This window comes from Pseudomonas sp. DR48 (assembly GCF_019823085.1).
Taxonomy (GTDB): domain Bacteria; phylum Pseudomonadota; class Gammaproteobacteria; order Pseudomonadales; family Pseudomonadaceae; genus Aquipseudomonas.
This window is the reverse complement of sequence record NZ_CP081946.1, coordinates 6,334,946-6,391,253: the sequence shown is the minus strand read 5'-3', so window position 1 is coordinate 6,391,253 and position 56,308 is coordinate 6,334,946. Positions and strand designations below refer to the sequence as shown.

The 56,308-nt window shown below is 59.6% G+C and carries 57 protein-coding genes and 1 pseudogene (2 of these 58 cut by a window edge); 21 read left to right on the top strand and 37 right to left on the bottom strand.

Annotation, left to right across the window (positions count from 1 at the left end):
- Positions 1-1,119, top strand: the 3' portion of a protein-coding gene (locus K5K95_RS28830; protein WP_222587243.1) for an MFS transporter. The gene continues 285 nt to the left of window position 1, outside the view; the window shows 1,119 of its 1,404 coding nt (coding positions 286-1,404); its start codon lies off the left edge, out of view; its stop codon occupies positions 1,117-1,119.
- Positions 1,120-1,500: 381 nt separating this feature from the next.
- Positions 1,501-3,567, top strand: a complete 2,067-nt coding sequence (gene treS / locus K5K95_RS28825; RefSeq protein ID WP_222587242.1) for a maltose alpha-D-glucosyltransferase — start codon at positions 1,501-1,503, stop codon at positions 3,565-3,567.
- Between the two features lie 41 nt (positions 3,568-3,608).
- Here treS and K5K95_RS28820 read toward each other — a convergent pair whose 3' ends face one another.
- The 17 genes from K5K95_RS28820 to K5K95_RS28740 form a co-directional block, all read right to left on the bottom strand.
- A complete protein-coding gene (locus tag K5K95_RS28820; RefSeq protein ID WP_222587241.1) occupies positions 3,609-4,238 on the bottom strand; it encodes a helix-turn-helix transcriptional regulator in 630 nt (209 codons plus the stop codon).
- 19 nt (positions 4,239-4,257) lie between these two features.
- Entirely contained in the window at positions 4,258-4,887 is a 630-nt protein-coding gene (locus tag K5K95_RS28815; protein WP_222587240.1) for a hypothetical protein, read from the bottom strand.
- 104 nt (positions 4,888-4,991) lie between these two features.
- Positions 4,992-6,470, bottom strand: coding sequence for a family 16 glycosylhydrolase (locus K5K95_RS28810; RefSeq protein ID WP_222587239.1), 1,479 nt, complete (start codon positions 6,468-6,470; stop codon positions 4,992-4,994).
- Entirely contained in the window at positions 6,470-7,525 is a 1,056-nt protein-coding gene (galE, locus tag K5K95_RS28805) for a UDP-glucose 4-epimerase GalE (RefSeq protein WP_222587238.1), read from the bottom strand. Before galE ends, K5K95_RS28810 begins: the two co-directional genes overlap by 1 nt.
- A gap of 29 nt (positions 7,526-7,554) precedes the next feature.
- Positions 7,555-8,973, bottom strand: a complete 1,419-nt coding sequence (locus K5K95_RS28800) for an oligosaccharide flippase family protein (RefSeq protein ID WP_222587237.1) — start codon at positions 8,971-8,973, stop codon at positions 7,555-7,557.
- 32 nt (positions 8,974-9,005) lie between these two features.
- Positions 9,006-9,941 carry a glycosyltransferase family 2 protein gene (locus K5K95_RS28795; protein WP_222587236.1) on the bottom strand — a complete coding sequence of 312 codons (936 nt, stop codon included), beginning with the start codon at positions 9,939-9,941 and terminating at the stop codon, positions 9,006-9,008.
- The gene (locus K5K95_RS28790) at positions 9,935-11,266 is read right to left on the bottom strand and encodes an O-antigen ligase family protein (RefSeq protein ID WP_222587235.1); all 1,332 of its coding nucleotides are present in this window, start codon (positions 11,264-11,266) and stop codon (positions 9,935-9,937) included. Before K5K95_RS28790 ends, K5K95_RS28795 begins: the two co-directional genes overlap by 7 nt.
- Positions 11,263-12,375 (bottom strand): glycosyltransferase, encoded by a 1,113-nt coding sequence (locus K5K95_RS28785; protein WP_222587234.1) that lies wholly within the window; start codon positions 12,373-12,375, stop codon positions 11,263-11,265. The genes K5K95_RS28790 and K5K95_RS28785 overlap by 4 nt, the downstream gene beginning before the upstream one ends.
- Entirely contained in the window at positions 12,372-13,442 is a 1,071-nt protein-coding gene (locus K5K95_RS28780; RefSeq protein WP_222587233.1) for a glycosyltransferase, read from the bottom strand. The genes K5K95_RS28785 and K5K95_RS28780 overlap by 4 nt, the downstream gene beginning before the upstream one ends.
- Positions 13,443-13,444: 2 nt before the next feature.
- Positions 13,445-14,149, bottom strand: coding sequence for a WecB/TagA/CpsF family glycosyltransferase (locus K5K95_RS28775; RefSeq protein WP_222587232.1), 705 nt, complete (start codon positions 14,147-14,149; stop codon positions 13,445-13,447).
- Positions 14,150-14,207: 58 nt separating this feature from the next.
- Positions 14,208-15,599: an undecaprenyl-phosphate glucose phosphotransferase gene (locus K5K95_RS28770; protein ID WP_222587231.1), complete on the bottom strand. Its 1,392-nt coding sequence runs from the start codon at positions 15,597-15,599 to the stop codon at positions 14,208-14,210.
- Positions 15,600-15,742: 143 nt separating this feature from the next.
- Positions 15,743-18,058 carry a GumC family protein gene (locus tag K5K95_RS28765; protein WP_222587230.1) on the bottom strand — a complete coding sequence of 772 codons (2,316 nt, stop codon included), beginning with the start codon at positions 18,056-18,058 and terminating at the stop codon, positions 15,743-15,745.
- Between the two features lie 2 nt (positions 18,059-18,060).
- The gene (locus K5K95_RS28760) at positions 18,061-18,594 is read right to left on the bottom strand and encodes a polysaccharide biosynthesis/export family protein (RefSeq protein WP_222587229.1); all 534 of its coding nucleotides are present in this window, start codon (positions 18,592-18,594) and stop codon (positions 18,061-18,063) included.
- Between the two features lie 12 nt (positions 18,595-18,606).
- Positions 18,607-19,767: an outer membrane beta-barrel protein gene (locus K5K95_RS28755; RefSeq protein WP_222587228.1), complete on the bottom strand. Its 1,161-nt coding sequence runs from the start codon at positions 19,765-19,767 to the stop codon at positions 18,607-18,609.
- A 27-nt stretch (positions 19,768-19,794) separates the two neighbouring features.
- A complete protein-coding gene (gene rfaH, locus K5K95_RS28750; protein ID WP_222587227.1) occupies positions 19,795-20,331 on the bottom strand; it encodes a transcription/translation regulatory transformer protein RfaH in 537 nt (178 codons plus the stop codon).
- Positions 20,332-21,007: 676 nt separating this feature from the next.
- The gene (locus tag K5K95_RS28745; RefSeq protein WP_222587226.1) at positions 21,008-21,907 is read right to left on the bottom strand and encodes a bestrophin family protein; all 900 of its coding nucleotides are present in this window, start codon (positions 21,905-21,907) and stop codon (positions 21,008-21,010) included.
- Positions 21,908-22,046: 139 nt separating this feature from the next.
- Entirely contained in the window at positions 22,047-22,835 is a 789-nt protein-coding gene (locus K5K95_RS28740) for an alpha/beta hydrolase (RefSeq protein WP_222587225.1), read from the bottom strand.
- A 74-nt stretch (positions 22,836-22,909) separates the two neighbouring features.
- Here K5K95_RS28740 and K5K95_RS28735 point away from each other — a divergent pair, with 74 nt between their 5' ends.
- Positions 22,910-23,854, top strand: coding sequence for an aldo/keto reductase (locus K5K95_RS28735; RefSeq protein WP_222587224.1), 945 nt, complete (start codon positions 22,910-22,912; stop codon positions 23,852-23,854).
- A gap of 5 nt (positions 23,855-23,859) precedes the next feature.
- Here the strand turns inward: K5K95_RS28735 and K5K95_RS28730 are convergent, their stop codons facing one another.
- Positions 23,860-24,522, bottom strand: a complete 663-nt coding sequence (locus K5K95_RS28730) for a glutathione S-transferase family protein (protein WP_222587223.1) — start codon at positions 24,520-24,522, stop codon at positions 23,860-23,862.
- 111 nt (positions 24,523-24,633) lie between these two features.
- On the opposite strand from K5K95_RS28730, the gene K5K95_RS28725 reads away from it, so the two are divergent.
- Positions 24,634-25,005 carry a nuclear transport factor 2 family protein gene (locus K5K95_RS28725; RefSeq protein WP_222587222.1) on the top strand — a complete coding sequence of 124 codons (372 nt, stop codon included), beginning with the start codon at positions 24,634-24,636 and terminating at the stop codon, positions 25,003-25,005.
- A 47-nt stretch (positions 25,006-25,052) separates the two neighbouring features.
- Here K5K95_RS28725 and K5K95_RS28720 read toward each other — a convergent pair whose 3' ends face one another.
- Positions 25,053-26,444, bottom strand: a complete 1,392-nt coding sequence (locus K5K95_RS28720) for an aldehyde dehydrogenase family protein (protein WP_222587221.1) — start codon at positions 26,442-26,444, stop codon at positions 25,053-25,055.
- Positions 26,445-26,544: 100 nt separating this feature from the next.
- On the opposite strand from K5K95_RS28720, the gene ptrR reads away from it, so the two are divergent.
- Positions 26,545-27,435, top strand: a complete 891-nt coding sequence (gene ptrR, locus K5K95_RS28715; protein ID WP_222587220.1) for a putrescine utilization regulator PtrR — start codon at positions 26,545-26,547, stop codon at positions 27,433-27,435.
- A gap of 114 nt (positions 27,436-27,549) precedes the next feature.
- Here the strand turns inward: ptrR and K5K95_RS28710 are convergent.
- The 6 genes and pseudogenes from K5K95_RS28710 to K5K95_RS28685 form a co-directional block, all read right to left on the bottom strand.
- Positions 27,550-27,807 (bottom strand): annotated as a pseudogene (locus K5K95_RS28710) (LysR family transcriptional regulator); the annotation flags it as partial.
- A 123-nt stretch (positions 27,808-27,930) separates the two neighbouring features.
- Positions 27,931-28,437, bottom strand: a complete 507-nt coding sequence (msrA, locus tag K5K95_RS28705; protein WP_222587219.1) for a peptide-methionine (S)-S-oxide reductase MsrA — start codon at positions 28,435-28,437, stop codon at positions 27,931-27,933.
- Between the two features lie 3 nt (positions 28,438-28,440).
- Positions 28,441-28,902 (bottom strand): MarR family winged helix-turn-helix transcriptional regulator, encoded by a 462-nt coding sequence (locus K5K95_RS28700; RefSeq protein WP_222587218.1) that lies wholly within the window; start codon positions 28,900-28,902, stop codon positions 28,441-28,443.
- Between the two features lie 145 nt (positions 28,903-29,047).
- Positions 29,048-29,500, bottom strand: coding sequence for an Ohr family peroxiredoxin (locus K5K95_RS28695; protein WP_222587217.1), 453 nt, complete (start codon positions 29,498-29,500; stop codon positions 29,048-29,050).
- Between the two features lie 94 nt (positions 29,501-29,594).
- Positions 29,595-30,047, bottom strand: a complete 453-nt coding sequence (locus K5K95_RS28690; RefSeq protein WP_222587216.1) for an Ohr family peroxiredoxin — start codon at positions 30,045-30,047, stop codon at positions 29,595-29,597.
- 556 nt (positions 30,048-30,603) lie between these two features.
- Entirely contained in the window at positions 30,604-31,386 is a 783-nt protein-coding gene (locus K5K95_RS28685; protein ID WP_222587215.1) for an SDR family NAD(P)-dependent oxidoreductase, read from the bottom strand.
- A 212-nt stretch (positions 31,387-31,598) separates the two neighbouring features.
- On the opposite strand from K5K95_RS28685, the gene K5K95_RS28680 reads away from it, so the two are divergent.
- Both K5K95_RS28680 and K5K95_RS28675 read left to right on the top strand, forming a co-directional pair.
- Positions 31,599-32,048, top strand: a complete 450-nt coding sequence (locus K5K95_RS28680; protein WP_222587214.1) for a winged helix-turn-helix transcriptional regulator — start codon at positions 31,599-31,601, stop codon at positions 32,046-32,048.
- Between the two features lie 152 nt (positions 32,049-32,200).
- Entirely contained in the window at positions 32,201-32,665 is a 465-nt protein-coding gene (locus K5K95_RS28675; RefSeq protein WP_222587213.1) for a cupin domain-containing protein, read from the top strand.
- A 50-nt stretch (positions 32,666-32,715) separates the two neighbouring features.
- Here K5K95_RS28675 and K5K95_RS28670 read toward each other — a convergent pair whose 3' ends face one another.
- Together K5K95_RS28670 and K5K95_RS28665 are read right to left on the bottom strand one after the other, a co-directional pair.
- Positions 32,716-33,846, bottom strand: a complete 1,131-nt coding sequence (locus K5K95_RS28670; protein ID WP_222587212.1) for a P1 family peptidase — start codon at positions 33,844-33,846, stop codon at positions 32,716-32,718.
- A gap of 56 nt (positions 33,847-33,902) precedes the next feature.
- Positions 33,903-35,006: a polyamine ABC transporter substrate-binding protein gene (locus K5K95_RS28665; protein ID WP_222587211.1), complete on the bottom strand. Its 1,104-nt coding sequence runs from the start codon at positions 35,004-35,006 to the stop codon at positions 33,903-33,905.
- A 111-nt stretch (positions 35,007-35,117) separates the two neighbouring features.
- Between K5K95_RS28665 and K5K95_RS28660 the strand changes: the two genes are divergently transcribed.
- Entirely contained in the window at positions 35,118-35,891 is a 774-nt protein-coding gene (locus K5K95_RS28660; protein ID WP_222587210.1) for a helix-turn-helix transcriptional regulator, read from the top strand.
- 23 nt (positions 35,892-35,914) lie between these two features.
- Here K5K95_RS28660 and K5K95_RS28655 read toward each other — a convergent pair whose 3' ends face one another.
- Positions 35,915-36,856, bottom strand: a complete 942-nt coding sequence (locus tag K5K95_RS28655) for a class I SAM-dependent methyltransferase (RefSeq protein ID WP_222587209.1) — start codon at positions 36,854-36,856, stop codon at positions 35,915-35,917.
- A 173-nt stretch (positions 36,857-37,029) separates the two neighbouring features.
- Between K5K95_RS28655 and K5K95_RS28650 the strand changes: the two genes are divergently transcribed.
- From K5K95_RS28650 to K5K95_RS28630, 5 genes are all read left to right on the top strand, one after another.
- Positions 37,030-37,650: a cytochrome b/b6 domain-containing protein gene (locus K5K95_RS28650; protein ID WP_222587208.1), complete on the top strand. Its 621-nt coding sequence runs from the start codon at positions 37,030-37,032 to the stop codon at positions 37,648-37,650.
- Positions 37,647-38,432: a molybdopterin-dependent oxidoreductase gene (locus tag K5K95_RS28645; RefSeq protein WP_222587207.1), complete on the top strand. Its 786-nt coding sequence runs from the start codon at positions 37,647-37,649 to the stop codon at positions 38,430-38,432. The genes K5K95_RS28650 and K5K95_RS28645 overlap by 4 nt, the downstream gene beginning before the upstream one ends.
- Before the next feature lie 69 nt (positions 38,433-38,501).
- Entirely contained in the window at positions 38,502-38,798 is a 297-nt protein-coding gene (locus K5K95_RS28640; protein WP_222587206.1) for a pentapeptide MXKDX repeat protein, read from the top strand.
- Between the two features lie 180 nt (positions 38,799-38,978).
- On the top strand, positions 38,979-39,386 hold the full coding sequence (locus K5K95_RS28635) for a response regulator (protein WP_222587205.1): 408 nt from the start codon (positions 38,979-38,981) through the stop codon (positions 39,384-39,386).
- Positions 39,387-39,514: 128 nt separating this feature from the next.
- The gene (locus K5K95_RS28630; RefSeq protein WP_409999743.1) at positions 39,515-40,129 is read left to right on the top strand and encodes an HAD-IA family hydrolase; all 615 of its coding nucleotides are present in this window, start codon (positions 39,515-39,517) and stop codon (positions 40,127-40,129) included.
- A 17-nt stretch (positions 40,130-40,146) separates the two neighbouring features.
- Here K5K95_RS28630 and K5K95_RS28625 read toward each other — a convergent pair whose 3' ends face one another.
- A complete protein-coding gene (locus K5K95_RS28625) occupies positions 40,147-40,806 on the bottom strand; it encodes a methyltransferase family protein (RefSeq protein ID WP_222587203.1) in 660 nt (219 codons plus the stop codon).
- Positions 40,807-40,885: 79 nt separating this feature from the next.
- A complete protein-coding gene (locus K5K95_RS28620) occupies positions 40,886-41,833 on the bottom strand; it encodes a GlxA family transcriptional regulator (protein ID WP_222587202.1) in 948 nt (315 codons plus the stop codon).
- A gap of 125 nt (positions 41,834-41,958) precedes the next feature.
- Between K5K95_RS28620 and K5K95_RS28615 the strand changes: the two genes are divergently transcribed.
- Entirely contained in the window at positions 41,959-42,750 is a 792-nt protein-coding gene (locus K5K95_RS28615) for an SDR family NAD(P)-dependent oxidoreductase (RefSeq protein WP_222587201.1), read from the top strand.
- Between the two features lie 101 nt (positions 42,751-42,851).
- Positions 42,852-43,772 (top strand): pyridoxal-phosphate dependent enzyme, encoded by a 921-nt coding sequence (locus tag K5K95_RS28610; RefSeq protein ID WP_222587200.1) that lies wholly within the window; start codon positions 42,852-42,854, stop codon positions 43,770-43,772.
- Between the two features lie 59 nt (positions 43,773-43,831).
- Here K5K95_RS28610 and K5K95_RS28605 read toward each other — a convergent pair whose 3' ends face one another.
- The 4 genes from K5K95_RS28605 to K5K95_RS28590 form a co-directional block, all read right to left on the bottom strand.
- Positions 43,832-44,146 (bottom strand): DUF2388 domain-containing protein, encoded by a 315-nt coding sequence (locus K5K95_RS28605; RefSeq protein ID WP_222587199.1) that lies wholly within the window; start codon positions 44,144-44,146, stop codon positions 43,832-43,834.
- Between the two features lie 117 nt (positions 44,147-44,263).
- Positions 44,264-44,614 carry a RidA family protein gene (locus K5K95_RS28600; protein WP_222587198.1) on the bottom strand — a complete coding sequence of 117 codons (351 nt, stop codon included), beginning with the start codon at positions 44,612-44,614 and terminating at the stop codon, positions 44,264-44,266.
- A gap of 28 nt (positions 44,615-44,642) precedes the next feature.
- Complete coding sequence (locus tag K5K95_RS28595) at positions 44,643-45,887, bottom strand: NAD(P)/FAD-dependent oxidoreductase (protein ID WP_222587197.1); 1,245 nt, start codon at positions 45,885-45,887, stop codon at positions 44,643-44,645.
- 5 nt (positions 45,888-45,892) lie between these two features.
- Positions 45,893-47,311 (bottom strand): PLP-dependent aminotransferase family protein, encoded by a 1,419-nt coding sequence (locus tag K5K95_RS28590; protein WP_222587196.1) that lies wholly within the window; start codon positions 47,309-47,311, stop codon positions 45,893-45,895.
- Positions 47,312-47,649: 338 nt separating this feature from the next.
- Between K5K95_RS28590 and K5K95_RS28585 the strand changes: the two genes are divergently transcribed.
- From K5K95_RS28585 to K5K95_RS28560, 6 genes are all read left to right on the top strand, one after another.
- Positions 47,650-49,083: an amino acid permease gene (locus K5K95_RS28585; protein WP_222587195.1), complete on the top strand. Its 1,434-nt coding sequence runs from the start codon at positions 47,650-47,652 to the stop codon at positions 49,081-49,083.
- A gap of 83 nt (positions 49,084-49,166) precedes the next feature.
- Positions 49,167-50,132 carry a transporter substrate-binding domain-containing protein gene (locus tag K5K95_RS28580; protein WP_222587194.1) on the top strand — a complete coding sequence of 322 codons (966 nt, stop codon included), beginning with the start codon at positions 49,167-49,169 and terminating at the stop codon, positions 50,130-50,132.
- Positions 50,133-50,148: 16 nt separating this feature from the next.
- Positions 50,149-50,925 carry an amino acid ABC transporter ATP-binding protein gene (locus K5K95_RS28575; protein ID WP_222587193.1) on the top strand — a complete coding sequence of 259 codons (777 nt, stop codon included), beginning with the start codon at positions 50,149-50,151 and terminating at the stop codon, positions 50,923-50,925.
- Positions 50,926-50,928: 3 nt separating this feature from the next.
- Entirely contained in the window at positions 50,929-51,609 is a 681-nt protein-coding gene (locus K5K95_RS28570; RefSeq protein WP_222587192.1) for an amino acid ABC transporter permease, read from the top strand.
- Position 51,610: 1 nt separating this feature from the next.
- Complete coding sequence (locus K5K95_RS28565; protein ID WP_222587191.1) at positions 51,611-52,258, top strand: amino acid ABC transporter permease; 648 nt, start codon at positions 51,611-51,613, stop codon at positions 52,256-52,258.
- Between the two features lie 267 nt (positions 52,259-52,525).
- Positions 52,526-53,965, top strand: coding sequence for an ArnT family glycosyltransferase (locus K5K95_RS28560; protein WP_222587190.1), 1,440 nt, complete (start codon positions 52,526-52,528; stop codon positions 53,963-53,965).
- 53 nt (positions 53,966-54,018) lie between these two features.
- On the opposite strand, the gene K5K95_RS28555 is transcribed toward K5K95_RS28560, so the two are convergent.
- The 3 genes from K5K95_RS28555 to K5K95_RS28545 form a co-directional block, all read right to left on the bottom strand.
- Entirely contained in the window at positions 54,019-55,326 is a 1,308-nt protein-coding gene (locus tag K5K95_RS28555) for an OprD family porin (protein WP_222587189.1), read from the bottom strand.
- Between the two features lie 99 nt (positions 55,327-55,425).
- Positions 55,426-55,998, bottom strand: a complete 573-nt coding sequence (locus tag K5K95_RS28550) for a PPC domain-containing DNA-binding protein (RefSeq protein ID WP_222587188.1) — start codon at positions 55,996-55,998, stop codon at positions 55,426-55,428.
- 131 nt (positions 55,999-56,129) lie between these two features.
- Positions 56,130-56,308, bottom strand: the final stretch of a protein-coding gene (locus K5K95_RS28545; RefSeq protein ID WP_222587187.1) for an aldehyde dehydrogenase (NADP(+)). Its footprint extends 1,399 nt past the window's final position; only the last 179 of its 1,578 coding nucleotides appear in the window; its start codon lies beyond the right edge, outside the window; it ends in the stop codon at positions 56,130-56,132.

Sequence of the window (56,308 nt, the reverse complement as noted above, 5' to 3'; positions counted from 1 at the left end):
CTGGCGCCGACGCTGTGGTGGCTGGTCGCTGCCCGGGCGGTGCAGGGCCTGGGGGCGGCGATCATGCTGGCACTCACCGTGGCATTCGTCGGCGAGACCGTGCCCAAAGCACAAACCGGCAGCGCCATGGGCTTGCTCGGCACCATGTCGGCAATCGGCACCACGCTGGGCCCCTCGCTCGGTGGCCTGCTGATCTCGGGCTTCGGCTGGCAAGCGATTTTTCTGGTCAACCTGCCATTGGGCGTCTTGAACTGGGCCCTCGCGTTTCGCTACTTGCCCGCCGATCGCCCCATGCCAAAGGCACAACGAGCCGGGTTCGACGTTGCCGGCACGCTGGTCCTGGCGCTGACACTCGGCGCCTACGCCTTGGCGATGACCTGGAACGGTGGCGAATGGGGCTCGCTCAACCTTGTGTTGCTGCTCATGGCAATTGTCGGCAGCGGGATTTTCCTGTTCGTCGAGGCGAAGGTGGCATCGCCACTGATCAAACTGGCACTGTTCCAGGACCGGAGTTTGCGCGCGAGCCTGATCATGAGCCTGCTGGTCTCGACCGTGATGATGGCGACACTGGTGGTCGGGCCGTTCTACCTCTCGGTGACGCTAGGGTTAAAGGCCGCGCTGGTCGGACTCGCCTTATCAGTCGGCCCGCTGGTCGCCGCACTGGCAGGCGTCCCCGCCGGGCGCCTGGTCGACCGATTCGGCGCGCAACGCATGACCGCCTCCGGACTGGCCTGCATGGTGCTCGGCGCCTGCGTATTAGCAACGATGCCGACAGGTTTCGGCGTCCTCGGCTACCTCACGCCCATCGCAGTCATCACCGCAAGCTACGCACTGTTCCAGGCGGCCAACAACACACTGATCATGACCGGCATCAGCCCCGACCAACGAGGCGTCATCGCCGGCCTGCTCAGCCTGTCGCGCAACCTGGGACTCATCACCGGAGCCTCCCTCATGGGCGCAATCTTCGCACTCGCCACATCAACCCCCGACATCACACGAGCAACGCCAGAGGCCGTTGCCAACGGCATGACAACCACCTTCGCGGTAGCAGCAGGACTTTTAATACTGGCACTCGCCATCGCACTACCAGCCTTAAAAAGTGAACCGGTAGCCGCGTAAACCCGAATGCAACAGCAAGATCAACAGCATCGCGAGCAGGCTCACTCCCACAATGGATCGCATGCGTCTTTCGCCCTTCACCACTCAACAAGCCGAGCGGTAGCTCGCTTGCAGCTCTTGATCTTGATGCACACGCCGCCTCGAGAGGCCGAACGTCAGGGGCAAAAGCGCTTGGTTACTTGGCGCTTCTCCAAGTGACCCGCTGTAAAAGCGGAACCAATAGCCGCCGTTACCCCAACAACGGATATACACACAGCCCAATCAACCCCCAATGCAACGAATACAAACCCAGGCCCTCATATAAGGAGGAAGTGGCCACCGACGCCCACAAGCGAACGATGCCCCAACAGATATTTACCCAGACAACAGGTAATCGTTTCTATGACCGCGGCTGACAAAAACCACGTGACCTGGTTGGTTGAACAATCGATGCTTCATGCCGCCAGACAGCGCGCCAAACTCTACTCAGGACAAGGCCGGATGTGGCAACAGCCCTACGCCCATACCCGGCCCCGAGATGCCTCCGCCCTGGCATCGGTATGGTTCACCGCCTACCCGGCCTCCATCGTCACCCGCGAAAATGGCACCGTGCTCGAAGCCCTGGGCGACGAAACCCTGTGGCATGCCCTGTCAAGAATCGGCATCCAGGGCATACACAACGGCCCGCTGAAAATGTCCGGCGGCCTCACAGGCACCCGACTCACACCAACCATTGACGGCAACTTCGACCGCATCAGCTTCGAAATCGACCCGCAACTGGGCACCGAAGCGCAACTTCAAGCGCTGGTGCGCATGGCCGCCGCGCACAACGCCGTGATCATCGACGACGTTATTCCTTCGCACACCGGCAAAGGCGCGGACTTCCGCCTGGCCGAGATGGCCTACGAAGATTATCCGGGCCTCTACCACATGGTCGAAATCCGCGAAGAAGACTGGCCGCTGCTGCCGGACATCGCCGACGGCCGTGATTCACAAAACCTCAGCCCGTTGCAGGTCGACGTGCTGCGCGACAAGCACTACATCGTTGGCCAGTTGCAACGAGTGATCTTCTTCGAACCGGGAGTCAAGGAAACCGACTGGAGCGCGACATCGATCGTCATCGGTGTCGATGGCAAGCCGCGACGCTGGGTCTATCTGCATTACTTCAAGGAAGGGCAGCCGTCACTGAACTGGCTGGACCCGACCTTCGCCGCGCAGCAGATGATCATCGGCGATGCCTTGCACGCCATTGACGTCATGGGCGCGAAGATACTGCGCCTGGACGCCAACGGATTTCTCGGTGTGGAGCGCAAACTCGACGGCACGGCCTGGTCTGAAAGCCACCCGTTATCGATCACCGGTAACCAGCTTCTGGCCGGGGCGATCCGCAAGGCTGGCGGTTTCAGTTTCCAAGAGCTCAACCTGACCGTCGACGACATCGCCAGCATGTCCCACGGCGGCGCCGATCTGTCCTACGACTTCATCACCCGCCCGGCCTATCAACACGCGTTGCTGATGGGCGATACCGAATTCCTGCGCTTGATGCTGCGCCAGATGCACACCCTCGGCATCGATCCGGGTTCGCTGATCCATGCCCTGCAGAACCACGACGAGTTGACCCTGGAACTGGTGCATTTCTGGACGCTGCACGCCCACGACACTTATCTCTTTCAGGGCCAGACCTTCCCCGGCAACATCTTGCGCGAACACATTCGCGAGCAGATGTACGAACGTCTGTCCGGCGAGCATGCGCCCTACAACTTGAAGTTCGTCACCAACGGCGTGTCCTGCACCACCGTCAGCATCATCACGGCGGCGCTGGGGATTCGTGATCTGGACGCGATCTCGGCGGCGGATATCCAGCAGATTCGCCAGGTCCATTTGCTCTTGGTGATGTACAACGCCATGCAACCGGGGGTGTTCGCACTCTCAGGTTGGGACCTGGTGGGCGCGTTGCCGTTGCCGGCTGAAGAGGTTGCCCATTTGATGGGGGACGGCGACACGCGCTGGATTCACCGGGGCGCCTACGATCTGGTCGACCTCAATCCAGAGGCACCACTCTCCGCCGGCCAGATGCCGCGTCCAAAGACATTGTATGGCAGCCTGCCCAGCCAATTGAAGGACTCGGATTCGTTCGTCTCGCAATTGCGCAGAATCCTCGCCGCGCGGCGCTCCTATGACATCGCCGCGAGTCGGCAGATCCTGATCCCGGATGTCCAGCACCCGGGGCTGCTGATCATGGTTCACGAATTGCCGGCCGGTAAAGGCACGCAAATCACTGCGCTGAATTTCGGCTCGACGCCGATCACCGAAACCTTGCACCTGCCCAATATTGCGCCGGGGCCGGTGGTCGACATCATCAACGAACGAGTCGAAGGGGATCTCACGCCTGAGGGTGAGTTCACCATCACGCTGGATGCCTACGAAGGGTTGGCTCTGCGCGTGGTCAGTGCTTCTCCGATGATTTGAGCGTTGCATGTGGACTGAAGAATGGGGCGCGGTTACAGCCGTTACTCGTTCTTCGGGGGCTCTGTCGGTCGTAGTTTGAAACGGCAGACATTGCCGCCTCTGACCATGCACTCGGTGTGGTCGACGTCAGCGCCACCCAATGCCCCGATCAACGCCAGGTCCAGTTCGCAAACCACCGGATGCGCCTCGGCCAGGCGGTGGAAGACGCAATTGTGGGCGACGATTTCCGGCTCGGCCGGGGCGCGAAAGAACACTTGGGCCTGGTAGCCCGCCTGGTTCATGTGCTGCACGATCCGGGCTTCATCGACGACCTGATGCTCACGGTCCAGCGCCAGTTTGCGGCCCATGCTGCGCATCAGCGTCTTCAGAGCGTCAGGGCCGATGATGTCGGCCACTTCGTCGATCAGCACGCTGGCGAGCATCTGGTATTGGCGCGGGAACTGCTCCTGCCCATGCTCGGTGAGCCGATACAACTGCTCCGGTCGCCGACCCGTCGGCCGGGTTTCGCCGCGCAGCACCAGGCCGTCACGCTCCAGCGCCGCCAGATGCTGGCGAATCGCGGTGCGCGTGACCGCCAGTTGTTCAGCCAACTCATCAATGCTCATGCCACCGGCATGGTGCAGCAACGCATTGAGCAAGTCCTGCTGTGTTCGGCCCAATCCTTCAAGCATGGTGTGCCCTCGCGCGGGATCAGAATTTGTCCGGGAACTGCTTGACCACGGCGGCCGTCAGCGCGTCCGCCAGTGCCAGCACGTGGGTGCGCATCATCTGCCAGGTGTTCGCTTCGCCGGCATAATCGTGGGCGGCGAGTTGATCGACTTGGCTCACATGATGACCACCGTGAGCGGCCAGCATCGTCACCAGCGTCGCTTCAGGCAGGTTCGGGTTGGCCTTGGCCAGGAATGCCGCGATGGCCTTGGCGTTGCTGGTCAGGTCCGCGACGGCGGCCTGTTTGCCTTTGGTGTCTTTGGCCACGGTGGCGTCGCTGTAGTGTTTCACCGCGCCCCAGTGACCGGCAAGCAGCTTGAGCAACTGGTCGGCGGCGGGCTGGCCGTAAAGCGGAGCGAGGCTGTTGGCGATTTTGGTGGCGTTGTCGACGACTTGGTCAGCCGCGACCTTGGCCTGCTGTTTGTCAGCGGCCTGGTTGGCGATCGCGTAATTCCTGATCCAGAAAACATGCTCGACCCAAAGGTCGCGCATCGACAGTCGTGTGGTGAGCGCAGCGCTATCGGCTGCCGGAGGTGAGGCGGGGGGAGTTTGGCTCCAGGCAGGTTGTGCGCAGAAAGCCAACAGCAATAAAGCCAAAGTCTTGATATTCATGACGGCACCCTCTGATCGTGGGATTGTTCGACAATATCAATTTAAGCATACAAATATGTTTTTATTGGGTGTGCAGAAAAGACGCAGATAAACGGTGCCGCCGTTTATCGACTGCGTTGCCAGACCTTGACGTAATCGACGCTGAAGGTGGAGGGCAGGTCTGCATCGTCGACCACGCCGAACCAGTTCCACATGGCCTCGCTGTCAAAGACAATCTGCATCGGGAAGAAGAAGTGGGTGTTCGTCGACTCCCGCACCAGCACGCCATCGACGTACCAGCGCAAAGTGTCGGGCTGCCAGTCGAAGCCGTAGACATGAAAGGCGTTCGCCAGGCGCCAGGGCGCGACCCAGGTGCTGCCGTTGGCGATATGTTCGGTGCTTTGCGGCGTAGCCCACAGGTGGGCGTTCATGTTGTACAAACGGTCGAAGGCGGCGTTTTTGGTCTTGCCGCCGATTTCGAAGATGTCGATTTCGGTGGCGTTGTCGGTCATACCCGTCCACGCCAGCCAGAAGGCGCTGGAGCCTGCCGAGTTCATCGGTTTGGCGCGGGCTTCGTAGTAGCCATAGAAGCCGCGCTCATTGGTGCGCACCATCGCCGAACTGTAATCCTTGAAACCCAGCTGGACGTACTTCTGCGGCAAGGTGTCCTTGCGAAAGACGATGTTCAGATGGCCATTTTGGACGCTGGCATTGTCCGGCTTGAACAGCGCCGGTTTGCGTCCCAGCGATTCGTTACCTATGGCATTGTTGACGTGCCAGCGCTTGGGGTCGAGGGTTGCGCCGTTGAAGTCGTCGGACAGCTTGGCGTCGAGCGTCCACTGGCCGGTATTGCTCTGATCGGACAGCGGCAGATTGGCGTCGGTCTGGCTCGGTAAAGGGCCCAGTGGTCCGACCCGGGTCCAGGTGTCGGCTAGTTGCGGGACGGCAACGGACCACTTGTTTGCCAGGTACTGAAAGGTTTGCTGGCGCTGCGCAAGTGAGGCAAACGGCCGGTCGTAGACGAGCACTTCGGCGATGTCGCCGCGAAAGTTGTCGGCGGTGCCGATGGCGTTGCGCCCGACGGCATAGGGGCCAATCGGCACATCGTAAAGTTCCAGGACGGAAATGGTCGGCGCATACGCGGTGCCCTGTTCCAGGCTGATGGCGAAATTCGGCAACACGTTATCGTTGCTGTCGGTGTGTGGCCGAGAGCTGAACAGCCGTTGCCAGGGACCGACGTTGGCCTGTTCGGGCGGCCGAAGAGAGACGATCAACACCGTGACCGGCCCTTTTTCACGGCGGATGGTTTTGCCCAGAAACGCCGAAGTGCCACTGAACCGTACCACAGGGTGGCCGTTCAGGGCGTTTGCCACCCGCTGCGGTCCCTTGGCGGAATCGTCTGCCGTGGCGTCATTGGCGAGGCCGGACTTGTCGCGCCAGTGCTGCACACGGTTCTGCCCGTCGACCGTCATGCTCGATACATCGTCCGCGTCGAGCCACAGCACCAGCCCGGTCGCCGGTGGACGCGAGGGCACTTGCGCGGCAGTGCAGGTCAGCGCACACCACAACAGCCCCAGCAGCAGACCGGCCCGGACCCCCCGCATTATTTCACCGTCATCAAGGACGGTATGACACAGGGCGACCGATACCCCTGCGGATTGCGCGACTGCCAACGCCAGGTATCGACAATCATCTGTTCCAGATCGCGTTGTGCAGTCCAGCCCAGTTCGCGTCCTGCCTTGCGGGGATCGGCCCAGCATTTGGCGATATCGCCGACGCGGCGCGGGGCGAAACGGTAGGGGATGCTGATGCCGGTAATGTCTTCAAAACTCTGGATGATCTGCAACACGCTATAGCCAACGCCGGTGCCGAGGTTCCAGGCGTTGACGCCGCCTTTTTCATGCAACACCTCCAGCGCCTTGAGGTGGCCGTGGGCAAGGTCGACCACATGAATGTAATCGCGCACACAGGTCCCATCCACCGTCGGATAGTCGCAGCCGTACACCGTGAGCTCGGGAATCCGTCCTATCGCCACCTGCGTCAGGCACGGCAACAGGTTGTTCGGGCGGCCGCTGGGGTCTTCGCCGATCATCCCGCTTTCATGGGCGCCAATCGGATTGAAGTAGCGCAGCAGCCCAATGCTCCAGCGCGGATCGGCGTAGCAAAGGTCAGTGAGCAATTCCTCGATCATGAGCTTGGTGCGGCCATACGGATTGACCGGTTTTCCAGTGCCGATGTCTTCCGGGATCGGGGTTTTCACGGGGTCGCCGTACACCGTCGCCGAGGAGCTGAACACCAGGTTGAACACCTCATGCCTGGCCATCGCCCGGCAGAGATTCAACGTGCCGGCGACATTGTTTGCGTAGTAGTCCAGCGGTTTGCGAATGCTTTCCTCCACGGATTTGAGGCTCGCAAAATGCACCACCGCATCAATGTCGTAGCGGCTGAAAATCTTGTCGAGCAGGATCGAGTCGCCGATATCGCCATTGATGAAATCGACGCGGGTATGGGTCAGCAGTTCCAGGCGGGCGATGCATTCTCGACAGCTGTTGCACAGGTTGTCGAGCACCAGCACGCGGTGCCCGGCGTTGATGAGTGCGACGGCCGTATGGGAGCCGATATAGCCGGCCCCGCCAGTGATCAGCGTAGTTTTGCGCATGGTGAGATGTTCCTGTCTCGGGACTGAATTCAGTGTGCGGTGAAGACCGTTTTGAATTCTTGCGGCCAGCGCGGGTGCAACACGCTATAGGCCACGGCATAGGTCAGGGCGCCGATGCCGATGTTGCAGATCAGGTGCAGATAGCCTTGGAAACTCCATTGCCTCGATACCCAGACCACGATTGCGGCCATGACCAGCGAGGCGATCACGCTGCGGTAGTTGGAGTCGAAGAAGCGCCGCCAGCCGTAACCAATGGCGGTGTTCAACCCGCGAATTTGCAGCGGTGTGATGAGCAGCATTCGCACCAGCAGTGCCAGTGCGGCGGCCATGCCGCCATAGGCGCTGCCGAAGCTGTAGACCAGCCCCAGCGCCAGAACCGTGGTGGCGACTTCGGCCTTGATCGTGAGGTGGCTGCGATTGACCGCCACCAGCGCAGTGGTGGCGAACATCGCGGTATTGCCGATGGCTGCGGTACAGGCCAGCACTTGCAGCATTGGAATGGCCTCGGCCCACTTGGCGCCGAAAATCAACAGGATGAGGTCGCTCGCCGTGAGCGCGATACCGATGAACAGTGGGGTCAACAGAAAGCCACTGACCGCCGTCGAGTCGCCGATGATCCCCAGCAGCCGCAACGGCTCGCTGCTGCGCCGGGCGAACACCGGCAGCGCATAGCTCATCAAGCCGTTATAGATCGCGCTACGCGGAAGGTCGATGATCCGCATCGCCATGTTGAACATGCCCACGGCATGGGTGCCGGCGGTCATGCCAAGCACCACATTGACCCCGCGCTGCAACGCTTGCGAACTCAGCGCGTTGATCGCCACCGGGAAACCGGATTTGAGCAGATCGCGCAGCACCGCACCGTCAATGTGAAATGCGATTCGGCGCCGGTCGCCGAGCATCAACACGATGATGGAAACCAGTTCCATGAGCAGTGCCTGGGCAATCACCGCCCACGCGCCCAAGCCCCAAAGCGCCACCGCAATGCCGCCGGCACCGCCCAACACCTTGCCCAACAATGTGCGCGATGCCAGCATCTTGAAGTTGCTGCTGCGGCGCATCTGCGCCACGTAGACCCTCGCCATCATGGTGAACAGGATTTTCACCGAGGCCACCGCCACCATCCAGCGCAGTACCGGGGAGGGTGAATACACGATCACCGCGAGCGAGATCACGACGATCGACACCAGGCTCGCCAGCACCGCTGCCCAGAAGGCCGTGGAAATGTGTTTGTCTTCCAGACGCTCAAGTCGTACCAGCGGGTCCTCCAGCACCGAGGAGTAGATCATGCCGATCAACTCGACACTCGCGATGATCACGGTGCCCACCCCCAGTTCTTCCGGTGACAGCAGCCGGGCGTAGACAACGAACGTGATCATGGACAGGACAATCAGGCCGAATTTCTCGGTGAAGATCCAGATCAATGTCACCAGACGATGATTGGCCATGGTTGAACCGCGGAAGATAAGGGGATGCCGACTCAGGAAGTCCTGCCAAACGTTTTTGCCAAGGCGTAGAGGTAACGCAGGGTCGGTTTGCCGTTGAAGAAAAACATCGCCTTCCAGGAATGCTCGAGCATCCGCTGGAACACCTGGATGACCTGTACGTGTTCGCCGCGTCGGGAGAATGCGTTAAGGAAATCGGCGTGATTGGCCAGCACGAAATGGATGCGTTGCTGCTCAGTCAGCCGCGCGCCGTAACGGTCCAGGTACAGCTCGATGAATTTGACTTTGTGCGGGTAGTACTTTTGAGGTTGTGCAGTAATGTTGCCGCTGTTGACGCCACGCCGATGCAGGATCTGCGGCACCGTGTGGATCTCCCAGTGTTCGGCGATCCGGGTCCACAGCAAGCGATCTTCGGCATAGCGCAGGGACTGGTCGAAGCCGCCGAGGGCCGTCACCACCTCGCGTACCACCAGCACGCCGGAAGTACCGTTGATTACGTTTTCGTGGATGAAATCGGCAAAATGATGACCCGCTTTGCAGCGGTCCTCCAACTGGCGGGTGCCGTCACTGAATTCGCTCATCTGGTAGCAATCGATGAGCCCGACCTTGTGCCCCTCGCGCGTCAGCTGGGCATACAGCGCCAGTTGCTTTTCCAGTTTTTGTGGATGCCATTGGTCATCGGCATCGAGAAAGGCAATGAAGGTTTCCCGGGCACTGAACACGCCTTTATTGCGCGCACTGGCCGGCCCCTCGTTGGCTTGGCGCAGCAGGGTCAAGGGAAAGGGCGCGATGTAGCGCTCGACCATCTGCGGCCCTTCATCGCTGGAGCCATCGTCGATGACGATGACATGATCGGGCATGCGTGTTTGTTCTTTCAGCGAGTCGAGCGTCTGTCTGATGCTACCGGCGGCGTTGTACATCGGGATGACTACGCACACCGAGCCGGGGGCGCCGGCGGCTTCGTTCAGCATGGGTGTTTCTCCTTGCGAAAGCTCTGGGCTACGGCGTCGGGAGACACGCGTTCCGCGCGAGGGGCGGACGCGACCGCCGCAAACGGGCGCTGCACAGCGTGATGTTTGAAGGACAGCGCCAGCGTGCAAAACACCAGAAACTCGGCGGAGCGATAGTTGGGAATGACGTAGGCCACGTAATTGGTGACGACGAACAAACCGATGATCACCAGCGCGCTGGCGCGAAATTGAGCGGACTGGTTGGCGGTCACGGCCCGGTACTGCTTGAACAGTGCCTCGGCAAGCAGCAGTGTCAACGCGGTCAATTGAATGATGCCGCCATTGAGCAGGGTTTCTACATAACCGCTGTGAGCGTTGCCGATGTAGCCCCAGCGGGTAATGAATTCATCGGCATCGATACTGGACCAGAACGCGCCGAAGCCGTAGCCCTTGAGGAAATGGTTGTCGACAAAGGGGCCGAGCAGCTCCCAGATCATGGTGCGATCGGTGAGTGACGGGTCGCGTCCGGCCAGTTCCAGCAACACCGCGGAGTAGTCGTAGAGAAACAGACACACCGCCAGGTAGAGCAGGGTACAACCGAGGAACGCCAGCCTGGATCGATGGACGCGCAAACGGATCAACATCAGGAAGTAGCCATAGCTGACCGTCCCGGCAATGATCAACACCACCCCGGTGGCTGATTGAGCCAGCACAATGGCGATAAACGAAAAGAACGAGCAGAACAGGGCCCAGCGATTGCGCTGGCGAATCATCGGCAGTAACAGCAGGATGGCAATCGCGTTGAGCCGCGCGCCGGCGTTTTTTTCTGTGAATATCCCCTTGAACGCGCCGTCGCGGATACCTCCGGAAATAAACGCGGCACTGGGCATGACCAATGCCAGGATCAAACCGATCAAGGCCGCCACGCCGATGGCACAGCCCAGCATGAAGGTGATTTTTTCGAGGCTGTAGTTGTAGGCGATGAACCCGGCAAAAAACACCACGCTGAGCATCGCGATGAATCGCTTGAGACTCAGCATCGGGTCCTGCGACCAGCCGATCGATGCGATCACGCAGAGCAAGAACACCAGCAGAAAGAAGTTGCTGCGGTAAAAGGTCTTGCTGAGGAACACTTTGTTGCGGATGAAAAAGAACAACGGCACCAATAGCGTGATGAGGCCGCACACCTGGTTGACAACGTTGCCTTCGAGGTCTTTATCGAAGTCGTCGAGGCCGGAGCCGCTGCCCAGTCCGAGAACAAAGGTGATCATCTGGATGTAGAACAGCACGCCGAACAGGGTGAAGGCGTCCCGCAACGTGGAATATCTGATCTGCAGTGTGTTCATGGCGATGGCCTGCGCAGCAACGCGGCGAGGTAGGTTTCTACCGCGCTGGCATTCATGAAGCGCGCAGCGGCATCGATGCGCGATTGACGTTGCAGATCCCGTGGTATCGACAGTTGCAGGTCAATGGCCCGCGCCAGTGCGATCGGGTCGTCGACGGGCACCAGCGGGGCGACCAGGCCTCCAATGAGAATGTCTTGCGGGCCATGGGGGCAGCGGGTCGAGACCACCGGCGTGCCGGTGGACAACGCTTCAACCAGCACGTTGGGACTGCCCTCGAAACGCGACGACAGCACAAAGCAACTGGCCGCGGCCACTTCTGCCATGGGATCGGGGGTATAACCCGGCAGGTCGACACGATCAGCCACGTCCAGCTGGCGCGCCTGTTCAAGCAACCTGTCCCTGAGCGCGCCTTCGCCAAAAATGATCAGGCGCACATTGGGATCCGGCAATGCCGCCAAGGCAGCGATCAAGGTATCGAAGCCTTTTTGCGGCGCCAGTCGTCCCACCGCGACCAGCACCGGACTGGATTTTTCCAGTAGCCAGGGGTGACTGGGCGGCCCCGGCAGCTTGTCGCGAAAGTCATCGTCCAGGACCGGATTGTCGGCAATGGTTACGTCCTGGCGACGCGCGATGGTGGTGTTGACCAGATCTTGGGCGACGCCTCGCGAGACGCAGATCACCGGGTTGGGAATCAGCCGGTAGAGCAGCGGCGCTATCCGGTACGCCAGCCGCACCATGAAGTCGGGGTTGACGTGCTTGTCATGGGAAAAGGCGTTGCGCTCGCTGACGTGCAGCCGTGCCAGCGTCCCGGACAACCAGGCCGCGACGATGGCCACGACGTTGACGTGGGTGAGGGCCGCCAGTTGCGCATCGAAGCGATTGGCACGCAGAAATCGTGTGAGTGCCGGCACTGCACGCGCGGTGCGCGGGCTGCGCAATTCGACTTTTTTTACCCGAGGATCAAGGTTGTTCGCATGCAGGCCTCCCCCGGTGAGCATCAGCAATGTCACGTCATTGCCCGCGTCCACCAGGGCACTGGCGAGGCGCGCCATCATTTTTTCAGCCCCGCCCGCACTCAAGTCATGCAGGATAATCAGCAACTTTTTCATTGGTTCCATACCTGGTAATAAGCCTGCGCGGCGTGCCGGCTGGTGTAAGGATGGAGGGCGTCATCGAGCATTTTTGCGCTTGGCACAACGCAACCCCGTGACGTCAGGCTTTGCAGCATGCCATTGGCCAGCGCCGGTACATCGTTGACGCTGACCAGTTGCCCGAGCCGGCCGTTGTCCAGCAGCTCCCGAGGGCCGGTCTCGCAGTCGCACGCCAGTACGGGCGTGCCCAGTGCCAGGGCCTCGATCAGTGCGGTCGGCATGCCTTCCTGCACGGAACTGAGGATGAACAATCGCGCGTGCCGCAGCAGCGGGTAGGGGTTTGCCAGGAAACCTGTGAAATGCACCCGATGGGCAATCCCCAGTTGGCGGGCCTGGGTGGTCAATGCGTCGAGCAACGGACCATCACCGGCAATCACCAAATCAGGCAGTGCGTCGCTGCGCAACGCCAGGGCGTAGGCATCGAGCAGCAGGTGGAAACCTTTGGGTTCCACCAGACGGCCCAGGCTCAACCAGTAATCGTTGGGCAGGCCGGCAAGCGGCGGCGCATGAGAGGCCTGGAGCAGTTGATCGGTGACCACGGCATTGGGGCAATAACGGATTCGCTGCTGACCCCATGGGAGCAAATCGACCATCGATTGGCGCAGGGCGCTGGAGACCGTTACCACCTTGCCGCCGCCGCACAGGTACAACGCATAGAGCAGACGCAGGCTTGAGGGGCCGGTTTTCTGTTCAGTGCAATCCAGTGCCGCGTGGCGGCTATAGATCACTTTGCAGGGACTGCCCAGGGTGGCGAACCAGGTGCAGAGATTGGCTTGCTCCTTGGCGGAAATCACGTGCGTGACCCCCGCACGACGAATCAGCCGGCGCACCCGTACGATGGAACTGAGCAGACCGCCGCCACCACTGTTGTGACGGTGAACACCCTCGGTGTCTGGCGTGTCGCCGTTCATGACGAAAAAACTCACGCGCTGGCCGTCCTTGAGAAACTGCTCGGACAGTCGTTGCTGAACGCGCTCGACGCCGCCACCCGCCTTGAAATCCTTGAGAATGAACAGGATGTGCATGGTCATTCCCCAACGCTGATAGCGACTTTGCGCTGAAGGATCATCGCCAGCAGCTGCAGAAAATTGCCGGGATAGTCGACGAGGTAGCGTTTGATCGTATGGGGCTCGCGATACATGCGATAAAACGCGCGCAGGTGCAGGCGATTGATCACGGCTGGGTAATAGTTACGCGTGGCCAACGCTTCCTGGCGAATGAAGCCGCCGCAGGTAAAGGCGACCCCCCTGAAACCGGCACGCAACGCCTCTTGCTCGAACTGTTCTTGCAGTCCGGCTCCCAGGCCAACGATCAGGATGTTCGCCTGGCTACGGCAGATGTCGGCGCGGATGCCTGCGGCCTGGTCCGGGGTGAAGTAGCCATGGTGATAACCGGCGATGGCCAGTCCGGGGTAGAGCAGCTTGATCTTGCCGATGAACAGTTCCAGTTCAGCCTGCCGGGCGCCAACGAAGTACACGCGCTTGCCCTGTTGCTCGGCGCTGCCCAGGACGCGGTCGGCAATCGAGGTGAAGTCGAAGCTGACCCGTCCGACCGTCGTACCCGTCACGCGGGACATGAATGTCGACATCAGCATGCCGTCGCAAAAAAACGCGACAGTGCTGGGGGGCTGTTCGAACAAACTGCCGATGGAGGCAAAGTTAATGAAGGAATAGGCCTGGTTGGCGTCCAGTAACTTCGGTGAGTAATGCCTGACTATTTGCAGCCTGATCATGGAGCGACTCCATTCAGATCAACGGGGAGGTGACACGGATTTACGACGGGTCGGGGCGTCAGTAGATGTTTTTGGAGAACAACGTGAAGGGGGTCTTGATGAGGATCTTGATGTCCAGCCACAGCGACCACTGATTGATGTAGTTGAGGTCCTGGGCGACGCGCAGCTGCATCTTTTCCACTGTTTCGGTTTCGCCTCGATGCCCGGTGATCTGGGCCAGCCCGGTAATCCCCGGCTTGAGGCGATGACGGGCCATGTAGGCGCGCACTTTGCCGGTGTAGTAAATGTTGTGGGTGACGGCATGTGGGCGGGGGCCGACCAGGGCCATCTGGCCGAACAGCACATTGAACAGCTGCGGCAGTTCGTCGATGGAACTGCGGCGCAGAAAGCGCCCGAGCGGAGTGACGCGATCATCGTCACGGGTGGCCTGGCGTACTTCGCTATCATCGTGCTGGCGCATCGAACGAAACTTCCAGACCTTGATCACTTCACCGTTGCAGCCGTGGCGACTCTGCTTGAACAGCACGGGACCCGGGGAGGTCAGCTTGACGGCAATCGCTACGGCCAACAGCAACGGGCTGAGCACGATAATGGCCGTGGCGGCCAGGCTGCGCTCGAACAGGTCCTTGCAAAACAGGCTGGCAGGATGCGAGCTGATCAGGCTCTCGTTGAGGTAAATGGCCGGCATTCGCTCGATTTCCGAGATCGAATGATTGAGCAGCACCATGCTGCTGAAATCCGGGATCCACACCACGTCGACGTTCATGTCCAGCAGGTCGATGTAGAGCGCTTCGATGGTGGCGGCATGCGCCATGTTGAGCACGATGTAGACGCGGCGCACGTTCAGGCGCGTGATGATCTCGCGGATCGCGTCGACGCGACCCAACAGCGGCAGAATGCTGGGTGCCGGGCCGCTGTCATCGGCGGCGGCGATGAATCCCAGCACCAGCGCGCGGTTCGGCCTGTTGAGTTTTTTCGCCAGCTCATGGGCGGTCGGACAGGTGCCGATGATCACTGAGCGACGCTCGTTGCACATCATCCGCGAATGCAATCGGGCGAGGCAGTGCAGGGGCAGAAAACTCGCGGCCTGCACCACAAAGCCCAGCACCATCCAGACGATGATGACCTGGCGTGAGAAAATCGCGCTGGTCTGGGTAATGAACGCGATGGCCGCCAGAATCGCCAGCAGGATCAACCAGGCAGCGAGTAATCGGCCAAGCCCGACCAGCAGGCCATGACGCTTGTGGTAAACCTGCATCATGCTGTAGACCGGCACTGAACCGAGCACTGTCATGATCATCAGAATGCGATAGTCGCTGGTCAGGGAGCCGACGCGCCAATACACGAGCAGCGTCAGCAGCGAGATGGTCAGCGTCATCGCACTCAACCATTGCAGCCAGAACGTCAGGCCTCGGCGGTGTGCGATGTGATGGGTGTATTGCGGTGTCATTTGCTTGACCTCGAGACAGGATGTTCCAAAGGCACTGATCGGGAGACACGGCGTGGCTCCCGCCGGGTAGTCCTAAGCTCGGCGGAGGTGATGCAAGTGATGTTGAGGGTGCAGGAAGGTGCAGCGACAAGCGTGGTATCGAGTTACCTGGGCACGAAATCGTAGTTGTAGAACGGGCGTGAATGGTTGTAGCCGTACTTGCGTGCCTTGCGCAGATCGACCTGATTGAGCACGGCGCCAAATACCGGAACGTGGCTTTGCTGCAACACCGCAATGCTTCTCTGCACCTGATTGATCGGCGTGCTGTCGGCCTTGACCACATAGATCACGGCATCCGAATGCCTGGCCAATAACAACGCATCGCTGATCATTTCTGCTGGGGGTGAGTCGATAATGATGTGCCGGTAACGCGTCTTGAGCACTTCAAGCATGCGTGCCATCCGCGGTGAGCTGAGCAGGTCCTGCGGCGGCGGCTGATTCGCCGAGTCGTTGGTGTCCGCAGGGGAAGGCAGGCGCGGCGCGCCGAACAGATCCAGAGCGGGAGGTGTCATGCTTCCGGCCGGCAACATGTCCAGATTGCCCACCGAAACGATGCAATCTTCCAGTCGGGCAGTGCCGGCAATCACATTGGCCAGTCCCGGACTTTCAGGTGGAAAATCGAAATTCAGCGAGAGCGTCGGCTGGCGCATGTCGGCGTCGATCAGCAGCACCCGCTCCAGCGGGGTGAGCGAGCTGGCCAGGTTGTTGGCGATGGTGCTTTTGCCTTCGCCGGCAACGGTCGAGGTGACCAGCACCACTTGCGACGGCATATCACTGCTTTGCAACATCAGCCAGGTGCGCAGGTTGCGAATGGTCTCGGAGAAACGCGGGTTGTCATTGTCTTCGAACAACCGCGCCAATTGCCGGCGACTTTTCTTCACGACCAAAGGCACCACGCTGAGCAGCGGAATGTTAAGCGTGCTTTCGATCGACTCGTCGGTCTTGAAGGTATTGCTCAGTTTGTCCTGAAGCAATGCCAGCGCGACACCGATCATCGCCGCGAGCAAGCCGACGATCCCGACAATCAGGGTTTTGCGCGGTTTGCTCGCTTCCACCGGCACAATAGCCGGGTCGACGATGCGCACTTTGGTGGAGTCCATGTCGGCGGTGGCGGCGGTTTCCTTCAAGCGAGTGACGAAGGTTTCATACAGCGCGCGGGTGCTGTCGACTTCGCGCTGGAACTCACGCAACTGGAATTCCTTGCGGGCAATGTCCTGGATCTGCGATTTGTTACTGTTGAAGGATTGGCGCAGCGAGGCCTCACTGGCTGTGGCCAGCTGGTATTGCCGCTCGATCCCGGCGACCACCTGTTGCACCTGCAGTTGCAGGCTGGTGGTGGCGGCACGCAAATCAGACTGCGCGGCAATCAGGCTCGGGTGTTTTGGACCGTAACGTGCCGACAGCTCATCGACCTTGGCTTGCGCCTTGGCTCGGTCCGCCTGGAATTGCTGGACCAACGGGTTACTCAAGACCGCCGGCACACTGGACAGTCGGCTCAGGTCGCCATTGCTCAGGGCCTTCGCCTGGCGGTATTCGCTCTCTGCTTCGGCACGGTTGCGACGGGCGTCGACCATGCGATTGCCGGTCATTTCCAGTTCGTTGGCGCTGATCGTGGCGACACCGCCAACGTCAACCAGGCCTTGCTCTTCCCGGTAGCCCTGAAGCTTTTTCTCGGCTGCACGCAAGTTGTCGCGCAGGTTGATCAGTCGTGTGTTCATCCAGGCCGTGAGGGTCTGCGATGACTTCTCGCTGGTGTCGAGCTGGCTGTCGGTAAAGCTCTGGGCCAGCGAGTTGGCGACAGCCGCCGCGAGATCCGGGTCAGGCAGTTCGACGTCGATTTGAAGCAACTGGCTTTTGCCGACGAATTTGACGTTGGTATGGAGCATGAGGTTCTGCGTGACCTCGTTGAAAATGTCCTCCTCGGTGGGTGGATTTTTCACCGGTATCAACTTGCTCAACCCTGGCAGCCATTGGTCAAGTTCAAGGTCCGCCAGCCATTGGCGTGGGTTGAACCAGGATTTCGGCTGCTGACGTGGGTCTGTGACCGGGTTGGTCGTCAGGTTGAGTTTTCTCACCGCGCGTTCGGCAAGGTCCCGCGATTGCAGGAGCGCCTGTTGGGTCTGCAAATATTCGGTGGCGGTGCTGCCTGAATCCTTGACCTGCTGGAAGGACACCACCGGCGGCGTTTTATCGTTGAACAGCAAGGTGGTACTGCCGATGTACTGCGGCGTAATAAGAGTGCTGACCACGACCGCCGCCAACGCACAGCACAGCAGGACCAGCCAGCCGATGCTCCATTTGGCGCGCCAGATCACCCGCCAGACGTTAAGCAGATCAATGGTGTCCTGGTCTTCGCTGTTCTGCTGATGCAGATGCGTTTGAAGAGGACGTTCGACGTAGGTGCTGGGGCTATTGTCCATGATCAGAAGAACCCTTGAGCAATGGAAATGGTGTCGCCGGGGGCAATCGTGGTGCTGCGCGTGACTTCGTCGGTGAGCGTGGCGCCGCCATCACCGCGCACGATGGTCACGCGTTTGATCGAGGCTCGCTCCGTCAAGCCGCCGCCCAGGGCAATGGCTTTCTCCAGTGTCAGGCCCGGAACGAAGGGGTAGCTGCCAGGTTTCTGAACTTCGCCATTGATGTAGAACGAACGGTATTCGATCTGGCTCAAGCTGACTTTCGGGTCGATCAGATAACCTTGTTTAAGTCCGTCGACGATGATCTTTTCAACTTGACCGGGTGTCAGGCCCTTCGCGGATATCTCACCCAGGAACGGGTAGGAAAACGTGCCGGCGTCGCTGAGGCGGATTCTTTTCAGGCTCAACTCCGGTTCGCCAAACACGGTGATGCGCAAGACATCGCCGGCGGCCAGTTTGTATTGGGTCCCGGGGTCTGCCGCATACGTATTGGGTAGAACCGCCAGCGCGAATAACAAGCCAAGCGTCTGTGAGTTCATGTCTAAACCCTCTTAGAGGCTTATGTTGAAGCTGATGTGCACGACATTGCGGGTGTAACTTTGATTGTCGGCATCGGAGCTGTTATCGCGGAATCGATAACCGAGTTCGATATCCAGCCAGCGGCGCATCGCGTACATCACGGCCAGGTTGTAGTCCTTAAGGTTGTCCGTGCGATTTTGGCCTTCGTAGACATATCGACCGACCCCGGCTTCGGCCACCGTGGTGATCCGCTCGGTCCAGCCGTGGCGCCAACCGACCTGGGTAAAGGTGGACTTGACGGCGTCGGCGCCATCATCGCCCTCGGCGAGGGCCTGGCGGGCAACGAAGGTGAATGTCGAATAAGTGCGTGGCTTCCATTGCAGGTCTATTTGCCAGGTGGGGTTGTCGAGGTCTTTGGATTGGCTGCTATCGAAGTTCTTTTTCTCATAACCGACGCGGACTTTACCGGTGGTTCGTGCGGTGATGTCCCAGACGGCGCCGGCGAGGACGGCATCGGAATTACTGCTGCGCGGACTGTTGGATTGCAGGTAATCAAAACGGGTGTGATCGTATTCCAGCAGGCTGCGGGTGTTGCTGCCGATGCGGTGATACCAGGTGCTGGTCAGTCCGGTGGTATTGCGCTCCTTGTCGTCATTGACGCCGTCGGCATTGTCGTAGCGAAGTTCATCGTAATTGGCGCCGAAATCGATCTGATTGTCAGCGCTCTTGGCACCGTAGGTGTAGAGGCCGCCGACGAGTTTGTTGTTGAGCTTGTCGTTGACGCCTTCGACGGCGGTTGATTCCGTGCGCTGGTATTTGTGGTAGTCGGCTTCAAGTTTCAGTCGGTGCCTGTCAGTGAACTCCATAATGCTTTCCGCCCGCACCCGTTGAGCCGTGTACGAGGCATCCGGTTCGTCGTGGTAAATATGCCGGGAGGGTTGCCAGATTAATCGCGTGGCGCTGTTGCGATCTTCGGCCTTGAGCTCGAAGGAGGGCAGCAACTGGGTGATCATGGATGATTGCTTGTTGCTTTCCAGCTCCCGGAAATTATCGTCATAACTTTCTGAAAGCATGAAGGTCGGTGTGAAGTCCAACCCGTATAGATCGATCGGCGCCGGGCGAATGCTCCAGGCCATTGAGGGGTACAGCGAGGCCATGATCAGTGCAATAAGGCAACGTGATTTCAAGGCCATGTGATGGCTCCTGGAATAATCAATCAGTCAAATATTGAGCTGCAACGAGGTGTGCTGGCGTTCGAGGTCACCTAATGGCACACAGATAGGCTGCTCGCGATTCAGAAATTGCATCAGGATCATCACGCGCTCGGCCCCATGCGCAGCGATGAAAATGCCCTCAAGTGTCGACAGCGGTCCACGGACTATTTGCAGGTGGTCCCCGGGCGTCAACGGCGGGGCATCATGGGGAATCGAGGATTCGAAACAGCGCGCACGCAGGTGCTCGATGACGTTCTCGGACACCGTCGCGGGACCATGATTGAATTCGACGATACGACTGACGCCGCGAGTGGAGCGTATGGGCGCCCAATTGTCGTTGCCGCCAAGATGGATGAACAGATAACCGGGGAAAAGAGATTCACGCACGCGCTGTTGTTTGCCGCGAATGAGGCGATCACTTATCAGCTGAGGATGGAACACGACAAAGTTCTGTTGAATCAGGTTGATACGGGCTCGTTCATCCTGGTGAGGTTTGCATTGCAGCAGGTACCAGGCGGAACGTTCGCAACTGATTGCAGACATGCTGGTAAACTCCGTAATTATCGAAAGTTTAGACAGGCAGTGGCTCTTTTGGCGTCCCGGAAAGTGTTGAGTTGGACAGTATTATAATTTTTATGTGGTTTACTTGAGCGTGTATCAATAGTGAATCAGGCTCTGTTGCGTCCCTGTAACAGTGAGGTAATAATTGGGATATATGTGAGATGGCATATTGGGTGTAGGGAGGTGGCAATCTGCCGTTGGCAAAGCTACCGCACGGTCCTTACAAGGGCCTGAAGACAAGTCATTTTCAAGTTGTCCGGAAACAGTGAGAAACGAGTAATATGCGCTCGCGCCCTGTTCTAATGGACCCGTGTAGTTATCGACCAGTCTTGGCGCCCTGTCAAACGTTCCTCGCCAAAAAACATGCCTTTTATCCAATAGTGAATTCGGTAGTGCTTAATTGATTGTTTTCTATAGGGAATTTTATTCCGTCGGGCGGCTTAAACTTTTTAAACTATTAATAGTCGTGCATGGCTAAATTGCGCGTTGCAATGCCCCAACAATGGGGCTTGGGATAAAGTTCAACCTCTGCTATCGCGGCGATATAACTAATGAGCGGGCTTAATAAGGAACAGGTCTATAAGCGTTACTGTAATTGAGAATCAAACTTGCCATATTGTAATACGTGGCGTGGTATTGGCGCTGCCGTCAGGTGTTGTCACCCCAACACAAAATCCACTGGCTTGAGCACCGGAGGCAGCGGGTTTTCTCCCAGTGCCGCAAGAATCTCCCGCTCGATAGTGCGCACAATGGCATCGATTGGCAGGTCATTTTCATCGCGTCCAAACGGGTCCTCCAGCTCGTCGCCAATCGCATCCAGTCCGAAAAAGGTGTAGCTGACAATCGCGGTGAAAATCGGTGTCAGCCAGCCCAGGGGCTCGGCCATCGCGAAGGGCAGCAGGAAGCAGAACAGGTAGCTGGTTCGGTGCAGCAACAAGGTATAGGCGAACGGCAGCGGCGTGTGTTTGATGCGTTCGCAAGTGGCCTGCGCCTGGGTCAGGTGAGTCAGGTGATTGCTCATGATGGTGTAGCGCCATTCGTTGATCACTCCTGACTCGCTGAGTGTCGAACATTGCTGCCCGACCTGCTGCAACAGGTGTCCGCTGAAGTCTGGCGTATTGTCGTCCGGCACGACGTCGAGCCAGCGGCCACTGGCCGCGAGTTCGTTTTCCAGACGCAGTTTCGCGTTGAGCGCGTGGGCGAACCCGCACAGGTGACGAAGGAGTGTGCGACGCTCGTTTGCGTCCTGGATGATCCGGGTTTCGCGGATCATCGAGCGGATGGCGACCATCACGTCACCCCAGGCTTTGCGGCCTTCGTACCAGCGGTCATAACAGGCGTTATTGCGAAAACTCATGAAGATCGAGAGCGACAGGCCCAGCAGCGTGAACGGTGTCGCGCTGACCTTGGAGAAGTAGCTGGGGTGCAAGGTCTCGACCAGCACGATCACTGACGCGAGCAGCGTCACCATCAGGCAGCGCAGGGCAATCCGTTTGGCGATCGAGCCCTTGATCGCACTCATGATGTTGAGGAAGTTCGGTTTGGGTCTGACGATCATGGTGTCCTGCCTACGGAAAATACGTGTGATCCAGATAGTTGATAGCCGGTCGGGCGCAGGCTAAGAGCAAGGGGGCCGGCCGTCCAATCACTGTTTATGACCGAATGATCGATGGGGTCTATCACCGCATCGTTTGTCATCACAGCCCGGTGCCCAGCAACGGCAAGTATTCGGGACTCTCGGAGATTGAGTTGTGGCCTACACCACGGATGACCTGCAGCGTGGCCACGCCTTTGGCGAAGTGGGTGTAGAGCTGTTCGGTGCTGGCGCGCGGTATGACTTCGTCCTGTTCGGCCACGATCAACAGCGTCGGTATCGTGATGTGCGCCGCGTACCGCCATGATTCAAACCGTTCCTGTAGCAGCCACCTCACCGGCAACCACGGGAACTGGCGCACGGCGAGGTCTTCCAGGCTGTTGTAGGGCGTAATCAGAATCATGCTTGAAGCCGGGCGTTGACTGGCGAGGCGCACGGCGACGCCTGATCCGAGGCTACGACCCACCACGGCGATTTGCGGGTGGCTGTCGTAGACCTTGTCAAACAGGGTCATGGCATCACGCTGGATCGCCTCTTCGGACGGCGAGCCGGAGCTTGCACCGAAACCTCGATAGTTCAGCAAGTAGATCGCGTGGTCTGGAAACGCCTTCGCAAATTCGGGCAGGTTGCGCGACACATCCTCGGCATTGCCGCCGAAATAGATCAACGCCTTGGGCCCGTCGTGCGGCCTGACGGACACCTGAACCTGGGCATCGTCGACCGCCAGCATCAGAACCGACTCCGGCGTCTGGATAGCGCTGGGCCGCGGGTAGTAGATCAGCGAGCGCTGAAACAGGAACAGTGCCGCACAAAGCGTCAGGTACAACGCTGCCAGGATGACGACGATGAGCATCAGGATTCGTGGCATTCGGCTAACTTTAGTGGGCAACATTGACGGCTCTGGGCTGAGGGATGCAATCCACTGGATCGGAGCCAGAGTCTAGTTCATCGGTAGAGGGCCATTCCATGAGCCACACTGATGGGTACACGCGTCGACAACTGCTCAGGCTGGTTGCCGGTGCTTCGGCGGTTTTCACCTTCGATCCGGCCTTTGCAGCATCTGCGCCGTCGACGGAAACAGGAGGCATGAACATGCTGACCCGGCCCATACCTTCCAGCAACGAGCCATTGCCCATCGTCGGGTTGGGGACGTATCGCGGGTTTGATGTCGAGCCTTCCAGTGCGGCTTACAAACAACTGCCTGCCGTGCTGCGCGCGTTGTTCGAGAAGGGTGGGACGCTCATCGATAGCTCGCCCATGTACGGTCGCGCCGAACAGACCACCGGTGAATTGCTGTCGATCCATCAGCCGCGCTCGCCGGCCTTTCTGGCCACCAAGGTCTGGACCCGTGGCCGTGAAGAAGGCATCGCGCAGATGGAACAGTCCTTCAAGCTGCTGCAAACCGATCGTATCGACCTGATGCAGATCCACAACCTGCTGGACTGGCAAACTCATCTGCCGACCTTGCGCGAATGGAAGAAAGCAGGGCGCATCCGCTACATCGGCATCACCCATTACACCGCGTCGGCGTATGACGAGGTGGAAGCGGTGCTCAAGGCCGAGCCGCTGGATTTTTTGCAGATCAACTATGCCCTGGATGATCGCGGCGTCGAAAAGCGCATCCTGCCCCTGTGCCGCGAGCGTGGCGTGGCGGTGATCTGTAATCGGCCGTTCGGCGGCGGTGGCTTGCTCACCCGCTTGCAGGACAAACCGTTACCGCGTTGGGCGGCGGATGTCAGGGTCAACAGTTGGCCGCAAATGGCGCTGAAGTTCCTCCTGGCCCACCCGGCGGTGACCTGCGTGATTCCCGGCACCGGCAACCCGCGCTACATGGCCGACAATGCCGGTGCCGGTTTCGGGCCGATGCTGACCGGGGCGCAGCGTGAGCAATTGATCGATATCGTTAAATGAGTGCGCTAGCGAAACCGCTCCGGGATGGCCTCGGCGAACGGAAACATCGAGAAGTAGGGCTTGGCTTCGTCGAGGACTCGCCGCACTGACGGCCGCGCCATCAGCCGCTCGAAATAAGCCTGCAGGTGATGATGTTCGTCGTGGAACGGCTGGAGTGTGCTGGCATAGAACAAGGCCGGGGCCGCCGCGCAATCAGCGAGGCTGAAATCCGCGCTGGCCGCCCATATCCGAGAGGCCATCTGATGTTCGAGAATGCCGTACGCGGTGTCCAGCGCCGCGCGTTCCCTGGTCAGATCACCGTGGCCAGAGCGCAGGCGATCAAGGACAATCTGATGCATCGGCCCTTGAACATGGTTGTCGAAAAACCGGTCCCACAATCGAACCTCCAATGCGCTGTCCCAATCGCCGGGAATCAGCGCGTTGGCGCCCGGGAAAAACCGGTCCAGGTATTCGATGATGATGGTGGATTCTGGCATCGTTCGCTGGCGAGCGGCGTCGTGGATGACCGGGAACTTGCCGAGCGGCCACAGCGCCTGAAGCTCTGCTCGCTGCGCCACGTCCCCCAGCTCGATGATTCGCCTGTCGAAGTCGGTAGCGTTTTCATACAGCGCGATCAGCACCTTGTGGCAGTACGACGACAACGGATGGTAGTAAAGCGTCAATGACATCTTCAAATCCTCCCGCAGAGTTGGCCTTCAACAGCATAGTCGCCGCCCCGGTGGTTGACTGAAACGCGGTGCTAGACTTTTCAGGTGGCATGAGTTCGCTGGAGGTGTGTCATGACGGCTCAAACGCTGGACAAAGAGCTCATCAGCATTGTGGTGCGCAATTACGTGGAAGGGATGGTATTCGCCGACGAAGTGCTGCTGCGGCAGGCGTTTCATCCCGACTGTCGCATCATTGGTCATTATCACAATGAACTGGAATGGTTGCCGTTGAATGACTTTATCAACGCGATCAAGGCCGAGGGACCGGCAGCCAAGGACGTCAATCCGTTCTGGCAAACCGTTAGCGTTGATGTAACGGGCGATGCCGCCGCCGTGAAAGTCATTGATGACTATCTCGGCATGCGGTTCACGGATTATCTGTCGTTACTGAAGATCAGGGAGCGCTGGATGATCGTCAACAAGGTGTATTACCTCAACGAATAAAGCGCAGTTGCCTGGGTGTTGAAAGACACCCAGGCAAGCGGAGGCGATCAGCGGCGGTCCAGCCACACGGTCTGCGCGTTGCAGAACTCGCGAACGCCGAAGTGCGACAACTCACGACCGAAACCACTTTTCTTCACGCCGCCAAAGGTCACGCGTGGATCACTGGCGCAGTAGCCATTGATGAACACGCCACCGGTTTCCAGTTCGCTGGTCATTTGCTCGGCCAGTTCGACATTGCGCGTGTAGATCGTCGCGGCGAGGCCGAACTCACTGTCGTTCGCCAGTTCCAGCGCATGGGCTGCATCGCGTGCGGTGATGATCGAAGCCACCGGGCCAAACAGTTCCTGCTTGAACGAGGTCATCTGATCGGTGACGTTTGCAAAGACCGTCGGCTCGTAGAAGTTGCCCGGGCCTTCCGCCTTCTTGCCACCCATCAACAACGTCGCGCCTTCTTCCAGGGTGTCACGTACTTGTTGATCGAGTTCATCACGCAGATCAAAGCGAGCCATCGGACCGATGTAAGTCTCGCTCGCCAGCGGATCACCGACCACCAGTTTGCCGGTCGCTTCGACGAACTTGCGTGTGAATTCCTCGACGATGCCTTGCTCGACAATCAGGCGCTTGGCTGCCGCGCAGACTTGCCCGGTGTTCTGATAGCGACCAATCACGGCGGCTTTGACCGCTTCGTCGAGGTCGGCATCGTTGAGCACGATGAACGGGTCGGAACCGCCGAGCTCCAGGACGCATTTTTTCAATGCCGCACCGGCCTGTGCGCCGATGGCCATGCCGGCGCGCACGCTGCCGGTGAGGGTGACCGCAGCGATGCGCGTGTCTTTGATCGCGGTGGAAACACCTTCTGGCGTGACGTTGATGACTTCGAACACACCTTCAGGGAAGTCGGCTTGCCTGAAGGATTCAAGCAGCAAATAGGCGCTGCCCATCACGTTGGGTGCATGCTTGAGCACGTAGGTGTTACCAGCGATCAACGCTGGAACGGCGCCGCGCAGGACCTGCCAGATCGGGAAGTTCCACGGCATCACCGCGAGAATCGGGCCGAGCGGGCGGTATTCAATGCGCGCTTTGCCACCTTCAACCAGCGTCGGTTCGGCGCTGAGCATCGCCGGGCCGTGTTCGGCGTACCACTCGCAAAGCTGCGCGCATTTTTCGATTTCGCCACGGGCCTGGGTGATCGGCTTGCCCATTTCCAGGGTGATCATGTTGGCCATGGCTGCCGAGTTGTCGCGCAAGGCCTTGGCCAGCACGATCAACAGCTGCGCGCGTTGCGCCACCGGCTTGCTGCGCCAGGCACGGAATCCGGTCGCAGCACGTGCCAGTGCGGCTTGCAGCGCCGAATCGGACTCAAAAGCGTAGTGACCAATCTGCTCGCCATTGGCGGGGTTGATCGAAATGGCATGGGTAAGGCTGGAAACGTTGGTCATGGCACCGTCCTGCGAGGTGGGGATGGGCTCAGATTACGGCGGTGTTAATTTTCTGGAAACTGAATAATACTGAGCATATCGTTCACGTTTGGAGAATGACTTGGATCTGGTTCAGCTCGAGATCTTCAAAGCTGTCGCCGAGCACGGCAGCATCAGCGTGGCCGCCCAGCATATCCATCGGGTGCCATCGAACCTGACGACGCGCATTAAACAGCTTGAGCTGGATTTGGGCGTTGACCTGTTTATCCGCGAGAAAAGCCGCCTGCGCCTGTCGCCGGCCGGTTGGAGCTTTCTCGACTATGCCCGGCGCATTCTTGACCTGGTCCAGGAAGCCAGGGCGACGGTCGCCGGTGAAGAACCGCAAGGATCGTTTCCGCTCGGGTCGCTCGAAAGCACGGCGGCGGTGCGCATCCCCGAACTGCTGGCCGCCTATAACCAGAAGCACGCCAAGGTCGAACTGGACCTGTCCACCGGACCTTCGGGGACCATGATCGATGGCGTGTTGTCGGGGCGATTGGCTGCTGCGTTTGTCGACGGCCCGGTGTTGCACCCGGCGCTGGAGGGCGTGCCGGCCTTCGAGGAAGAGATGGTGCTGATCGCACCGCTGCACCATTCGCCCATCCAGCGTGCGCAGGATGTGAACGGCGAAAACATCTACGCCTTCCGTTCCAATTGCTCCTACCGCCACCACTTCGAAAGCTGGTTCGCCAACGACGCGGCGGTGCCCGGCAAGATTTTCGAGATGGAGTCCTATCACGGCATGCTGGCCTGTGTCAGCGCGGGTGCCGGCCTGGCGCTGATGCCGCGCAGCATGCTCGAAAGCATGCCGGGCTGCAGTACCGTGAGCATCTGGCCGTTGTCGCAATCGTTCCGTTATTTGCGCACCTGGCTGGTGTGGCGCAGGGGCACGGTGTCGCAGAGCCTGACGATGTTTGTGCGTTTGCTGGAAGAGCGCGGTGTGGTTCAGCAACAAGCCGTAATCCCTGGATAAACGCAAACCCCTTGTAGGAGTGAGCCTGCTCGCGATAGCGGTGTGACAGTTATCAATTTTTTGACTGACAAACCGCTATCGCGAGCAAGCTCGCTCCCACAAGGGAATGGGGTTCTATTCAGCCTGCGCGGAAAACCATTGCATCACCTGTGCGCACGCGGGATGCGACGCCGCCGAAGGTTGCAGGCACAACGAATAAACGCCCCGGGTTTTCAGCGGTAACCCGAACGGGACAACGAGCACGCCGCGATCAATCGATTCTTCAGCCAGGGTCAGGTCAGTCACGGCCACCCCCAGGCCGCGCGCGGCGGCATCCAGCGCCAGTTCATCGAGATTGAAGGGGATGTGCCGATAGGCTTCCAGCGGTTTGCCGTGGGAACGGCATCGACATTGCCTATTCGATTTCGGATGAAGGTTCGACCCTGTGGCTCGACATGGTGGTCATGCCTAAAAAAATCCCCGGGAGCCGACACTGGCTCCCGGGGATTTTTTGCATCAAGCGCGTTTCGGCAGTTTCCAGTTTGGCCGGATGAAGTGGCAGGTGTAGCCGTTGGGCAATCTTTCCAGGTAGTCCTGATGCTCCGGCTCTGCTTCCCAGAACGGGCCAGCGGGTACGATTTCAGTCACGACCCTGCCGGGCCACAGACCGGAGGCATCGACATCCGCTGCTGTGTCTTCGGCTATCGCTCGCTGGTCTTCATTCAAATAGAAAATTGCCGAGCGGTAGCTGAGGCCGATGTCGTTACCCTGACGATTGGCGGTCGACGGATCATGAATCTGGAAGAAAAACTCGAGGATTTGCCGATAGCTGGTGATGCTCGGGTCAAACACAATTTCGATCGCTTCGGCGTGAGTGCCATGGTTGCGGTAAGTGGCGTTGGGTACATCGCCACCGGAGTAACCGACTCGCGTCGACAGCACGCCGGGTTGTTTCCTCAGCAAATCCTGCATGCCCCAGAAGCAGCCTCCGGCCAGAAGTGCAGTTTCAGTGTGCGTGGTCATTGCTTACTCCTCAGTGTTCATTGATTTGATCAGGTTGTTGCGCAGCGTCACGATCGACTTCTGCAGTTGCGTGAACTCTTCTTGCGTCAGGCCCGTCGCGCCGGACAGCCCGGTTTCCGGCTGGTCTTCGCGCAACGCCTTGCCTTGTTTCGTCAGGTTGATTCGCACCTGACGTTCGTCTTCAGGATCGCGCTGGCGTTGCAGGAAACCCATCGCTTCGAGCTTTTTCAGGATCGGCGTGAGCGTGTTCGATTCAAGAAACAGCTTTTCGCCGAGACTTCCGACCGTCTGATTGTCCTGCTCCCACAGCGCGACGATGGTGATGTATTGCGTGTAGGTCAGACCCAGTCGTTCGAGGATAGGCTTGTACGCCTTGCCGAACGCGAGGTTGGTTGAATAGACCGCAAAGCACAGAAAATCGGAAAGTTTCAGGTCGGCGGGTACGGCGTCTTGTGTGGACTTCATGGGGGCCTCGTTCGTCGAAGACTGCTGTCGCGCAATCCTCAAATATACCTCGTGTGCGATGGTGTCGTAAGTGCTCTAAGTGGGTGTGTGATCAACGGGCAGGTGACGGGTTCGACACAGGATGCCGAACCCGTCGTGCGCTGCATCACGCCGTGAGAACCTTCAAGTCCACGTCGATGTTGCCCCGTGTTGCCTTCGAGTACGGGCAGATCTGGTCGGCGGTGTGCGCCAGCGTCTTTGCGATGTCGTCCGACGGGCCGGGTACGCGCAGGGTCAAACGAGCTTGAAGGAAATAGTCCTGACCGGTCTGGCCCACATCGACTTCGATGTCGACGGACATATCGGACGGCAGCACCACGTTCAGATCATTGGCTACCAGCCCGACGGCGGCGGTGTAGCAGGCCGACCAGGCGCCAGCGAACAGTTGCTCGGCAGCCGGGTGGGGCTGGGTGGCGGCGAACACGTGTACGGGCGTTGCGTTGCCGGGCGACGAGAGCGCGATGTCGAGGCGGCCATCGTGGCCGCGCGAGGTGTTGCCGGTGCTGCTGGCGGTGGTGTGGGTTTTGCCGGTGGCCAGTACTTTTTCGATCTTGCTCATGGGTGATTACCTGAATGCGTTATTTAGATTTTGTTATCGCATGCGTGTGTATCGCATGCGATATATATGGTGCTTCTAAAATTCAAAGGCTGCTTCAAGCCGTGAGAACGTTCAGCGCCACATCAATGTTTCCGCGGGTCGCCTTGGAGTACGGGCAGATCTGGTCGGCAGCGTGGGCGATTTCTGTTGCTACTGCGTGATCCAGACCCGGAGCGCGCAGTGTCAGGCGTGCTTGCAGGAAGTAAGCGTCGCCGGTCTGGCCCAGGTCGACTTCGATATCGACGGACAGGTCGGAGGGAAGCTCGACGTTGCGCTGCTTGGCTGCCAGGCCGACGGCGGCGATGTAGCAGGCCGACCATGCGCCGGCAAACAGTTGCTCGGCTTTCGGGTGCGGTTGGGTGCCTTTGAATTCATGGACTGGCTTGTCGCTGCCCGGCGATGTCAGCACGATATCGAGCGTGCCGTTATGGCCACGCGACGTGACGCCGGCGCTGCTCAGGGTGGTGTGGGTTTTGCCGGAGGCCAGGACTTTTTCGATCTTGCTCATGGGGTGAATCCTCAACGTTATGTTCGACTGAATTTGTTTGTCGTGTGCGTTTAGATCGCATCCGATGGAAATAATATTCACGCAGGCGCCAAACGAAGTCAAGAGGGCGTGGGCAGTCTTGTCGACGAATGGTCGAATGGCTGGGATCGGCTTCCGGTTTGGCGTCGGGGCAAAACGAAAAAGCCCGCACAAGGCGGGCTTTGGAATCGAGTAGGTGGCCAGCGCTGGTCTCTGGCTTACGAGATTTATCAGGCTTCTGACAGAACAGTCTTGTGCTGTCTTGCTTCACACGGCATAAGGGCTGGATCTCACCTCGGAGATCTTTCTAACCGTGTACCCTTAGGAGCGCGCCCCACGCTTCCTCGCTATCCTCTTGCGCATCAGTCTGCGTCTTCACCTACAAAATTCAGATTAGCAAAGCTTGCGAAACGCGCCTCTGGATTTTTAGACCGATTTCATCCTTGAGGTACGCCCACAGGATGGAAAAATGCTATCGATTACAACGCGGTGCAGACTGCCAGCTACACAGGCTGCACGCGACGTCCTCACCTTTTCATTACGCCTGCCAGTTTTTCCGGTGAGCAGGTGCGCCCATGGGTGAACTGGATGCAGCGCCATCGACGACGATTTCTGCGCCGACCACGTTTGAAGAATCGCTGGAGGCGAGGAACAGCGCGACCGAGGCGACTTCATCGGCTTCACCGATGCGACCCAGCGGAATGGTGGTGATCAGTTTTTCCTCCAGCGCGTCCATGCCAACCTTGACGGCGTGAGGGTTCCAAACCGGGGTGCGCGCCGCGCCAGGGGTAATCTGATTGACGCGAATACCCCGTGGCGCAAATTCGGCGGCCATCACGCGAGTCATGGCGCGAACCGCGGCTTTACTGGCCGCGTAGGCGCTGTAGCCCGGCCATCCGAGGATGGCATGCACCGACCCGTTCAAGATGATCGAGGCACCCGGATTGAGGTGCGGCTCGGTCGCTTGCACGGTGAAAAACGTGCCGGTGAGGTTGGTCTGGATAATGTTCTGGAAGGTCTCCAATGAGGTTCCGCCGACTGGGGTTTGCCCGGCAATGCCGGCATTGGCGAAAACAATATCCAGCTTGCCGAAGGCGGTGACCGCCTCGGAGACGGCGCGCTCGATCTCGCTCACATCCGTCAGGTCGGCCTTGATTGCCAACAGGTTTGGACCGAGTGCTTCCCTGGCTTCATCCAGGGTTTTTTGACTGCGACCGGTGATCGCCACTTTTGCGCCTTCGGCGATGAACAGTTTGGCGGTGGCCAAGCCCAGGCCGCTGTTACCGCCGGTGATGAATGCAGTTTTTCCAGCCAGTTTCATAGGGACTCTCCTACGGTTTTATCATGCAACCATTGATGACGAAGTGACTGTGTGTCGGGCACAGCCATGAGCTACCTGAGAACAGGTTCATGGTTTCATGATGAAACCAAGTGGTGTTATTTCTACCAGCGCCGGTTGTATTATGCAACCACCTACCGGACTGACGGATATGCGCCAGTACCGGCGGCCTTTTCTGCTGGAGGTTTATTGACGTGAAGCGCAAAAGTTTGCAGGGCAGTCCCTGTCCCGTCGCTCGATCCCTGGATCTCATTGGCGATTGGTGGTCGTTGCTGATCATCCGTGATGCGCTCTCGGGCACGAAGCGCTTCAGTGATTTCCAGAAAAACCTGGATGTCGCGAAAAACATTTTGAGCACCCGCCTCAAAAGCCTGGTGGCAGAGGGCGTGATGCGCATGGAACCGGCGGCTGACGGGAGTATTTACAAGGAGTACGTGCTGACCGAAAAGGGCAGGGCGTTGCAGACCGTGCTGATTGCGCTGTCGCAATGGGGCAACGAGTTTTTGTACGAACCCGGCGAATCGGGATCGGTCATGGTCGATGCAAAAGACCGCAAGCCACTTCAGAAACTGCAGTTGGTTTCGACGGACGGACGTCAGCTCAAGCCAGAAGATATCGTGACCAAATTGGGCGTACCGCACTGACCTGTGCACCCGGGGTTTGTATCTGAACGTATCCCCGGCACCGGTAGCCAACCTGGTATACAAATTCAGGCTTATTAGACACTTGCGCGATACACAGCGACCTCGTAATGCAGCTCTCGCCGGCCTTGCCGTGCATCCATTGGAGAGTCGAGATGTCCCGTATCAAACCCAGTAACAGCGCAAGCAAACTCGGCATCGCCCTGGCTGCCGTCGTAGCGCTCGGCGCATTCGCGAGTTTCTCTCAAGCCGAAGAGGTGAAGGTTCCCGCGCAAGCCGCGCCGGCAAAAAGCTGGCAGGCAGGGCTGCACCGCACGGATCTGTTGCGTCAGGACCTCGACGTCTCCGGGCGTGAAGTGATTCAGGTTCTGGTGGATTTCGATGCGGGTGTGGCATCCCCCAAACACTCTCATCCAGGGGTTGAAGTGGCCCACGTCATCTCGGGTACGTTCGAGTATCAGCTTGAAGGGCGGGCACCGGTTACGCTCAAGGCGGGCGATTCCTTGTACATCCCCGCCGGCACCGCGCACATTGCCAAGAACGTCGGTGACGGCAAAGCCTCGGAACTGGCGACTTACATCGTGACGAAAGACGTGCCGCTGGTGGTGCTGGAGCAGTAAGCGATGGACGCCCGATGCATTGCACCGGGCGTCATGCTTAAACCGCGCGTTTAGTGACTGGCTGTCGAATCTCCGGGCCATCCAGCCTGACGCAGGGCCTTGAGCAGTGTTTTCTCATCCAGGCCCGGTACGGCGTGACCGTTGCCTTCCGTCGTTTCAGAGGCCAGCAGGGCGTTGATGATGGCTTCTTCGACAGCTTCGGTGGCGGCCAGGAACAACTCGCTGATGTGGTCGTTGTTGACCATGCGCAGGTTGTCGCAGGTTGGTGCCCCTTTGCCTTCATAGGCCGCTGGCGGCACGTGCTGGTTACCGGTGGCGAAGGCAATGAAAATGTCGCCGCTGTGGTCTTCGTTGCCGCCGCCGGTGCGGGCAAGGCCCAGGCTGGCGCGCTGTGCCAGGCGCGTGCATTGATGTGGCAACAACGGCGCATCGGTGGCCAGGCAAACGACGATCGAGCCCATCCCCGGATGAGGCAACGATGCCCTGAGAAACGGCGAGTCGGCCTTTTCCATGTACCGCCCGACGGGATAGCCGTCGACGCGCAATTCGTTGCGAATACCATGATTGGCCTGGACGATAGCGCCGACGGTCCAGCCGCCCTGTGCCTTGCTCAATTGCCGCGAGGAGGTGCCGATGCCGCCCTTGAATTCGTGGCAGATCATCCCGCTGCCGCCGCCCACGGCACCTTCCGTTACCGCGCCGCCCACTGCGTTGCGTTGCGCTTGGGCGACGTGTTCGGGCTTCACATGAAAACCGTTGATGTCGCTGAGCAGGCCGTCGTAAGTCTCCAGCACCACCGGCATGTTCCAGTAAAGTCGGCCGTCGTCGGGTTGGGTTTCGCGATCCAGCGCAATCAGCGCATCACGCACCACGCCCAGGCTGTGGGTGTTGGTGAAGGCAATCGGGCTGGTCAGTAGCCCTGCTTCGCGAATCCACTCAAGACCGGTGGCGTCGCCATTGCCGTTGAGCACATGGACGCCGGCAAAACACGGTTGCTGATTGGTCGACCCGGCACGCGGTTCGATCAGGGTGACACCGGTGAAGATGTCCCGGCCGCTGGCGGTGCGTCCGCGCACATCGCTGTGGCCGACGCGCACGCCGGGCACATCAGTGATGGCATTGAGGGGGCCGGGTTGTAGTTGGCCGAACTGGATGTTCAAGTCGCGGGCACGTGGTTTCATCGTTTCTCTCATGTTCATTGAATAATTAATTCACAAGGGACAGGGTCGGTTGCGTTTTACTGGCCGTTCTTCACTTTGCTCCAGACCCGCGTGCGCACCCGTTCGGTGGCTGGCGGCAGGGGCTGGAGGGTGAACAACGTGGCCAGGGCTTCGGCGGACGGGTAGACGGCCGGGTTGTTGCGAGTCGCTTCGGCCACCAGCGGCGTCGCGCTGCGGTTACCGTTGGGGTAGGACAGGTAATCGCTGACTGGGGCAATGACTTCGGGGCGCATCAGGTAGTCGATGAAAGCCAGGCCTTTTTCCGGATGCGGTGCGTCCTTGAGCAACACCAGCGTATCGAACCAGACCGGCGCACCTTCCTTGGGCAGGCTGTAGGCGATTTTCACGCCGTTGTTGGCCTGCTCGGCGTTCTTCTTGGCTTCCAGCATTGCACCCGACCAACCCACGGCCACGCAAATGTTGCCGTTCGCCAGGTCGCTGATGAACTTGGACGAATTGAAGTAGGCGATGTGCGGACGCAGCTTGAGCAGCAGCGCTTCGGCTTTCTTGTAGTCTTCGGGGTTGGTGCTGTTGGGCGGCAGGCCCAGGTAGTGCAGGGCGACCGGCAGCATTTCGGAGGGCGAGTCGAGCATCGCTACGCCGCACTGGCCGAGCTTGGCCAGGTTCTCTTCTTTGAACACCAGGTCCCAGGAATCCACCGGAGCCTTGTCACCCAGTGCGGCGCGGACCTTGTCGATGTTGTAGCCGATGCCGTTGGTGCCCCACAGGTATGGAACGGCGTACAGGTTGCCCGGATCGTTATTGGCCAGTTTCGCCAACAAATCGGTATCCATGTTCTTGAAATCCGGCATCTGCGCACGAGGCAGTGGCGCCAGGGCGCCGGCCTTGATCAGGGTCGGCAGGCTGAAGTTGCTCGCCACCACCACGTCGTATCCACTGCGGCTGGTCAGCAATTTGCCTTCCAGCACTTCGGCGCTGTCGAAGGTGTCGTAAACCGGTTCGATGCCGGTGTCGCGCTTGAAGTCGTGCAGGGTGTTGGGGCCGATGTAGTCATACCAGTTGTAGACATGAACGGTCAGGCCGTCCGTGGCAAAGGCCGACAGCGAAACACACAAAAGGGCGCTCAGTCCGAGATTGATCTGTTGACGGGGACGACTCATGATGCGGCACTCCTGGCCTGCTGCAGGCCGGTAATGATCAGGTGCTTGCAGCGTATCGGCAGGCGCAATACACACCCATTCCCATCATGGGTTACTCGAAAGGGGTAGTGCGTGGACGCGTTGTTGAAAGAGTTGCCGGTGCATCAGGGGCTGGCGCGGGTGTTTGGTGCGTTGGGGCAGGACGGTTTCTGGCGCGCGCTGGTCGACACGCTGCGGCTGTTGGTGCCGATGGACAACGCCCTGGTGGCGCTGATGCATTCGGGGCGAGTGCCACGGTTGTTGATCGACTTCGACTCAAAAGGCAGCGCCACCGAGCAGGAAGAACTGGCGGACTACAGCGCCGGCATGTACCTGCTCGATCCTTTTTACCAAGCGGTGTGTGCCGGAATTGTCGACGGTTTGCACAGTCTGGATTCGGTGGCCGCCGACCAGTTCCTGCAAAGCGAGTACTACTTGAGCTATTTCCGCTCGGTGGTGGGCAGTGACGAATTGCAATTGATGGTCAACGTCGACGGCGCCGTGCTCGGTCTGTCAATGGGTCGCTCAACGCGATTTACCCTCGAGGAGCAGGGCCGCTTGCTGTGCGTGCGTGACTGGGTGCTGGCGGCGATGCGCCGTCATCTGCAATTGATGCCACCGCAAGGCGTGGCCGCTGAGCCTGTGGCCGGGGACTTGGCCGCGTTGCTGGATCGCTTTGACGCGCGATTGTCCGTGCGAGAAATCGAAACCGCGCGACTGATTCTCCAAGGCTTTTCCAGCAAAGCCATCGCCCAGCAAATGGGCATTTCACCGGAAACGGTGAAGGTGCATCGGCGTAATCTGTATCACAAGCTCAATGTGAATGGTCACGGCGAGTTGTTTGCGCTGGTGCTGCAGCCGCGCTGATCACTTGATCTCTGTGGCAGCACTCAGGCCCCCAGCTTGAACACCAACGCCTTCAACCCGCATTCAATATCAGCGTCCGGAAACTCCGGCGGATTCTCCAGCCGTTGCTCGAAACGCAAGCTCGGCGCTTCTCGCTCGACACCCTCGATCAGGAAGTCGGCACCGAACGCCGGGTCATTCATGCACGCCAGCACAGTGCCTTCGGGACTGAGCAATTCCGGCAGTCGGCGCAGCACACGCTGGTAATCCTTGGTCAGCAGGAAACTGCCTTTCTGGAAGGAAGGCGGATCGATGATCACCAGATCGTATGGGCCCTTGCCAATCACCTTGCCCCAGGACTTGAACAGATCGTGGCCGAGAAACGTCACCTTGCTCATGTCGTGGCCATTGAGCCGATGGTTGTCGCGGCCACGGTTCAGGGCCGGGCTGGACATGTCCAGATTGACCACGTGTTCGGCGCCACCCTCGATGGCCGCCACCGAAAAACCGCAGGTGTAGGCGAACAGATTCAACACCCGTTTGCCCTCGGCATTGGCTCGCACCCAATCACGGCCATAGCGCATATCGAGGAACAACCCGGTGTTCTGCTTGCGGCCCAGGTCGACGCGATAGCGCAGGCCACCTTCGGTGATGGTCATTTCCTCGATTGCGTCCCCCAGCAACCATTCGGTGGTGCTTTGCAGCAGGTAGCGGTGTTGCAGCAGCAAGGTTTGCGCGCCGGATTGTTTCCATTGCGGCGTCTGGGTGATGTCCATCAGCACGCGTTTCAAGGCGTCCAGCTGAGTCGCCTCAGGTTCCTTGAACAGCGACACCAGCACCACGCCCTGCAACCAATCGACGGTCAATTGCTCCAGCCCCGGCCAGCATCGGCCACGGCCGTGGAACAGCCGGCGGGTTTCCGCGGGAGCCGATGCCAGCGCTGTCAGCAAATGGTTGTGCAAAGTGGAGAGGGCATCTGAGTTCATCGGGCAGCGTCGGCAATTTTAGGGGGCGGCATTTTAACCACAATTGCGGCGCGAGCACCGCAAGTCGGGGATCGAGAGTTATCACGTTTAATTTAACTTTACGTGAGGATTTGGCGAACAGTCGGCTCGCATAATCGGCTCCAACCAATAACAACAGCCACCGGGAGCCCGACATGTCGAAGTTAACTGCTTCACCCACGGTCAGCACGCATCCTCGCTGGCTGCGACTGACCCACTGGCTGAACGCGCTGGCGGTGCTGGTTATGGTCACCAGTGGCTGGCGCATCTACGACGCCTCCCCGCTTTACGATTTCAGTTTTCCCAAGGCCATCACGCTGGGCGGCTGGCTGGGGGGCGCCTTGCAATGGCATTTCGCAGCGATGTGGTTGCTGGCCATCAACGGCCTTGTCTATCTGGTTATCAACATCACCAGCGGCCGTCTGTCACGGCGCTTTCTTCCGGTTTCACCCAAAGGAATTTTGCATGACCTGTGGGCAGCCTTGCGCGGCCGGCTGGGTCATGCCGATCTGAGTCATTACAACCAGGTGCAACGTGTGGCGTACCTGTTCGTGATGGTCGACATCACGCTGCTGGTGGTGTCCGGGCTGGTGTTGTGGAAGTCCGTGCAGTTCCCGTTGTTGCGTGAACTGCTGGGCGGGTATGACACCGCGCGGCATGTGCATTTCATCGCGATGTCGCTGCTGGTGGCTTTCGTCGCTGTGCATCTGGTGATGGTCGCGGTGGTGCCAAAGACGTTATGGGCCATGATTTTTGGTCATAAGGAGCCAGTATGAAAAAGCGCATCGAAGGCTCAGGACTGGACGAGTCCTCGATCCTGTCCGAGGCCCGTAAAATCATTGCTCCGCAGATCGAAGACCGCTCACGTCGCTCGTTCCTGCTTCGCGGCCTGACCCTCGGTGGCGTGGCCCTGTTGTCCGGCTGCAACCTCACCGACAACGAAAGTGTCGAGACCGCGCTGTCTTCCATGTCCCGGTTCAATGATCGGGTGCAGGGCTGGTTGTTCAACCCCAACGCGCTGGCGCCAACCTATCCCGAGTCGATGATCACCCGGCCGTTTCCCTTCAATGCCTTTTACAGCGTCGATGAAGCGCCGACCGTGGAGGAGGAGAGTTTTCGGCTGGAGGTCACCGGCCTGGTTGCGGACAAACGCAGCTGGCGCCTCGAAGAGCTGCGGGCCATGCCCCAGACCGACCAGATCACCCGGCACATCTGCGTCGAAGGCTGGAGCGCGATCGGGCGCTGGGGCGGCGTGCGCTTCAGTGACTTCCTGAAACGGGTCGGTGCCGATACGGACGCCAAATATGTCGGCTTCAAGTGCGCTGACGATTACTACACCAGTATCGACATGGCCACGGCGCTGCATTCGCAAACCCTGCTGACACTGACCTATGACGGCGCGGTGCTGCCGCGCCAGTACGGCTTCCCGATGAAGCTGCGCATGCCCACCAAGCTGGGCTACAAAAATCCCAAACACATTCAGGCCATTTTCGTCACCAACACCTATCCGGGTGGCTACTGGGAAGACCAGGGCTACAACTGGTTCGGCGGTAGCTGACGGCTCTGGTCATTTCATCGCGCAGTTCGTGCTGCGCTCAATCGCAACCTGTAATTCTGGAGCCTCATCATGAAAAAGCTAACCACCGTTGTCCTCTCCATGTGCCTCGCCGTCGGCGCCGCCAGCGTTTTTGCCGCCGAGGCCACAACCACTAACGGCATGAGCAACGACAGCATGAGCAAGGACGCCATGTCCAAAGATGCCATGCAGAAAAACACCATGAAAAAGGACACCATGTCCAAGGACGCCATGTCCAAGGACACAATGAAAAAAGACACCATGTCCAAGGACGCCATGAGCAAGGACACGATGAAAAAGGATGCGATGTCCAAGGACACCATGAAAAAAGAAGCCCCCTCGTACTGAGCCGAATACCGTCCCTGAGGGCCGAAACAGGGCATTAAGGCGCCGAAGCAGACTGCAAGGCGCCTCATTTTGTCGCAGTCCTGTATCAAAAATGAATTTCCGTCGAGTCCGCTGCTCATACCTGTAGGTAGCGGATTTGAGACCGCGAAATCATTTGTGCAATCAGGGAGTGACGAAGTCATGTGTCCAGTATCGATGGCGGGCGAGCACCTTCCAGAAAGGTTGATTCTGGTGGTCGAGGATGACCCGTTGATCCTGGAGTTTCTCTGCGAAATTCTTCAGGAGGAAGGTTTCAAGGTTGAACCGCAAACCAGCGCAGACGCTGCTTCACTGTATCTGGAGGAGCATGCCGACGGCGTCTCTCTGCTACTGACCGATATCACCATGCCAGGGAAAATCAACGGTGCGGCACTGGCCAATCTGTGCGGTGATCGCTGGCCGCAGACGCCGATCATGATCATGTCCGGTTTCGAAACCCCCGAAACCTCCGGGGTGAAGCACGCGGTCACGTTCATCAAGAAACCTTGGGCGATCGGGCAATTGCTGGATTGCGTAGACGTGGCCTTGAAGTCCAAAACGGTCAGCTGATACGTCGCTGTCTCTTTGCAAGTGCTACATTGCTCGGCGAACCCGTCCTGGCTCTTGCGAGAGGAAGCTCATCCTTGTCTGCCCACGATTGCATTTTGAATACGCCGTATCGTGCGTTTCTGTTTGATATGGACGGCACCGTCCTCAACTCCATCGCCGCCGCCGAGCGGATCTGGACAACCTGGGCCTTGCGCCACGGGGTGGATGTCGATTCTTTCCTGCCGACTATTCACGGCGCCCGGGCCATCGACACCATCAATCGTCTGGCCTTGCCGGCAGTGGATGCCGAAGCCGAAGCCAACTGGATAACCGAAGCGGAAATCGAGGATGTCGAGGGGATTGTCGAGGTGTCCGGCGCAGCAAACTTCCTGAACGGCTTGCCAGCGAATCAATGGGCGATCGTCACCTCGGCGCCGAGAGCGCTGGCCTTGCGCCGAATGGCCGCTGCGGGGATTCCCGAGCCTGAGGTGATGGTCACCGCCGAAGATGTCAGCGCCGGCAAACCGGATCCTTCTGGCTATCGATTGGCTGCTGGACGGCTAGGTTTTCAGGTCAACGATTGTCTGATCTTCGAAGACGCCGCCGTGGGCATTCTGGCGGCGGAAGCTGCCGGGGCAGACCTTGTGATCATCACCGCGACACATGACCATCCGATCCAGACGCGGCATGCGACGTTGGCCGGTTATGACCGGGTGACCGCGCAAGTAGATCCCGACGGGAAACTCTGCCTGATACAACTCTAAATGTGGGGTCGGGAGTTTCAATAAATTCCGGGGATCAACCGCCAGCTTCGCGCGCAATAAGCCTCGTATTCACTGCCGAACTGCGCCCTTAGCAGCGCCTCTTCCGAGTGAATGCGGGCAATCAGCGGAATCACCGTCAACGCCGCCAGCAGCAGTCCAACAGCCGAGCGAAAACCCAGGGCCCAGCCCACGCCGATCACCATCATTCCCAGGTAACTGGGGTTGCGCAAGCGCCGGTAAATGCCGTCGGTGACCAGACGGTGCCCCGGTTGAATCGCCACCAGCCCGCTAAAACGCTTGCCCAGCACAAACACCGGCCACATCCGTAGCGCGCCGCCGACGATAAACAGTAATGCCCCCAGCCAGCGCACACCCTCGCCACCGAAGGTCCAGAAGCCGATCCGGTCGGTATAGGCCGGCAGGTAGCCACTCAACAATCCGATCACTCCGAACGCCGGCAGCACCCAGCGATTGGCCCGGTCTTCGCGTTCGCCGGAACTCAGATTGACTTCGGTGAACAGCGAGGCGATGGCCATCACCAAGGTTGCGAGGGCAATGACCACCAGCGGCGCGTGCGCGAAAAACGCCGCAAATCCGCCCAGCCCCCAGATCGCGAGACCGAGGTAGGCGAGGGTGGAGACGATGGCGAAAAACGCCAGTTTGGGCGAGATTTTCATGGGCATCCTTCCGGGTTGCACCGACTTTTTCAGTGTAGAAGCTCAGGCTGATTCGTCGGCGCAGCCTGCTCACCAAACATCATGCCGTCATCCGCGACCTGGCGTTGCGCCGAATCACCTGCGGCGGCTGACCAAACGCGCGCAGGAAGGCTTCGCGCATGCGGCGACGGTCAGTGAACCCGGATTCGGTGGCAATTTGATCGAGGGTCAGGCGCCCGTGTTCGAGCAGTTGTCGTGCCGATTCCAGGCGCAGGTTTTCGATGGCCTTGGCCGGCGACTGCCCGGTTTCGGCGCGAAAGGTCCGGCTAAATTGCCGAGGACTCAGTCGCGCGACTTCCGCCAGTTGCTCCACCGATAACGGTGACGCCAAGTGTTCACGGGCATAGCCGAGGACGGTCTGGATACGGTCGGATTTGGGCGCCAGTTCCAGCAACGCCGAATGCTGCGATTGGCCACCGCCACGGCGCTGGTACATCACCAGTTTTTGCGCGACGGAGCGGGCCAGTTCGGCACCGTGGTCCTTTTCGACCATTGCCAGCGCGAGATCGATGCCGGCGGTCATGCCCGCCGAGGTCCAGAAGGCACCGTCGACCACGTAAATGCGATCCTCTTCGACCTTGATCGAGGGAAACCGCGCTTGCAGTTCCCGCGCGTAGGCCCAGTGCGTGGTGGCGCGTCGTCCATCGAGCAGCCCGGCCTGGGCCAGCACGAATGCCCCCGAACAAATCGAGGCGGTACGCCGTGCGGTTTTCACGCTGGCGCGCAAGTAGGCCAGCACGCCTTCGGGGGCCTGTTCGAGGATGCTGTCGCCACCGACCACGATTACCGTGTCGAACACCCGCTCATCGAACGCCTGGGTCCCGACGCTCAAACCGCCGGAAGCGCGCAACGTGCGGCCGTCCTCAGAAATCACGCTTACGTCATACAGCGCTTCGCCGGCGCTGAAGTTGGCGTACTCGAACACGGGCATGGCGGCCAGCGCCATGGACTGAAAACCCTCGAAAACCACGAACGCCACGGATGTCATCGATGATGCCCTCAAACGGTCATGTCCGAAAAACGTACTTTAAACGTCATTTGAGACGCGCGTAAGTCAATTTATAACAGTTCACACCCGGCGACCTTATCGCCTCACTGTGAAGGAAATTGAACATGGCGCTCTCATCCAAAGGCACTGCATTGATTACTGGCGCTTCTTCGGGCATCGGCGCGGTCTATGCCGACCGGCTCGCTCGCCAGGGTTACGACCTGATTCTGGTGGCTCGCAGCCAGGCGAAGCTCAACGCGCTGGCCAACCACCTGAGCAACGAAACCGGCCGCGCCATCGAAGTGGTCGCCGCCGACCTCAAGCAAAAGGCCGACCTGCTTAAGGTCGAAAGCATCCTGCGCAACGACGCGAGCATCACATTGCTGGTCAACAATGCCGGCGTTGGCGGCGTCATGCCGTTGCTCGGCAGCCCGGTGGACGATATGGAAGACATGGTTGCGCTCAATGTCACCGCGCTCATGCGTTTATCTTATGCCGTGGTCCCTGGATTTGTTGCACGCGGCACCGGCACCGTGATCAACATCGCCTCGATCGTCGCGATCGCCCCGGAAATCCTCAACGGTGTTTATGGTGGGACCAAGGCCTTTGTCTTGGGATTGAGCCAGTCAATGCACCGCGAACTGGCCGACAAGGGCGTTCACGTTCAGGCCGTGCTGCCCGGCGCTACCGCCACCGACTTCTGGAGCGAAGCCGGCAACCCGGTGGAAAACCTGCCGCAAGAGATCGTCATGTCCGCCGAGGATATGGTCGACGCCGCATTGCTGGGGCTGGCGAGAGGGGAAGTAGTGACGATCCCGAGTTTGCACGAGGGTGACAAGTGGGATACCTATGAAAGCCAACGCCAAGTGCTGTCCGGGTCGTTTGGCCACTCGTCGGTGGCGCCGCGCTATCGGTAGAAGGTAACCTTGGGGGCAAGGTGAACTAAGCTTGAATAAGGACCATTCACACCGACGTGTCGAAAATACCGGCAGGTCGGTGTTGCCCTAGGGAGCGCAAAATGCTGCACATCAGAACGCCGTTGATTCTGCACCCGGGCTTGTCGACGCCGGCCCGACGTATCTGGCTCAAACTGGAAAACCTGCAACCCAGTGGCTCATTCAAATTGCGCGGCATGGGCCTGTTGTGCAGTCAGGCCAAGGCGCAGGGGAAACGCAAAGTCGTTTGTCCGTCCGGTGGCAACGCCGGTTTTGCCACCGCCATGGCGGCCGCGGCCCTCGGGTTGCAAGCCTGCATCGTGGTGCCGCACACCACGCCTGAAACCACCCGCGCACGGATCAGCAAAACCGGGGCCGAGGTGATCGTTCATGGCAAGGTCTGGGACGAGGCCAATCAGCGGGCGAAAGAACTCTCGCAAGAATCGGATACTCAATACGTACCGGCGTTCGACCATCCGGTGTTGTGGGAAGGGCACAGCACGCTGATCGACGAGGTCCTTGAGGATTGTCCTCAAGTCGATGCGATCGTGACGTCGGTGGGGGGCGGCGGTTTGCTGTCGGGCATCCTGACCGGGTTGATTCGGCACAACCGCAAGGACTGTCGGATCATCGCCTGCGAAACCCTGGGAGCGGCGTCTTTTGCGGCTGCCATGGAGGCTGGCCATCCGGTCAGATTGCCGCGAATCGATACCGTCGCCACTTCGCTTGGCGCAGCACAAGTGGCTGCCTGGCCCGTGCAGCACATCCGCGAGTTTCCCTACGAGTGCGTGGTGCTCGGAGATGATGAGGCGATCATGGGCGTGGTGCGTTACGCCAGCGACCTGCGTCAACTGGTCGAGCCGGCATGCGGTGTTTCATTGGCTGTCGCGTACCTTGACCATCCGGCGATTGCCCAGGCCCATGACGTGGTGATTGTGGTGTGTGGCGGGGTCAGCATCAGCGCACAGCTGGTCGCTGGCTGGGCGCGTTCATTGCCGCGTTGAAATCAGGCAGGGCTGCAAACGATCCAGGTGTCGCTAGCCCCACCGCAACATTTCAATCCTTACTGACCCGCTGTGCTTTCCTGAATCAAGATGGCTCTGGCCAACTCTTCGTCGCTGGCTTTGAGGCCTGGGTTGTCCTGGCGGATCTTGTTCAACACCGATTCCAGATACACCCCGCGAATCGTACCGCCACTGGCCACGAAGCTGGAGGCATCATCACGGGCGGGAATCGCCAGTTTGTGATCCTTGAACGTCGAGTAAAGCGACGCAGAAACCCCTGCTGAGGTGGCGACATCGCCCGCATCCACTTTGGCGAAGGCCGAACCGAAGGGTAAGCACAACATGAACGACGAAACGATAATCAGACGGCGCATGGCAAAGTCCTCTGAAGCGTGAAGCAAAAAAGAAGTACCTCATAATTTTGGATGCATGGGCGTTGTCAGGAGTTCCCTGGCGAAGCGTTATCCGTTCGAAAGCGTCAGCTTGAAGATTCAGCCTTTCGCCGCGCAAACGATGATTTCCACCAATAGCCGTGGATCCGCCAGTTTCGCCTCACCACAGGCGCGAGCCGGCGCGTGCCCCGTCGGGATCCAGGCATCCCACACGGCGTTCATCGCTTCGAAATCCGCCATGTCAGCCAGCCAGATAGTGGCCTGCAGCATCTGCTCTCTGGAGGAACCGGCTTCTTCGAGCAAGACATCGATGCGCGCAAGCGCATCACGCGTCTGGTCGGCGACGTCATGATGAGGTTCGCCGACTTGCCCGGCCAGGTACACGGTTTTGCCGTGGATAACGATCTGGCTCATGCGCTGGTTGGTGTGTTTACGCTCGATGATTTGCATCAGTTGTTCTCCTTTGAAATGGAATCGCTCAGAAGCGTTGCACTGAAAAACTGTCCAGCCAGGAGGGCGCTTTACCGGCAATGCAGTCGGCGACCAACTGCCCGGTGGCTCCCGCCAGTGTCAGGCCCAGGTGCTGGTGCCCGAAGGCGTAGATCATTCGCGGCTCGTTAGGCGATGGACCGATGACGGGCAGCGAATCGGGCAACGAAGGGCGGAAGCCGAGCCATCGACGGGCGACCGGTTCGGTCAGGCCCATGACGCGCCGCACATGTCGCTCCAGATAGTCGAAGCGCTTTGGATTGGCCGGGTCGTTGATCGAACCGAGTTCCACCGTGCCCGCCACGCGCAGACGGCCGGCCATGGGCGTCATGTAGAACGCGCTTTCCACCGGGCAGCAGGGGCGATTGAGCAGCGTGTCTTGCAGATCAAATTCGATGTGATAGCCGCGTTCGGTATCCAGTGGGATGTGATCCCCGACCTGACGTGCCAGCGCCGCAGACCATGCGCCACCACACAGCACCACCCGGTCCGCGCGCCAGATCTTGCCTTCGGCGCTGCTCAGGTGCAGGCCGTCGGCTTGGCGTTGCACGCCGGTGATCGTTGCCTGATGCAACACACCTTCGGCAACCAGTGGTGCGGCCAACGCTTCGATGAAGGCTCGCGGATCGTCCATATGCGACGACTCGGGGAACAGAATGCCGGCCACTGATTTGCCTGCGAGGGCCGGCTCCAGCTGTTCGACATCGGCAGCGCTCAGCACCTGTTGCGCAATCCCCAGCGAACGGCGCAACTGGATAGCGGCCTGGGCGCCGGCGAAACCTTGCTCCGTGCCATAGGCATAGAGGCAACCGTTGTGGCGCAGATGCTGATCGGCCTGCGGGCAGTCAGCCAACAATGGTGCATAGCCGTCGTAGGTGCGCTGGAGGATTTTTGTCAGCGCCAGGGTGTTCGCTTCACAGCGCGAAGCACGGCATTCATTGAGAAAACGCAACAGCCAGGGCATCAGTCGGGGTAGGCGCGCCCAGTTGATGACGAAGGGCGATTCCTGCGAGAACAGCAGCGATGGAATTGCCTTGAGCAAAGACGGCTGCGCAATCGGCATCACACCGTAAGGTGCCAGGGTGCCGGCATTGCCGTAGGACGCTCCGCTGGCAATCGCATCGCGCTCCAGCAACACCACCTGATAACCCTGGCGGCGCAGCCAGAGTGCGGTGGCAACCCCGACAACGCCTGCGCCGATGACGGCGATTTCGCAATGAACTGGCTGTGTCATGTTCCTCAGATCCGGTTGTGCATGTAGAGATGACCCTGGCGCGCCAATTGACTGATGACGTTCAAGGCATTGATCAGCGAGTCCCGTGACAGGGCCGCCGAGATGTTGATTCGCACCGCTTGCGGCGAGAGTTCCGGACGCAAGGTGAAGGCGCCGCCAGCCAGCAACACGACGCCGCGGTCGTGGCACAGTCGGGCAAAACGCGAGCCGGTCCAGGGTTCCGGCAACACCAGCCAGGCGTGTGTGCCGGTGGCGCTGTGCTGAAATTCGAGGCCTTCAAGGTGAGTGGCCAGCAACGCCTGGCGGATGCGCAGTTCTTCGCGCTGTTCCGAGACCAACTGATCGGCGTGACCGTCCTCGATCAACCGGGTGGCGATCAGGGCGGTCAGCGGCGAAGTGCTCCAGCAGTCGATGCGTTGCATGGCGGCAATGTCTTGCACCAGCGGTTGCGGCGCCATGACAAAGCCCATGCGCAACCCCGGCGCGATGCATTTGGACAGGGCGGAAATGTAGATCGTGCGTTCCGGCATCAACGCCGCCAAAGGCGGCGGCGATTGGTCCAGCAGCGGCCGATAGACGTCGTCTTCAATGACCAGCAGGTTGGTTTCGCGGATCACCGCGGCCAGTTCTTTACGGCGCTCGGTGTCCAGGGTGATGGCGGTAGGGTTGTGAATCGACGGCACCAGAAACAGCAATCGTGGCTGATGTTCGGCGCACGCCAGGCGCAACGCTTCGGGCGACATGCCGCGAGCGTCAGCGTCGACCCCGACCAGGATCAGGCCCAGCGAGCGGCACAAGGCGTTGATGCCTTGATAGGTCACGCTGTCGGCCAACACGGTATCGCCACTGTTGGTCAGGCTGCGCAGCGTACTGGCGATGCCATGCTGGGCGCCTTCGACGATCAGCATTTGCGAGGCCTGGGCCTCGACGCCCGTGTGCCGTAACCACTGGGCCGCGGCTTCACGCGCCCAAAGCGGACCTTCGGACGGGTGATAGTCCTTCATGTCGCCGAAACGCGGATCGCTCGACAGTCGCGGCAGCAGTTGCGCCAGGACCCGATTGAACCCGTCGGTGGCGGGGCGGTTGACGCTCAGGTCGACGGTGCCCGGGTCATTGCTCGGCGCCGACTGGAATTGTGCGGCGGGATGACGTGGCTGCGCGACTTGCGTGCCACGACCGGGACGGCTTTCTACCAGGCCTTTCTGCTGCAACACCGCCATGGCTTTGGTCACCGTGGTGATGTTCACCCCCAGTGCACTGGCGAACTCGCGATGGGGCGGAAGACGCTCCCCCGGTTTGAGCTTGCCGTTGCCGATCGCTTCAGCCAGTGAATCGGCCAATTGCGCGTAAAGGGTCTCGGCCTTGTCGCGCTGCAACGCGGCGCTGGCTTTCAGTTCGTCCAGCAAATGTTCGAATTGACTCATGGTGCTGTTCCCTGCTTGTCATGCTTGTAGCAAGACAATAAGCAAATTTGTATTGCTTTTTATCCGATACAAAGCCCATTGACAAGCTAAAAATCCGTGATTAGTGTGTGAGTTGTAATGCTTGTCATGCAACACAATAAGAAAATGGCTGCCATGCTCAGCCCAACGGGTACGCACATGACTATCAAAACGTTCCAGCCGGGTTCGTCCCGGCACCACCGACTCTTCAGGCTGTCAGCGGGCGGCACAGAGTATCCGGTGTGTTGTCCCCCTCGCGCAAAGTCTTCGATGAAATTATCCGGTCAATCGACCCCAGACCCTGAAGCGGAGGTCATCCAGTGAACAAGGCCCAGCCAACCGATACAAAACCCGGCCAGCAGCGCCTCAGCGGGGCCTTGCGTCAGCGTCATATCACCATGATTTCCCTCGGCGGGATCATCGGTGCAGGCCTGTTTGTCGGCAGCAGCGCAACGATTCAGGCCATTGGCCCAGCGGCTTTTCTCAGTTATCTCGCTGCCGGCATCGTGGTGATGCTGGTCATGCGCATGCTCGGCGAAATGGCCGTGGCATTGCCCGGCGTCGGCTCCTTTACCGAATACGCCCGCATCGGCCTGGGCAATTGGGTCGGCTTCACCAGCGGCTGGTTGTACTGGTACTTCTGGGTGATCGTGGTGGCGGTGGAAGCGGTGGTCGGCGCCAATATCCTCCAGCAATGGATACCGCTGCCGGCGTGGATGATCGGTCTGAGCCTGTTGGCGATCATGACCGCCATCAATTGCCTGTCCGTGAAGTCCTACGGCGAGTTCGAATACTGGTTCGCTTCGTTGAAGGTCTTCGCGATCATCGTCTTCATCTTCGTGGTCGGCGCCTACCTCTTTGGTTTCGCCCCGAGCACCAGCGACCTGCTGGGCAATCTGGTGAATGACCGCGGCTTCATGCCTTACGGCGTCAGCGCGATTCTGGCGGGTGTGCCAACGGTTATCTTTGCGGTTGGCGGTGCAGAGATTGCGACCATCGCCGCCGCCGAGTCCGACGATCCATCGAAGAACGTGGCCAACATGACCCGTTCGGTGATCTTCCGGGTCATCACCTTTTATGTCGGCTCAATCTTCCTGATTGTCTGCGTGGTGCCGTGGGGGCAAATCGTTGCCGGTCACTCTCCATTTGTGGCGGCGCTTGAAGTCATGCGCATTCCCGGCGCGGCGATGATCATGCAAGCGGTGGTGCTGGTGGCTGTGCTCTCGGCGCTGAACTCCGGCTTGTACGTGTCTTCGCGAATTCTGTTCGGCCTCAGTCAGCGCGGCGATGCGCCAGCGAAACTGTCGGTCCTGACCGGGCGCAAAGTGCCCCGGGCGGCCGTGCTGCTGAGCAGCGTGATCGGCTACATCGCAATCATGGCGGCGATCATTTCTCCGGAAGGCGTGTTCCTGTTCCTGGTCAATGCTTCCGGTGCGGTGATGCTGTTCGTGTACCTCGCGGTGGCGCTGGCGCAGATCAAGGTTCGCCGCCAGGTAGAAGCCACGGCGCCGGCTCGGCTGACCCTCAAAATGTGGCTGTTTCCGTGGCTGTCCTATGCTGTGGTGGCAGTGATTGCGGGTGTTTTGGTCGCCATGGCGTTCCAGGAATCCTTGCGTACGCAGTTCCTTGCCAGCCTCGTCAGTCTCGGCGTGGTTTCCGCCGCTTACGTGGTGCTCAAGCGCCGTCGTCAGCAGGCCGGCAAGCCCCATGTCAGCGCCATCGACATTCTCGCGGGGTTGCCGACACGGTCTTGAAACGCAGGGATATCGAGCCACGGAAGGCTGTTGAGTAGTAAGGCTTGCACCGGTCAAAACAATTATTTGCCCATAGGTGATCTATGTCCGACTTCAAGTTTGATTCCCAAGGTTTCTCCCGACGCGGCCTGCTCAAGGCCACTGGCTACGGCACATTGGCGGCATTGGTCGGGAGTGCGATGGGCCCGATGTCCTTCGCCTTCGCGGCCGGCCAACCGATCAAGACCGTGCGCCCCGGCTATCTGACCGCCGCTTGCCTGGGCGACATGCCTTTGGGTGCGTTGCGTGAAGGTGTTCCGGTCGGCACCGATCTGGAATTGCTCAAGATCATTGCCGACCGCCTCGAGCTCAAGCTCGATGTGCTGACGATGGGGTTCCCGGCAGTGGTCGAGGCCGTGAGATCAGGACGCGCCGACTGGTTCGGTGGCAACTTCGCCTGGAACCCGATGCGCTCCAAGATCCTGCTGTTGACCGACCCGGTGTTCTACACCGGTGCCTACGTGATCATGCGCGACAGCGAACCGTTCGACACCGCCATCACCGTGAACGACGTGAAGGGCCGCACCATCGGCGCCATCACCGGCTATTTCACCATCCCGGACATGAAGAAAATCGAGGGGGTGAAGGAGGTCAAGCTCTACGACAACACCGACTCCTGCCTACGCGACGTGCGCGCCGGACGCCTGGATTTTGCGGTGCTGGATGCCCCGACCATCGACTACATGATCCTTCAGGATCCAAGCCTCAAGCTCAAACAGATCCCCATGTCCTACGATGAAAAATTCCCCAGCCTGACCGCCAAGTTCGAGGCGATCTGGGGCGTTCATCCGCAGAATCAGGATTTGTTCGATGGCATCAATCAGGGCCTGCGTTGGCTGAAAGCGACGGATCAGATCCGCCCGATCCTCGCCAAGTACGGGATCAAGAACCCTGACTACCTTGTGCCTCCGGCCAAGGACCCGCGCATCGGCGTCGACCGTGACGAGAAGGGCAACCTGATCGGGCCATTCGAACACCCGCCGCGTGATTTCAGCCAGGCCTTTGCCTGAGTCGAGGATATAGCTCATGGCTGAATCAACCCCACTGGTGCGCATCGAGGGACTCTACAAGTCCTTCGGCAACCTGGACGTGCTCAAAGGTATCGACCTCAGCGTGCAGCAAGGTCAGAAGATCTCGCTGATCGGCCCCAGCGGGTCGGGCAAGACCACATTGCTGCGGTGCGTCAATTACCTGGAAGAGCCGACCAAAGGCGACATTTACATCGATAACGAACTGATCGGCCAGCGACTGGTGGGCACCCGCAAAGTGCCCATGAGCGACAAGGAGCTGGCGCGCATGCGCACCGAAATCGGCATGGTGTTCCAGCGCTTCAACCTGTTTCCACACCTGTCGGTGCTGGAAAACATCATCCTCGGCCCGCTCAAGGTGCAACAGCGCAGCCGCGCCGAAGCCGTTGAACTGGCCGAGGACCTGCTGAACAAGGTGGGCATGTTCGCCAAGCGCGACGTGTTTCCGGAACAGCTTTCGGGCGGACAACAGCAACGCATCGCCATCGCCCGGGCATTGGCGATGCGGCCCAAGTTGATGTTGTTCGACGAAGCCACCTCGGCGCTCGACCCGGAGCTGGTGGGTGAAGTGCTGGGGGTCATGCGCAAGCTGGCGGAGGAGGGCATGACGATGATTATCGTGACCCACGAAATGCACTTCGCTGAAAGCGTCTCCGATCAAGTGATCTTCATGGCCGACGGCAACATCGTCGAACAGGGACCGCCCCGGCAGATCTTTCGCGAGAGCCAGATCGAACGCACCCGCTCCTTCATTCGTGCCGTGCAGGAGCATTGATCGATGTTCGATTCCATTGCCCTGCACAAAGCCATCGACATGCTCCCGTACTTTTTGAATGTGCTGGGCCTCGGTGCAGTGACGACGATCGGCCTGACGGCGGCAGCGTTTGTGGTGGCCACGTTGTTGGGATTTTGCCTGGCGTTGATGCGTCTTTCCCGCAGCCGGGTGTTAAGCCTGGTGGCGAGCGTCTACCTGGAGATTTTTCGCAACGTACCGATCCTCACCCAGCTGTTCATCCTGTACTTCGGGCTGACCTACATCGGCATCACCTTGCCGGCGATTGGCGCAGCGATCATTGGTTTTGGTCTCAACGGCGCGGCGATTCTGTCGGAAGTGTTCCGTTCGAGCATCCGCACCATCGATCGGGGGCAAAGCGAAGCGGCGTATTCCATCGGCATGACCCGTTCCCTGGCGATGCGCATCATCGTGCTGCCCCAGGCGTTCAAGGTGGCGATCCCGGGGATGGCCAACTTCGCCATCGGTTTGCTCAAGGACACTTCGCTGGCCTCGGCTGCGGCGGTGCCGGAGTTGACGTTCAAGGCGCGGATGCTGGTCAGCGAAACCTACCAGACCAACCTGATTTACTTTTTGTTGGCGACCATTTACCTGGTGTTGAGCCTGGTGCTGTCCCACTGGGCGGCCCGTACCGAACGCCGTCTCAAAGTGGTCAAGGAGAACTGATATGGGTTATGGCGAGTTGTGGGAAGCAACCCATGTCGAATTGCTGGCCGCGGCCTGGGCCACGCTCCAGTTGGCGTTCGGGGCACTGGTCATCGGCTTGATCGTCGGTTTGCTGGTGGCGCTGGCACGTTTGTCAAACAGCCGGCCATTGCGCCGTGCGGCGCTGATCTACATCGAGGTATTTCGCGGCACCCCGGCGCTGGTGCAACTGTTCATCGTCTATTTCAGCCTGACCGAAATCGGCGTTCAGTTCAGTTCGTTCCAGGCGGCGATGATCGGGTTGGGATTGAATGCGGCGGCTTATTTGTCGGAAATCTACCGCTCGGGTCTGGAGGCGGTGCCCAAGGGGCAGGTGGAAGCGGCGAAGGCGATTGGCATGCCTCATCTGAAGGTGTTGCGCTGGGTCGTGTTGCCCCAGGCCATTCGGATCGTGCTGGCGCCGATCGGCAACGTCGCGATCTCGCTGTTGAAGGACACTTCGGTGGCCTCGCTGATCGCGGCACCGGACTTGATGTTGCGGGCTCAGGACTTGAGTTCCGTGTACTTCATGCCGCTGGAGATCTACATCCTCGTCGGCGCGATTTATTTTGCGCTGTGTTATCCGCTGTCCCTGGGCGTGCGATTGCTGGAGCGCAAGACGCGACACTGATCGAACATCCCCAAAAAACAGGTTCTTCATGGATTGCCGGGAAAGACGCTCTTGATCTTCATGAAAAAGAACTCGCCTTCCCGGTAACCATCTCCGGCAACGAACGCGGCGCCCGGTTGCTGGAGCGTCTGGTCAGCAAGGTCTATTTAGACCCTGATCAGTACCGGGCAAGACAACTTTCCTAAGCTTTCACGCCTCGTTCACGTTTTGTTAAGGATTCGCTTCGTATGCTCGGGGTCAGCACTCCCTCCCGGTCTCCGAAAGCCCATGTCGCGCTCTACTTCCTCACTGTTCTTGCTCGCCGCGCTGCTGTTTTTCTTCGCCCTGGGCAATCACCAACTGCAAGGTTCCACCGAGGCGCGGGTCGCCGGCATTGCCATGGAGATGCACCTGGACAACGACTGGGTGACACCCCGTCTGTTCGGCGAACCCTTCCTGGAAAAACCACCCCTGAGCCTGTGGCTCGACGCCGGGGCGATCGGCGCATTCGGCGGCACGCCGTGGGCGGTACGCCTGACCTCGGCCTGTGCCGGTTTGCTCAGCGTGATGCTGTTGTTCGCGATGCTGCGACGCTTCGGCCGGCCAACAGCCCTGGCCTGGACCGCAGCATTGCTGTTGGCGACCATGGCCAGTTACTGGAGCAATGTGCGTGGCGTCGGCGAAGACGCGCTGCTCGCCCTCGGCGTGACGCTGGCGCTGCTGGCATTCTTCCAGGGACATCGACAATCGAGTCCCGGCAACGCGTTGTTGTTTGCCCTGGGCATCGCCATCGCCACCTTGAGCAAAGGCATCCTGGGACTGGCGATGCCAGGGGTGGTGATCTTCGCCTTTTTGCTGGCCGAAAGCCTGATGGACAAGCGCCTGTACCCCTCGCACTGGCTACGTCCGGGCCTGCTGACACTGCTGGGATTGTTGCCCTTGATGATCTGGCTGGCGCTGCTGTATCAACGCGGCGGCACCCAGGCCGTGACGCAAGTGCTGTTGACCAACAGCGTCGGACGCTTCAGTGGCTCCTTCGAGGAAGCCGGTCATTACGAACCGTTCTACTACTACCTGGCCAAACTGCCCGAGGCGTTTTTGCCCTGGAACATTCTGGTGTACCTGGGGTTGTGGCATTTCCGCAAAAGCCTGATGGCAAATCGTTACCTGTTGTTCTTCACCCTATGGATACTGGCGCAGTTCGTCATGCTGACGCTGGCTTCAAGTAAACGCACGGTCTACCTGATGTCGCTGACGCCGGCGGCGGCCGTCATCGCCGCCGAGTACGCGAGCGTCCTTTACGCAAAACTGAAGGCTCGGCAAAACGTTTCCAACCTGGCAGCCAGCGTTACCCGCCATCGCTGCAGCGTCGCGTTTGTCACGCTGGCGGTGGTGATCGGCGGCTACCTCGGCGCCGCACAATGGGCGCTACCCCACGCCGACCGCACATTGTCGTTCCTGCCACTGACCGAGCAGATACGGACCCTGCAAGCCAACGGTCAGCAAGTCGCGCTGTATCAAGCCAACGAACGCCTGGGCGGCGCCAGCGTGTTCTATACCCACCGCGTGCTCAAAGGACTGGATACCGAGGCGCAGTTGCATGAGTTTCTGAAGGCTTCGCCCTCCAACGTGGCGGTCATGGCTGCCAATGCCGAACCGCCCGAGCCCTTGAAAGTGCTCAAATCCATGACGGTCGGGAAACAGGATTACTACTTCGTCGGGCAATAAAAAACAGCGCTGACGAACACTCAGCGCTGATCTCTTGCAACCTTCCAGTAGCTCTACAGCAAGGGAATGCTGTAGCTCACGATCAGGCGATTCTGATCCTGGTCACGCGTCGCTTCGCTGTTGGACTTGCCGTTGCGCCATCCAAAACCGACTCCTTTAAGCGAACCGGACTGAATCACATAGTCCAGGGCAAAGTCGCGCTCCCATTCCTTCTGGGAGTCCCCCGAGGTCGTCTTGATATCGTCCCCACTCAGGTAGATGACGGACGCTTTCAGTCCGGGCACGCCCATCGCCGCGAAGTCATAGGCGTATTGACCGAAGGCGGTGCGTTCGCCCGCGCGGGTGAAGGTTTGAATCAGGCGGTCGGTGTACAGGTAAAGACTGCTGCCGCCAGCGCCTTTGTCGGCCAGGTTGCCCTGATTGAGCTGCGTGAAGTTGCTGCCACTGGAAACGCTTTGATAGCCGGCGGTGATGCCGTGGCCACCCTGGGTGTAAATCAGCGCGGCGCTCCAGGTTTTATTGTCGATCTCGCCATCATTGCCTTCGGTGAAGCCGCTGATTCTGTAGCCCGAGGTGCCCGAGCTGTTTTTGCCTGAGGAATCGGTCTTGAAGTAGCGCAAGTCGGTTTTCAGCGACTGTCCTTCCGAGATCGTCAGTGTGTGGATCAGGCCGAAAAACTGCTGGGTGTAGTAGTTGTCCAGGTTGGCGTAGTAATACTGCGCGGTCAGGTCCTTGGTGATTTTCCAGTCGCCGCCGGCGAAGTCGAACGCATTGCTTTCACGGGTGCCGCCGGTGGCGGCCAAGCCCGTCTGGTCGGTTGAGCCGCGACCGGTGGCGTGTTCGATTCGCCCGCCGGTGAAGGTCAAATCCTTGAACTCGCCCGAGGTGATCTGGCCCCCTTCAAAGGTCTGCGGCAGCAGGCGGCCGTCGTTGGATACCAGGATCGGCAACTTCGGCATCAGCGTGCCCAGGCGCAATTCGGTTTTCGAGACCTTGACCTTGCCGGTCAACCCCAGCCGGCTCCACTCGTCGACGGCGCGGTTGTCGCTGTCCGAAGGAATCATCGAACTGCCGACATGTCGTCCTTTGCCACTGTCCAGCGTGACCCCCATCAAGCCCAAAGCATCAACGCCAAAACCGACCGTGCCATCGGTGTAGCCCGACTTGTAATCGAGCATGAAGCCCTGCGCCCATTCCTCGGTTTTCGAAGGCGCGGCCGTGCCGTCGCGGTTGTCGTTGTTGAAATAGAAATTCCTCAGTCCCAAGGTGGCTTTACTGTCACTCAGGAAGTCGGCGTGCGCCTGGGTGCTCAGCGCAATGGCGCCCAGTGCAATCGTTACCGCCGTGGTTTTATTGCTCATCGAAATCGCCCTTTTTTTGTAGTTTGAATAGGGGGAGGGTGGCTCCCGCCGTCGCGAATGCCGGCAAGACAAACGGCCTGCGGGAGCGTGAAACTTGAGTTAAATACCCAGCACGTTGGCGCCGATGCACGGGTCAATGCCGCGTTCCAGACGACGCTGATGGACGATCACGGTGATTTCCATCGAGCCGGTGGTGACCTCGAAGTCGAGGATGTGGCCGCCGTATGCCTGGAACGTGGCATCGCCAGCGACGCCGTGCATATGGATCGAAGGTTGATCGTTCTTCCACGCCACTGAGCCGGTGATGCTCGCCATCTCGACACTGTTCAAGGTCTTGGCGTCGAAGTCTTTCTTGTCCTTGTTCCAGAAACCGAACTTCACATTGCCGAAACCGATACCGGTGATCGAGGCGCTGGGGATCTTCTCGGCGATGGCCAGCTTGGTCAGTTCCTTGAAGGCGTTGTCGCCCATGCGCAGGACCATGAGGTAGCCGGTGGGAGTCTTGGTGTAACGCGGTGTCGCTTCAGTGGCACATTGCATGGGGGCTGTCGTCGCGGCGGGAGTGGTTTCGGCAGCGGCCAGTTGCATGCCTGTGGTGTTGATCATCACGGCGGCGGCCACGGCCAGCATCAATTTGCAAACGCGGTGTTTCGGGTGAAGTTGAACGTGCATGAGACTTCCTCTGTTTTTGTTGTTGTGGGGGTGAAGCGGTTTTCAGGACGAGCGAATCCGACGCCTGTTGTTCAACAGGCGCGGGAGTTGTTGTTATCCGTCGGTGTTAGTTGAAGTCGGGTTTGCGCGACTTACAGCGCATCACGACAACTGACGCCGTCAACCAGTCGGGCAATGCTCAGCGGGTTGGCATTCTTCAGGGCGTCCGGCAACAAACTGTCGGGGCAGTTCTGGTAACACACGGGGCGCAGGAAGCGGTCGATTGCCAGCGTCCCGACCGAGGTGCCGCGCGAATCCGATGTAGCCGGGT

Coding starts and splice junctions, on each gene's coding strand:
- K5K95_RS28700 (WP_222587218.1), bottom strand. CDS start 28,902: ATGAAGTCCACACAAGACGCCGTACCCGCCGACCTGAAACTTTCCGAT.
- K5K95_RS28565 (WP_222587191.1), top strand. CDS start 51,611: ATGGGTTATGGCGAGTTGTGGGAAGCAACCCATGTCGAATTGCTGGCC.
- K5K95_RS28720 (WP_222587221.1), bottom strand. CDS start 26,444: ATGACCAACGTTTCCAGCCTTACCCATGCCATTTCGATCAACCCCGCC.
- K5K95_RS28780 (WP_222587233.1), bottom strand. CDS start 13,442: ATGCACATCCTGTTCATTCTCAAGGATTTCAAGGCGGGTGGCGGCGTC.
- K5K95_RS28575 (WP_222587193.1), top strand. CDS start 50,149: ATGGCTGAATCAACCCCACTGGTGCGCATCGAGGGACTCTACAAGTCC.
- K5K95_RS28600 (WP_222587198.1), bottom strand. CDS start 44,614: ATGCAAATCATCGAGCGTAAACACACCAACCAGCGCATGAGCCAGATC.
- K5K95_RS28610 (WP_222587200.1), top strand. CDS start 42,852: ATGCTGCACATCAGAACGCCGTTGATTCTGCACCCGGGCTTGTCGACG.
- K5K95_RS28630 (WP_409999743.1), top strand. CDS start 39,515: ATGGACGGCACCGTCCTCAACTCCATCGCCGCCGCCGAGCGGATCTGG.
- K5K95_RS28760 (WP_222587229.1), bottom strand. CDS start 18,594: ATGAACTCACAGACGCTTGGCTTGTTATTCGCGCTGGCGGTTCTACCC.
- K5K95_RS28770 (WP_222587231.1), bottom strand. CDS start 15,599: ATGACACCGCAATACACCCATCACATCGCACACCGCCGAGGCCTGACG.
- K5K95_RS28695 (WP_222587217.1), bottom strand. CDS start 29,500: ATGAGCAAGATCGAAAAAGTACTGGCCACCGGCAAAACCCACACCACC.
- K5K95_RS28625 (WP_222587203.1), bottom strand. CDS start 40,806: ATGAAAATCTCGCCCAAACTGGCGTTTTTCGCCATCGTCTCCACCCTC.
- K5K95_RS28665 (WP_222587211.1), bottom strand. CDS start 35,006: ATGAGTCGTCCCCGTCAACAGATCAATCTCGGACTGAGCGCCCTTTTG.
- K5K95_RS28800 (WP_222587237.1), bottom strand. CDS start 8,973: ATGGCCAATCATCGTCTGGTGACATTGATCTGGATCTTCACCGAGAAA.
- K5K95_RS28650 (WP_222587208.1), top strand. CDS start 37,030: ATGTCGAAGTTAACTGCTTCACCCACGGTCAGCACGCATCCTCGCTGG.
- K5K95_RS28690 (WP_222587216.1), bottom strand. CDS start 30,047: ATGAGCAAGATCGAAAAAGTCCTGGCCTCCGGCAAAACCCACACCACC.
- K5K95_RS28605 (WP_222587199.1), bottom strand. CDS start 44,146: ATGCGCCGTCTGATTATCGTTTCGTCGTTCATGTTGTGCTTACCCTTC.
- K5K95_RS28755 (WP_222587228.1), bottom strand. CDS start 19,767: ATGGCCTTGAAATCACGTTGCCTTATTGCACTGATCATGGCCTCGCTG.
- K5K95_RS28550 (WP_222587188.1), bottom strand. CDS start 55,998: ATGCACGTTCAACTTCACCCGAAACACCGCGTTTGCAAATTGATGCTG.
- K5K95_RS28745 (WP_222587226.1), bottom strand. CDS start 21,907: ATGATCGTCAGACCCAAACCGAACTTCCTCAACATCATGAGTGCGATC.
- K5K95_RS28615 (WP_222587201.1), top strand. CDS start 41,959: ATGGCGCTCTCATCCAAAGGCACTGCATTGATTACTGGCGCTTCTTCG.
- K5K95_RS28730 (WP_222587223.1), bottom strand. CDS start 24,522: ATGTCATTGACGCTTTACTACCATCCGTTGTCGTCGTACTGCCACAAG.
- K5K95_RS28795 (WP_222587236.1), bottom strand. CDS start 9,941: ATGCTGAACGAAGCCGCCGGCGCCCCCGGCTCGGTGTGCGTAGTCATC.
- galE (WP_222587238.1), bottom strand. CDS start 7,525: ATGCGCAAAACTACGCTGATCACTGGCGGGGCCGGCTATATCGGCTCC.
- K5K95_RS28765 (WP_222587230.1), bottom strand. CDS start 18,058: ATGGACAATAGCCCCAGCACCTACGTCGAACGTCCTCTTCAAACGCAT.
- K5K95_RS28560 (WP_222587190.1), top strand. CDS start 52,526: ATGTCGCGCTCTACTTCCTCACTGTTCTTGCTCGCCGCGCTGCTGTTT.
- K5K95_RS28740 (WP_222587225.1), bottom strand. CDS start 22,835: ATGTTGCCCACTAAAGTTAGCCGAATGCCACGAATCCTGATGCTCATC.
- treS (WP_222587242.1), top strand. CDS start 1,501: ATGACCGCGGCTGACAAAAACCACGTGACCTGGTTGGTTGAACAATCG.
- K5K95_RS28815 (WP_222587240.1), bottom strand. CDS start 4,887: ATGAATATCAAGACTTTGGCTTTATTGCTGTTGGCTTTCTGCGCACAA.
- K5K95_RS28790 (WP_222587235.1), bottom strand. CDS start 11,266: ATGAACACACTGCAGATCAGATATTCCACGTTGCGGGACGCCTTCACC.
- K5K95_RS28635 (WP_222587205.1), top strand. CDS start 38,979: ATGTGTCCAGTATCGATGGCGGGCGAGCACCTTCCAGAAAGGTTGATT.
- K5K95_RS28580 (WP_222587194.1), top strand. CDS start 49,167: ATGTCCGACTTCAAGTTTGATTCCCAAGGTTTCTCCCGACGCGGCCTG.
- K5K95_RS28555 (WP_222587189.1), bottom strand. CDS start 55,326: ATGAGCAATAAAACCACGGCGGTAACGATTGCACTGGGCGCCATTGCG.
- K5K95_RS28595 (WP_222587197.1), bottom strand. CDS start 45,887: ATGACACAGCCAGTTCATTGCGAAATCGCCGTCATCGGCGCAGGCGTT.
- K5K95_RS28655 (WP_222587209.1), bottom strand. CDS start 36,856: ATGAACTCAGATGCCCTCTCCACTTTGCACAACCATTTGCTGACAGCG.
- K5K95_RS28670 (WP_222587212.1), bottom strand. CDS start 33,846: ATGAAACCACGTGCCCGCGACTTGAACATCCAGTTCGGCCAACTACAA.
- K5K95_RS28810 (WP_222587239.1), bottom strand. CDS start 6,470: ATGCGGGGGGTCCGGGCCGGTCTGCTGCTGGGGCTGTTGTGGTGTGCG.
- K5K95_RS28640 (WP_222587206.1), top strand. CDS start 38,502: ATGAAAAAGCTAACCACCGTTGTCCTCTCCATGTGCCTCGCCGTCGGC.
- msrA (WP_222587219.1), bottom strand. CDS start 28,437: ATGACCACGCACACTGAAACTGCACTTCTGGCCGGAGGCTGCTTCTGG.
- rfaH (WP_222587227.1), bottom strand. CDS start 20,331: ATGTCTGCAATCAGTTGCGAACGTTCCGCCTGGTACCTGCTGCAATGC.
- K5K95_RS28675 (WP_222587213.1), top strand. CDS start 32,201: ATGTCCCGTATCAAACCCAGTAACAGCGCAAGCAAACTCGGCATCGCC.
- K5K95_RS28785 (WP_222587234.1), bottom strand. CDS start 12,375: ATGAAAAAGTTGCTGATTATCCTGCATGACTTGAGTGCGGGCGGGGCT.
- K5K95_RS28735 (WP_222587224.1), top strand. CDS start 22,910: ATGAGCCACACTGATGGGTACACGCGTCGACAACTGCTCAGGCTGGTT.
- K5K95_RS28725 (WP_222587222.1), top strand. CDS start 24,634: ATGACGGCTCAAACGCTGGACAAAGAGCTCATCAGCATTGTGGTGCGC.
- K5K95_RS28620 (WP_222587202.1), bottom strand. CDS start 41,833: ATGACATCCGTGGCGTTCGTGGTTTTCGAGGGTTTTCAGTCCATGGCG.
- K5K95_RS28645 (WP_222587207.1), top strand. CDS start 37,647: ATGAAAAAGCGCATCGAAGGCTCAGGACTGGACGAGTCCTCGATCCTG.
- K5K95_RS28775 (WP_222587232.1), bottom strand. CDS start 14,149: ATGATCAGGCTGCAAATAGTCAGGCATTACTCACCGAAGTTACTGGAC.
- K5K95_RS28590 (WP_222587196.1), bottom strand. CDS start 47,311: ATGAGTCAATTCGAACATTTGCTGGACGAACTGAAAGCCAGCGCCGCG.
- K5K95_RS28685 (WP_222587215.1), bottom strand. CDS start 31,386: ATGAAACTGGCTGGAAAAACTGCATTCATCACCGGCGGTAACAGCGGC.
- K5K95_RS28570 (WP_222587192.1), top strand. CDS start 50,929: ATGTTCGATTCCATTGCCCTGCACAAAGCCATCGACATGCTCCCGTAC.
- K5K95_RS28820 (WP_222587241.1), bottom strand. CDS start 4,238: ATGCTTGAAGGATTGGGCCGAACACAGCAGGACTTGCTCAATGCGTTG.